This is a genomic window from Xenorhabdus anantnagensis, assembly GCF_028598555.1.
Lineage (GTDB): Bacteria > Pseudomonadota > Gammaproteobacteria > Enterobacterales > Enterobacteriaceae > Xenorhabdus > Xenorhabdus anantnagensis.
This window is the reverse complement of record NZ_JAQRFN010000001.1, coordinates 57,672-115,342: the sequence shown is the minus strand read 5'-3', so window position 1 is coordinate 115,342 and position 57,671 is coordinate 57,672. Positions and strand designations below refer to the sequence as shown.

The 57,671-nt window shown below is 41.1% G+C and carries 49 protein-coding genes, 1 tRNA gene and 1 pseudogene (2 of these 51 cut by a window edge); 40 read left to right on the top strand and 11 right to left on the bottom strand.

Annotated elements, in window-relative coordinates; translation table 11 throughout:
• The 3 genes in view from PSI14_RS00505 to PSI14_RS00495 are tightly spaced (at most 12 nt apart) and all read left to right on the top strand, a layout consistent with a single transcriptional unit that may run on beyond the window.
• On the top strand, nt 1-27 hold the final stretch of the coding sequence (locus PSI14_RS00505) for an NAD(P)H nitroreductase (protein ID WP_273573885.1). 525 nt of this gene lie to the left of the window's left edge; the window shows 27 of its 552 coding nt (coding positions 526-552); the start codon falls outside the window, past its left edge; the stop codon is at nt 25-27.
• A gap of 12 nt (nt 28-39) precedes the next feature.
• A complete protein-coding gene (selD, locus tag PSI14_RS00500) occupies nt 40-1,083 on the top strand; it encodes a selenide, water dikinase SelD (protein WP_273573884.1) in 1,044 nt (347 codons plus the stop codon).
• Between the two features lie 4 nt (nt 1,084-1,087).
• Complete coding sequence (locus tag PSI14_RS00495) at nt 1,088-3,034, top strand: DNA topoisomerase III (protein WP_273573883.1); 1,947 nt, start codon at nt 1,088-1,090, stop codon at nt 3,032-3,034.
• 54 nt (nt 3,035-3,088) lie between these two features.
• On the opposite strand, the gene xthA is transcribed toward PSI14_RS00495, so the two are convergent.
• Nucleotides 3,089-3,895 (bottom strand): exodeoxyribonuclease III, encoded by an 807-nt coding sequence (gene xthA / locus PSI14_RS00490; RefSeq protein ID WP_273573881.1) that lies wholly within the window; start codon nt 3,893-3,895, stop codon nt 3,089-3,091.
• Nucleotides 3,896-4,547: 652 nt separating this feature from the next.
• Here xthA and PSI14_RS00485 point away from each other — a divergent pair.
• Nucleotides 4,548-5,411 (top strand): helix-turn-helix domain-containing protein, encoded by an 864-nt coding sequence (locus PSI14_RS00485; protein ID WP_273573880.1) that lies wholly within the window; start codon nt 4,548-4,550, stop codon nt 5,409-5,411.
• 543 nt (nt 5,412-5,954) lie between these two features.
• Here PSI14_RS00485 and PSI14_RS00480 read toward each other — a convergent pair.
• The 3 genes from PSI14_RS00480 to PSI14_RS00470 all read right to left on the bottom strand — a co-directional run bounded on the left by PSI14_RS00480 (nt 5,955) and on the right by PSI14_RS00470 (nt 7,617).
• A tRNA-Tyr gene (locus PSI14_RS00480) sits at nt 5,955-6,039 on the bottom strand.
• Nucleotides 6,040-6,239: 200 nt separating this feature from the next.
• Entirely contained in the window at nt 6,240-7,088 is an 849-nt protein-coding gene (gene purU / locus PSI14_RS00475; RefSeq protein WP_273573879.1) for a formyltetrahydrofolate deformylase, read from the bottom strand.
• Between the two features lie 67 nt (nt 7,089-7,155).
• Entirely contained in the window at nt 7,156-7,617 is a 462-nt protein-coding gene (locus PSI14_RS00470; RefSeq protein ID WP_273573878.1) for a YchJ family protein, read from the bottom strand.
• Nucleotides 7,618-8,133: 516 nt separating this feature from the next.
• Here PSI14_RS00470 and galU point away from each other — a divergent pair.
• Genes galU through PSI14_RS00455 form a run of 3 tightly spaced genes read left to right on the top strand, consistent with a single transcriptional unit; the run spans nt 8,134 to nt 11,441 of the window.
• The gene (gene galU, locus PSI14_RS00465) at nt 8,134-9,051 is read left to right on the top strand and encodes a UTP--glucose-1-phosphate uridylyltransferase GalU (RefSeq protein WP_273573877.1); all 918 of its coding nucleotides are present in this window, start codon (nt 8,134-8,136) and stop codon (nt 9,049-9,051) included.
• Between the two features lie 24 nt (nt 9,052-9,075).
• A complete protein-coding gene (locus tag PSI14_RS00460; RefSeq protein ID WP_273573876.1) occupies nt 9,076-10,419 on the top strand; it encodes a UDP-glucose dehydrogenase family protein in 1,344 nt (447 codons plus the stop codon).
• An 8-nt stretch (nt 10,420-10,427) separates the two neighbouring features.
• Entirely contained in the window at nt 10,428-11,441 is a 1,014-nt protein-coding gene (locus PSI14_RS00455) for an NAD-dependent epimerase (protein WP_273573875.1), read from the top strand.
• A gap of 231 nt (nt 11,442-11,672) precedes the next feature.
• Here PSI14_RS00455 and hns read toward each other — a convergent pair whose 3' ends face one another.
• Complete coding sequence (gene hns / locus PSI14_RS00450) at nt 11,673-12,074, bottom strand: histone-like nucleoid-structuring protein H-NS (RefSeq protein WP_273573873.1); 402 nt, start codon at nt 12,072-12,074, stop codon at nt 11,673-11,675.
• 644 nt (nt 12,075-12,718) lie between these two features.
• Here hns and PSI14_RS00445 point away from each other — a divergent pair.
• Nucleotides 12,719-13,315 (top strand): thymidine kinase, encoded by a 597-nt coding sequence (locus tag PSI14_RS00445; protein WP_273573871.1) that lies wholly within the window; start codon nt 12,719-12,721, stop codon nt 13,313-13,315.
• Between the two features lie 144 nt (nt 13,316-13,459).
• On the opposite strand, the gene adhE is transcribed toward PSI14_RS00445, so the two are convergent.
• Nucleotides 13,460-16,120: a bifunctional acetaldehyde-CoA/alcohol dehydrogenase gene (gene adhE, locus PSI14_RS00440; RefSeq protein WP_273573870.1), complete on the bottom strand. Its 2,661-nt coding sequence runs from the start codon at nt 16,118-16,120 to the stop codon at nt 13,460-13,462.
• Nucleotides 16,121-16,594: 474 nt separating this feature from the next.
• On the opposite strand from adhE, the pseudogene PSI14_RS00435 reads away from it, so the two are divergent.
• The 7 genes and pseudogenes from PSI14_RS00435 to oppF all read left to right on the top strand — a co-directional run.
• A pseudogene (locus PSI14_RS00435) lies at nt 16,595-16,753 on the top strand (YchE family NAAT transporter); the annotation flags it as partial.
• A gap of 601 nt (nt 16,754-17,354) precedes the next feature.
• Nucleotides 17,355-18,995 (top strand): ABC transporter substrate-binding protein, encoded by a 1,641-nt coding sequence (locus PSI14_RS00430; RefSeq protein WP_273573869.1) that lies wholly within the window; start codon nt 17,355-17,357, stop codon nt 18,993-18,995.
• Between the two features lie 124 nt (nt 18,996-19,119).
• Complete coding sequence (oppA, locus tag PSI14_RS00425; protein WP_273573867.1) at nt 19,120-20,760, top strand: oligopeptide ABC transporter substrate-binding protein OppA; 1,641 nt, start codon at nt 19,120-19,122, stop codon at nt 20,758-20,760.
• 81 nt (nt 20,761-20,841) lie between these two features.
• Entirely contained in the window at nt 20,842-21,762 is a 921-nt protein-coding gene (gene oppB, locus PSI14_RS00420) for an oligopeptide ABC transporter permease OppB (RefSeq protein ID WP_092518477.1), read from the top strand.
• 14 nt (nt 21,763-21,776) lie between these two features.
• Complete coding sequence (oppC, locus tag PSI14_RS00415; RefSeq protein WP_273573865.1) at nt 21,777-22,685, top strand: oligopeptide ABC transporter permease OppC; 909 nt, start codon at nt 21,777-21,779, stop codon at nt 22,683-22,685.
• A gap of 9 nt (nt 22,686-22,694) precedes the next feature.
• A complete protein-coding gene (locus PSI14_RS00410) occupies nt 22,695-23,693 on the top strand; it encodes an ABC transporter ATP-binding protein (RefSeq protein ID WP_273573864.1) in 999 nt (332 codons plus the stop codon).
• Complete coding sequence (oppF, locus tag PSI14_RS00405) at nt 23,690-24,691, top strand: murein tripeptide/oligopeptide ABC transporter ATP binding protein OppF (protein WP_273573863.1); 1,002 nt, start codon at nt 23,690-23,692, stop codon at nt 24,689-24,691. Before PSI14_RS00410 ends, oppF begins: the two co-directional genes overlap by 4 nt.
• A 111-nt stretch (nt 24,692-24,802) precedes the next feature.
• Here oppF and PSI14_RS00400 read toward each other — a convergent pair whose 3' ends face one another.
• On the bottom strand, nt 24,803-25,132 hold the full coding sequence (locus tag PSI14_RS00400; protein ID WP_273574089.1) for an HI1450 family dsDNA-mimic protein: 330 nt from the start codon (nt 25,130-25,132) through the stop codon (nt 24,803-24,805).
• A 163-nt stretch (nt 25,133-25,295) separates the two neighbouring features.
• Nucleotides 25,296-26,756 (bottom strand): cardiolipin synthase, encoded by a 1,461-nt coding sequence (gene cls / locus PSI14_RS00395; RefSeq protein ID WP_273573862.1) that lies wholly within the window; start codon nt 26,754-26,756, stop codon nt 25,296-25,298.
• Between the two features lie 430 nt (nt 26,757-27,186).
• Here cls and PSI14_RS00390 point away from each other — a divergent pair, with 430 nt between their 5' ends.
• Both PSI14_RS00390 and tonB read left to right on the top strand, forming a co-directional pair.
• Nucleotides 27,187-27,366, top strand: a complete 180-nt coding sequence (locus PSI14_RS00390) for a YciY family protein (RefSeq protein ID WP_273573861.1) — start codon at nt 27,187-27,189, stop codon at nt 27,364-27,366.
• A gap of 182 nt (nt 27,367-27,548) precedes the next feature.
• The gene (gene tonB, locus PSI14_RS00385) at nt 27,549-28,274 is read left to right on the top strand and encodes a TonB system transport protein TonB (protein WP_273573860.1); all 726 of its coding nucleotides are present in this window, start codon (nt 27,549-27,551) and stop codon (nt 28,272-28,274) included.
• 475 nt (nt 28,275-28,749) lie between these two features.
• On the opposite strand, the gene PSI14_RS00380 is transcribed toward tonB, so the two are convergent.
• Nucleotides 28,750-29,049: an antibiotic biosynthesis monooxygenase family protein gene (locus PSI14_RS00380; RefSeq protein ID WP_092520626.1), complete on the bottom strand. Its 300-nt coding sequence runs from the start codon at nt 29,047-29,049 to the stop codon at nt 28,750-28,752.
• Between the two features lie 511 nt (nt 29,050-29,560).
• On the opposite strand from PSI14_RS00380, the gene sigJ reads away from it, so the two are divergent.
• The 19 genes from sigJ to PSI14_RS00285 all read left to right on the top strand — a co-directional run bounded on the left by sigJ (nt 29,561) and on the right by PSI14_RS00285 (nt 52,780).
• Nucleotides 29,561-30,487, top strand: a complete 927-nt coding sequence (gene sigJ / locus PSI14_RS00375; RefSeq protein WP_306309165.1) for an RNA polymerase sigma factor SigJ — start codon at nt 29,561-29,563, stop codon at nt 30,485-30,487.
• Nucleotides 30,488-30,515: 28 nt separating this feature from the next.
• Entirely contained in the window at nt 30,516-31,700 is a 1,185-nt protein-coding gene (locus tag PSI14_RS00370) for an FAD-dependent monooxygenase (protein WP_273573859.1), read from the top strand.
• A 58-nt stretch (nt 31,701-31,758) separates the two neighbouring features.
• Nucleotides 31,759-33,399: a flavin-containing monooxygenase gene (locus PSI14_RS00365; protein WP_273573858.1), complete on the top strand. Its 1,641-nt coding sequence runs from the start codon at nt 31,759-31,761 to the stop codon at nt 33,397-33,399.
• Nucleotides 33,400-34,333: 934 nt separating this feature from the next.
• Nucleotides 34,334-34,795, top strand: coding sequence for a PhzA/PhzB family protein (locus tag PSI14_RS00360; protein WP_273573857.1), 462 nt, complete (start codon nt 34,334-34,336; stop codon nt 34,793-34,795).
• A 124-nt stretch (nt 34,796-34,919) separates the two neighbouring features.
• Complete coding sequence (locus PSI14_RS00355) at nt 34,920-35,648, top strand: isochorismatase family protein (protein WP_273573856.1); 729 nt, start codon at nt 34,920-34,922, stop codon at nt 35,646-35,648.
• Nucleotides 35,645-37,540: an anthranilate synthase family protein gene (locus PSI14_RS00350; protein WP_273573855.1), complete on the top strand. Its 1,896-nt coding sequence runs from the start codon at nt 35,645-35,647 to the stop codon at nt 37,538-37,540. The genes PSI14_RS00355 and PSI14_RS00350 overlap by 4 nt, the downstream gene beginning before the upstream one ends.
• Nucleotides 37,530-37,823, top strand: a complete 294-nt coding sequence (locus PSI14_RS00345) for a hypothetical protein (RefSeq protein WP_273573854.1) — start codon at nt 37,530-37,532, stop codon at nt 37,821-37,823. The genes PSI14_RS00350 and PSI14_RS00345 overlap by 11 nt, the downstream gene beginning before the upstream one ends.
• A 60-nt stretch (nt 37,824-37,883) precedes the next feature.
• Nucleotides 37,884-38,726: a PhzF family phenazine biosynthesis protein gene (locus PSI14_RS00340; protein WP_273573853.1), complete on the top strand. Its 843-nt coding sequence runs from the start codon at nt 37,884-37,886 to the stop codon at nt 38,724-38,726.
• Nucleotides 38,727-38,735: 9 nt separating this feature from the next.
• Nucleotides 38,736-39,368, top strand: coding sequence for a pyridoxal 5'-phosphate synthase (locus tag PSI14_RS00335; RefSeq protein WP_273573851.1), 633 nt, complete (start codon nt 38,736-38,738; stop codon nt 39,366-39,368).
• A 250-nt stretch (nt 39,369-39,618) separates the two neighbouring features.
• Nucleotides 39,619-40,641 (top strand): 3-deoxy-7-phosphoheptulonate synthase, encoded by a 1,023-nt coding sequence (locus PSI14_RS00330; protein WP_273573850.1) that lies wholly within the window; start codon nt 39,619-39,621, stop codon nt 40,639-40,641.
• Between the two features lie 862 nt (nt 40,642-41,503).
• Nucleotides 41,504-42,640, top strand: a complete 1,137-nt coding sequence (locus PSI14_RS00325; protein ID WP_442316483.1) for an efflux RND transporter periplasmic adaptor subunit — start codon at nt 41,504-41,506, stop codon at nt 42,638-42,640.
• Nucleotides 42,641-42,653: 13 nt separating this feature from the next.
• Entirely contained in the window at nt 42,654-45,746 is a 3,093-nt protein-coding gene (locus tag PSI14_RS00320; protein WP_273573848.1) for a MexW/MexI family multidrug efflux RND transporter permease subunit, read from the top strand.
• A 376-nt stretch (nt 45,747-46,122) separates the two neighbouring features.
• The gene (locus PSI14_RS00315; RefSeq protein ID WP_273573847.1) at nt 46,123-47,553 is read left to right on the top strand and encodes a gamma-aminobutyraldehyde dehydrogenase; all 1,431 of its coding nucleotides are present in this window, start codon (nt 46,123-46,125) and stop codon (nt 47,551-47,553) included.
• 15 nt (nt 47,554-47,568) lie between these two features.
• The gene (locus PSI14_RS00310; RefSeq protein ID WP_273573846.1) at nt 47,569-48,342 is read left to right on the top strand and encodes a nuclear transport factor 2 family protein; all 774 of its coding nucleotides are present in this window, start codon (nt 47,569-47,571) and stop codon (nt 48,340-48,342) included.
• A gap of 55 nt (nt 48,343-48,397) precedes the next feature.
• Nucleotides 48,398-49,150, top strand: coding sequence for a FadR/GntR family transcriptional regulator (locus PSI14_RS00305; protein WP_273573845.1), 753 nt, complete (start codon nt 48,398-48,400; stop codon nt 49,148-49,150).
• 35 nt (nt 49,151-49,185) lie between these two features.
• Complete coding sequence (locus PSI14_RS00300) at nt 49,186-49,320, top strand: hypothetical protein (RefSeq protein ID WP_273573844.1); 135 nt, start codon at nt 49,186-49,188, stop codon at nt 49,318-49,320.
• Nucleotides 49,321-49,357: 37 nt separating this feature from the next.
• Nucleotides 49,358-50,635, top strand: coding sequence for a 4-aminobutyrate--2-oxoglutarate transaminase (locus PSI14_RS00295; RefSeq protein WP_273573843.1), 1,278 nt, complete (start codon nt 49,358-49,360; stop codon nt 50,633-50,635).
• A gap of 180 nt (nt 50,636-50,815) precedes the next feature.
• On the top strand, nt 50,816-51,214 hold the full coding sequence (locus tag PSI14_RS00290) for a DUF805 domain-containing protein (RefSeq protein ID WP_273573842.1): 399 nt from the start codon (nt 50,816-50,818) through the stop codon (nt 51,212-51,214).
• 27 nt (nt 51,215-51,241) lie between these two features.
• The gene (locus tag PSI14_RS00285) at nt 51,242-52,780 is read left to right on the top strand and encodes an NAD(P)/FAD-dependent oxidoreductase (protein ID WP_273573841.1); all 1,539 of its coding nucleotides are present in this window, start codon (nt 51,242-51,244) and stop codon (nt 52,778-52,780) included.
• 199 nt (nt 52,781-52,979) lie between these two features.
• Here the strand turns inward: PSI14_RS00285 and PSI14_RS00280 are convergent, their stop codons facing one another.
• Nucleotides 52,980-53,264, bottom strand: coding sequence for an LCI family antimicrobial peptide (locus PSI14_RS00280; protein WP_273573840.1), 285 nt, complete (start codon nt 53,262-53,264; stop codon nt 52,980-52,982).
• Between the two features lie 318 nt (nt 53,265-53,582).
• A complete protein-coding gene (locus tag PSI14_RS00275) occupies nt 53,583-53,843 on the bottom strand; it encodes an LCI fold-containing protein (RefSeq protein ID WP_273573838.1) in 261 nt (86 codons plus the stop codon).
• A gap of 295 nt (nt 53,844-54,138) precedes the next feature.
• Here PSI14_RS00275 and PSI14_RS00270 point away from each other — a divergent pair, with 295 nt between their 5' ends.
• The 4 genes in view from PSI14_RS00270 to PSI14_RS00255 are tightly spaced (each overlapping or abutting the next) and all read left to right on the top strand, a layout consistent with a single transcriptional unit that may run on beyond the window.
• The gene (locus tag PSI14_RS00270; protein WP_273573837.1) at nt 54,139-54,876 is read left to right on the top strand and encodes an ABC transporter ATP-binding protein; all 738 of its coding nucleotides are present in this window, start codon (nt 54,139-54,141) and stop codon (nt 54,874-54,876) included.
• Nucleotides 54,869-56,077, top strand: coding sequence for an ABC transporter permease (locus tag PSI14_RS00265; protein WP_273573836.1), 1,209 nt, complete (start codon nt 54,869-54,871; stop codon nt 56,075-56,077). Before PSI14_RS00270 ends, PSI14_RS00265 begins: the two co-directional genes overlap by 8 nt.
• Nucleotides 56,070-57,533 (top strand): TolC family protein, encoded by a 1,464-nt coding sequence (locus PSI14_RS00260; RefSeq protein ID WP_273573835.1) that lies wholly within the window; start codon nt 56,070-56,072, stop codon nt 57,531-57,533. The genes PSI14_RS00265 and PSI14_RS00260 overlap by 8 nt, the downstream gene beginning before the upstream one ends.
• Nucleotides 57,526-57,671, top strand: partial view of an HlyD family secretion protein gene (locus PSI14_RS00255; protein WP_273573832.1) — the beginning only. The gene runs 1,105 nt beyond the window's last position; 146 of the gene's 1,251 nt are visible here — the first part of the coding sequence; it begins with the start codon at nt 57,526-57,528; the stop codon falls past the right edge of the window. The genes PSI14_RS00260 and PSI14_RS00255 overlap by 8 nt, the downstream gene beginning before the upstream one ends.

The following is a 57,671-nucleotide window of genomic DNA, read 5'->3' as shown; positions in this document are numbered from 1 at the left end:
TTGACCAACTTTGTCAGTTATTTCTAACTGGAGCGACTAATGTCAACTAAAATCCGTCTAACTCAATACAGCCATGGTGCCGGATGTGGTTGCAAAATTTCGCCAAAAGTGCTGGAAACTATTTTGCACAGTAAACAGGCAAAATTTTTCGATCCTAATCTTCTGGTAGGCAATGAAACCCGTGATGATGCTGCTGTGTATGACATTGGTAATGGTACAGGCATCATTAGTACTACCGATTTTTTTATGCCTATTGTTGATGATCCTTTTGACTTTGGTCGTATTGCCGCCACTAATGCCATCAGCGATATTTACGCTATGGGTGGAAAGCCAATAATGGCGATTGCGATTTTGGGGTGGCCAATTAATAAGCTGGCCCCGGAAATTGCTCAAAATGTCATTGAGGGAGGCAGGGCTGTTTGTAAGGATGCGGGTATTTCCCTGGCGGGAGGGCATTCAATTGATGCACCTGAGCCGATATTTGGCTTGGCAGTGACTGGTATCATCAATATTGAGCGTGTGAAGCGTAATAATCAGGCAAAAACGGGAAGTCTCCTGTTCCTGACTAAACCTTTGGGCGTTGGTGTATTGACTACGGCTGAAAAGAAAGGCTTGCTACAGCCTGAACATCAAGGTATTGCGAAAGAAATTATGTGCCGGCTGAATAATGCGGGGACAGATTTTGCAGGAATTGACGGTGTTACAGCGATGACGGATGTAACAGGCTTTGGCCTGTTAGGGCATTTGAGCGAAATTTGTGAAGGTTCGGGCGTTCAAGCGACGGTCAAATTTTCACAAGTTCCGAGATTGCCAAATGTTGATATTTATATCGAAAAAGGTTGTGTACCTGGTGGTACAGGACGCAACTTTGACAGTTATGGGCACTTAGTTGGAAAGATGACAACTCTTCAACGTTATCTCTTGTGTGACCCACAAACTTCGGGTGGTTTATTGCTGGCAATTTTGCCGGATGCCGTGGAAGAGGCGAAAGCCGTTGCACGAAACCACAATATTGATTTTATTGCTATTGGTGAACTGACTGAGCTGTGCTCAGACAGGGCATTAATTGAAGTTCTTGAATAATTCCATGCGTCTTTTTATTGCAGAAAAGCCCAGCCTCGCGAGAGCTATAGCGGATATTTTACCAAAGCCACATCGACGTGGGGATGGGTTTATTGAATGCGGTAATAACCAGTTTGTGACTTGGTGTATTGGTCACCTATTGGAGCAGGCTGAACCAGATGCCTACGATAGCCGTTATGCTCGTTGGGTACTGGCTGATTTACCGATCATTCCCGAAAAATGGCAGTTGAAGCCACGGGCAGCCGTGGCTAAACAGCTCAACACCATTAAATCCCTGTTGGAAAGGGCAAACGAAATAATCCATGCAGGTGACCCCGATCGTGAAGGGCAATTGCTGGTGGATGAAGTACTGGATTTTTTAGATCTGGACACTGAAAAAAAACAGAATGTCCAGCGGTGTCTGATTAATGACCTGAATCCTCAGGCAGTCACAAAAGCTGTTGAACGGCTGAGGAGTAATCGGGAATTTATCCCCTTGTGTGTTTCTGCACTCGCCAGGGCTAGGGCAGACTGGCTTTATGGCATCAATATGACCCGTGCTTATACATTATTGGGCAAAAACGCGGGTTATCAGGGCGTATTATCGGTTGGACGTGTCCAAACACCCATTTTAGGTTTGGTTGTGCGTCGTGATGAAGAGATAGAGCATTTTGTGCCGAAAGACTTCTTTGAAGTCAAAGCTCATGTTGTTACACCAAATGAAGAGCGATTTACAGCTTTATGGCAACCAAGTGAATCTTGCATTGATTTTCAGGACGAAGAAGGGAGAATTATTCACCGGCCATTGGCTGAACATGTCGTGGGGCGTATTACAGGGCAGCCAGCCTATGTTTCCGCTTATCAGGACAAGCGTGAATCAGAAACTGCACCATTGCCGTTTTCACTTTCATCTTTGCAGATTGAAGCAGCCAAGCGTTTTGGCTTGAGTGCTCAGGACGTACTTGATATTTGTCAGCGGCTTTATGAAACCCATAAGTTGATCACCTATCCACGTTCTGATAGCCGTTACCTGCCAGAAGAACATTTTGTGGGGCGTCATGCGGTCTTGAATGCTATTTCGGTCCATGCCGCACATTTGCTCCCACAGGACGCATTAGATGTAGGGAAAAAGAATCGCTGTTGGGATGATAAGAAGGTTGATGCCCACCATGCAATTGTTCCCACTGCGCGCAGTAGCCAAGTCAATTTAACAGAAAATGAAGGGCATATTTATGGCTTGATTGCCCGACAGTACCTGATGCAGTTTTTTCCTGATGCAGTATTCCGAAAATGTACGATTGAACTTGATATTGCAGGTGGAAAATTTATCGCGAAGGCGCGTTTTCTGGCAGAAGCGGGGTGGAGAACTTTGCTTGGCAACAAGGAACGGGATGAGGAGAATGAAGGTACTCCATTACCGGTTGTTACTAAAGGAGATGAATTGTTGTGTGAGAAGGGGGAAGTGGTGGAAAGGCAGACACAACCACCAAGGCCTTTCACTGATGCAACATTATTGTCTGCAATGACTGGCATAGCTCGATTTGTGCAGGACAAGGCCTTGAAAAAGGTGCTTCGTGCAACCGATGGATTGGGTACAGAAGCGACTAGAGCAGGGATAATCGAACTGCTCTTCAAACGCGAATTCCTGTACAAAAAAGGGCGCCATATTCACGCTACTCCGGCTGGTAGGGCTTTAATCCATGTATTGCCGGATATGGCGGTATTACCAGATATGACTGCACATTGGGAATCTCGGTTGACGCAAATCAGCGAAAAGCAATTTCGTTATCAGGATTTTATGTTACCGCTTCAGGAAACATTGCAGCAATTAATCTGGCAGGCAAAACAGTATCGTAATTTGAAAGCTTTTAGGGATCTGCCCCCTGTTCCCGCTAGTACCAAAAAAGGGAAAGGAAAGCAGGCAAAATCCAGTAAAAGTAGGGCAAAGAAAGATTCAGGCAATCAGGTATAATCTGAAATGAAACACAGCACCATAATGAGTGGTGCTGTGTTTCATGATCGTTGCTTATATTTTAAATTCTGTCCAAACAGGGGCATGATCGGACGGTTTTTCCATGCTTCGAATAGCGTAATCAATACCAGAAGAGATACATTTTTCTGCTAATGGTTGGCTGGCAAGCAGTAAATCAATGCGTAACCCACGATTATCATCAAATCCTTTTGAACGATAGTCGAACCAAGAAAATTGGTCATTGACTTCGGGATGTTGTGCTCGGAATGTATCAATGAATCCCCAATTTTTCAGGCGTTCCATCCAGTCTCTTTCTTCTGGTAAGAAAGAGCACTTTCCAGTTTTCAGCCAGCGTTTTTGATTATTTTCTCCGATGCCAATATCAAGATCAGTTGGACTGATATTCATGTCACCCATAATCAGAATATGCGATTCAGGAGAATGGTGAATGTTTAGATAGGATTGTAGGTCCTGATAAAATTTTTCTTTTGCAGGAAATTTAATCGGGTGATCACGGCTTTCCCCTTGAGGAAAATAGCCATTGATTACAGTCAATAAACCAAGAGGTGTCTCGATATCGGCCATAATAATGCGGCGTTGTGCATCATTGTCATCAGTAGGAAAACCTTTACGGATATTTACTGGCTGTTGACGGGTCAGCAGGGCGACACCGTAGTGTGATTTTTGACCATGATAAAAGACGTGATAACCTAATTTACTCACTTCTTCCAGAGGAAACATTTCATCATGGACTTTTATTTCTTGTAATCCGATAACATCAGGTTGGTGCTGTTCAACAATAGCAGCGAGTTGATGAGGGCGTGCTCTTAGCCCATTAATATTGAATGATATAAATTTCATATCGTTATAATCACCTATAGAATATTCTTATTTTTTATGTTAGCAGATATAAATAAATATGTAACTATTTATTAAATAATAAATTTCACCAAACTATCTTTATAACTCGCTATTTTACTCCTATATATAATACTATATTGAGTATAATACTCTCGTTACCCAAAATTTAGAGTGTCGAATCGTTTTTTAAATAATAAAAAAATACAGAATTAACAAGTGGTAAATTAATGTATATATTATAATCCACTAGTTATAACGTGTTATATTTAACGCCTGATATTATAATTTCCCGTGAGGGTTTTTGTCCTTGAAATTTATTTTATGGCATGCGTTACAAAAATTAATTAATGAAAAAGTAGAAGAGTTAATCAATCTCTGATAGAAATTTGAACTTGTAGGCCATGGTTATATTTATTAATGGCTTATAATCACGATGGAATATTCATCATGATATAGGTGAATAATATAGTTCACCTAAACCGCATTATTGCATCAGGGGCTGGCATTTTATATAAATGCCATTTGAAAAATATCTGTTTTTATTGTACAAAATTATACCTTCATAATATCAAGTTTGATTTAGCGGTTACCTGATGAGAAGGCCATTTCAAGGAAATTATTTTAGCCACAAGTTACATAGGAACGGTGAATTATGTTTTTTTCTCGTAAATTAGAAGCATTCATGGCGGTGGTGGAAATGGGTTCTTTAAGCAAGGCGGCAAGAGTGATGAACCGTACGACTCCCCCAGTCGCTAAATCAATTAAAGACTTTGAAGCGACGTTAGGAAAGCGCTTATTTAAAAGGGAGAAGTTTGGGATGATTCTGACCAAAGACGGAGTGGAGTTATATAATGACCTGAAAGAGCTCTATTTGAAAGAAAAAGAAATTACAAAGAAACACATCAGCGGGAGTATTTGTAATGTTGTAAATATATACCATGATTGGGGTAAGAAAAAGCATCTGATTTCGCTTTATAAAGCAGCGGACAGAAATAATGCTCAAGTTAATATATTACGCTTCAGTTATGATAACATTGATGAAATAGTTGACTATGAGGGCAATACAATAATTTTAAGTTCAGAAAAAGTACTTAGTGATCGATTCAGTCTTGTACGGAAAATTGATGGACCAAATTTGGGGATCTGCTGCCGTAGAGAGTTATTAGATGAAGTAAATGGGGACTTTACTCAGTTGTTAAAAAAGAGAACATGGTTATGTGACCCAGTACTCTATAAAGGCAATTTGATAAAGAGTTTGGAAGAGGAAATGGTAAAAAATGGAGAAAAAGTTAATATTCGTCAGATGGATAATATAGAATGTTGTCTCAATTTTATTCAGTCAAGTGATTATATTTTTATTACAGATTCCCACTCCGGTGCGTTGGAAGAGGGAGAAAGCCTAGGCTTCATTCCAATATCACGGCCTGATGCACTTAATCAGTGTTATGTCTACAAATCAAAATCTCATTCAAGCGTGTTAAATCGTTTCATCGACTCTGTCAGCGATATGGAATAACCGATTGCATAAGCGGAGCGAACTATCAGATTCCTTGCTCCGCTATTGGTACTTGCCCAACAAATGCATTAATTTTGAAAACATTGATTTGGTCGTTAATCTAAAGTGCTTTGTTGATCTGTTTTATTTCAAACATGTCTATTTTGAACAGGTTTTTTAAACAGATTTTTTAAATAAATAGCGATGAGCTTCGACGATTAATGTAAGCAATGAAGTAGCCATTTGTTGATTTTGTAATGCATTGAGAGCTTGGAATAGATTATTGATAGTGGTGAGGAAGGGGAGTTCATCATTTCGTTCCTCACCTTTGGTTTATGTAGGTACTGATTTATGTAGATATTAGTTTATGTAAATATTGCACGTCTCATCATTTTTTTGCACAAAATTTTACACCCTGTCCACAGTTATGCTGCACGCGCTAGCACTTTCCAAATCGATACATTCTATAAGTTGTTGAGTTATAACTTACTGTTTATAAACCACTAATATGATTTTTAATAGGATTTTCTTTTGATTTGGATGTAATGGAATGCGAGTCTTTGATGGTGGTGGGGGAAGGATTCGAACCTTCGAAGTCTGTGACGGCAGATTTACAGTCTGCTCCCTTTGGCCGCTCGGGAACCCCACCAGATTTTTGAATTGTATGCTGTTGTTGTCAGCGGACGGCATAATATCAAATAAGCCGCCGCTGTAAAGTAGATAATTGAAAATAAAGTATCGAGCGCTTGTTTTTTGAGCTTGGTGATCGGGTTGTAACCTATTGGGTGATGCTATCAATAGGAAACCCTCAAGTATAGATACAATACTTTATTATTTCATTTCTTCTTATCAAAGAATAACGGTACGATTACCATATACAAAAACACGTTGAGAAAATACCCAGTGTAATGCTTGGCTCAACACATTCTTCTCAACATCTAGTCCTGCACGCATCATCTCTTCAGCTGTATAAGTATGATCTACATTTATTACATCTTGAGTGATGATTGGCCCTTCATCCAAATTGTCATTTACATAATGAGCCGTTGCGCCAATAATTTTCACGCCACGCTCATAAGCCTGATGATAGGGGCGTGCACCGATGAATGCAGGCAAGAATGAGTGATGAATATTGATTATTTGATTCGGGTAATGCTGAACAAATGCTGGTGTTAAAACTCGCATATATTTAGCAAGTACAACATAGTCGGGTTTATATTGATCAATCTGAGCCATCAATGCTTCATCATGTTGTTCGCGGGTTAATCCCTCATGACTGATGTAATGGAATGGAATATCAAACTGTTCAACCAGTTGTTGCAAGGTAGTATGATTGCCGATGACCGCTGCAATTTCGACATCCAGCCCACCATAGGCACTTTTTACTAAGATATCGCCAATGCAATGTGCTTCTTTTGTCACCATGATAACGATGCGGCGTCGACCTGCTTTATTTAATTCACGGCTTGAACCTGCTGGCAGGGCGCCATCCAAATCAGCCAGAAGGGTTTCATCATTAAAAATACCTTCCAGTTCAGTACGCATAAAAAATCGTCCAGTACGATGATCAACAAATTCATTATTTTGAACGATGTTTAATTGATGCTTGTAACAAATATTTGTGATTTTTGCGATTAATCCTTTGGAATCAGGACAAATTGTACGCAAGATTTTTTTTTGCATGTTTGTGTTTTGCATGGATTACAAGATCCTCAAATATTCTTCACTGTGTGTGAATTGTTATGTTTAATATTTAGATACTGATTTAACCACAGCACTTCTTGTATTTTTTGCCTGAACCACATGGGCAAAGGCTGTTTCGGCCTACTTGAGGACGAATGCCATCTATATAAAACCAACATTGGTCAATACGCAAAAAACGTGAGCGCTCATGAATCAATTGTCTATCTTGCTTTCCTTGTTCAATAAAGCAAGCTGAAAATTCGACATAGGCTTCGTTATTATGTTTCCCTTGATTAGTTTCGAGGATATTTAATCCCAGCCATTGTACACCAGCAAAACTTTGTTCTATTTCTGTACGCCATTTTTCAGCCGAGCAATCTGGGTGCCAGGTAGTGATGAGATAGTCTGCATTTTGTGTGACGTAAGCACTATATCTGGAACGCATTAAGGATTCAGCATTTGGGGCAGGGTGATGGTTTTCAAGATAGGGGCTACAGCAAAGGGCGAAAGATGAGCCACTGCCGCAGGGACACATTTTTGTCAAAATAACTCCAGTTATTTAAAGTGGTTGCTGTTAGTACCAGTGATCTTGCAAAGATATGAAGAGTATAAATAGTACAGATTTATTAGGCTATCATCGATCGATGATACTCGAATATGGGCAAGAGCTGCAATGTTTGGTAAAGACCGCCGTTATGAAAAAGAATTGCGAGGAAAGAGAATATTAATTGTCGAAGATAAGCCAGTTTTTTGCTCTTCACTAACTGGCTATTTGAATTCATTGAGATAGAAAAATTCCCTTTAACATATTAAAGATAATTCCTTCAATAAATTTATAACTTTTAAGCCTTATTTTATGGTAACGACTGATATCTAATCATTGGAATGTGATTAGAGGCTAGCGCACTGTATATCTGGTCGAATTAACTGGTATACTTGTGCGTATTATTTTTTGCGAGTGCGATTTTCTTCACACATACAATTTTTTCTGAGAGTTAATGCTATTGTTTAAGCTGTAAAGGAGTTTTTCAGTGAAAACATAGTAGTAGGAGACGATGTAATGTCAGTCACAAATAAAAAAGTAAAAAAAGCTGTTATACCCGTTGCTGGTTTGGGGACCCGGATGTTGCCAGCGACCAAAGCCATTCCGAAAGAAATGCTTCCTTTGGTAGATAAACCACTTATTCAATATGTCGTCAATGAATGTATCAAGGCTGGCATTAATGAGATCATTCTGGTCACACATTCATCCAAAAACTCGATAGAAAACCATTTTGATACTAGTTTTGAGTTGGAAGCGATTCTTGAGAAAAGAGTTAAGCGCCAATTATTGGACGAAATACAGTCTATCTGTCCAAATCATGTGACAATCATGCAAATCCGTCAAGGAATTGCAAAAGGATTGGGACATGCCGTGCTATGTGCTAAACCCCTTATTGGTGATGAGCCGTTTGCTGTTATTCTGCCCGATGTCATTCTGGATGAGTACAGCACTGATCTATCAAAATATAATTTGAGCGAAATGTTATCACGCTTTAACAGTAGTGGCGCAAGCCAGCTCCTCGTTGAACCTGTCCCTGTGGAAAGTGTTTCGGATTATGGCATTGTTGATTGCTTAGGTGAGGATTTACAGCCAGGTGATAGTAAACCTATTGTCCGTGTTGTTGAAAAACCAAAACCAGAAGAAGCGCCATCGAATCTCTCCATTGTTGGTCGTTATGTATTATCCGAAAAAATCTGGCCATTATTGGCGAAAACTGCACCAGGAGCAGGAGATGAAATACAACTGACAGATGCCATTGCCATGCTGATGGAAAAAGAGCCGGTTGAGGCTTATCACTTACAGGGCCGTAGCCATGATTGTGGCAATAAATTGGGCTATATGCAGGCATTTGTTGAATATGGTATGAAACATAATGAATTGGGCAAGTCATTCACGGATTGGATCATGGCCTTGCAAAATAAGATTGAAAAATAATCTACTAGTACTTTAAGGTGTGTTATGAAAGTTACTGTATTTGGTATTGGCTACGTAGGCTTAGTGCAAGCAACCGTATTTGCTGAAGTTGGGCATGACGTACTTTGTGTTGATGTTGATGCACAAAAAGTCGAAAACCTGAAAAATGGTCAAATCCCTATTTTTGAACCGGGTTTGACGCCTTTAGTAAAGAAAAATTATGCTGAAGGACGGCTGAATTTTACAACGGATGCCAAAGCCGGTATTGCTCATGGCAAATTACAGTTTATTGCAGTAGGAACACCCCCTGATGAAGATGGCTCTGCTGATCTTAAGTATGTCACTGCCGTAGCCAGAACCATTGCGGAAAATATGGATGGTTATAAAGTCATTGTCGACAAATCAACTGTGCCAGTAGGTACGGCTGATAAAGTCATAGCAGTGATGCGAGCAACATTGGCAGGGCGCAATATAGATCTTCCGTTTGATGTTGTCTCCAATCCTGAGTTTCTGAAGGAAGGAGCCGCTGTTGCCGATTGTATGCGTCCTGAGCGCATTATTATTGGCTGTGATAATGACAATGTGGTTGATGTAATGCGTGAACTGTATGAGCCATTTAATCGCAATCATGATCGTATGATCGTCATGGATATCCGCAGTGCTGAGCTGACTAAATATGCTGCCAACTGCATGTTGGCGACAAAAATCAGTTTTATGAATGAAATTGCTAATTTGGCAGAAATGCTGGGAGCGGATATTGAAAATGTACGTCAGGGAATTGGTTCCGACTCACGAATCGGATATCACTTTATTTACCCTGGATGTGGATACGGTGGTTCATGTTTTCCTAAAGATGTTCAGGCATTGATCCGGACTTCTGAACAAATTGGATATACGCCAAAAATTCTTCAGGCAGTGGAACAGGTTAACGAGAAACAGAAAAGCAAATTACCTACTTTTGTAAAACGCCATTTTGGTAATGATTTGTCGGGCAGAACATTTGCTGTTTGGGGGCTGTCATTTAAGCCTAATACAGATGATATGCGTGAGGCATCAAGCTGTGTATTGATGAAAACGTTATGGGAATGTGGTGCTAAAGTTCAGGCGTATGATCCTGAAGCTATGCAGGAGGCCCAGCGTATTTATGGGCAGCGTGATAATCTTTCTTTAATGGAAACAAAAGAAGCGGCACTAAAAGATGCTGATGCTTTGATTATCTGTACAGAATGGCAAAATTTCAGGGCACCTGATTTTGATGTGATTAAGGATTCATTAAAAACTCCTGTGATTTTTGATGGACGCAATCTTTATGATCCAGAACGCCTGCAATCACGTGGTTTTATATACTATGGCATTGGTCGTGGCAGCTCAATCAATCCAGTCATTTGAGTCAATATATGAAATTTTTAGTTACAGGTTCTGCTGGTTTTATTGGTTTTCATGTTAGTCAGCGGTTATTGAATATGGGTCATGAGGTTATCGGTATTGATAACCTCAATGATTATTATGACGTTAATTTGAAACAGGCGAGATTAAATTTATTACTCCCTCATTCAAATTTTAAATTTGAAAAATTAGATTTGGCTGACAGAGCTGCAATACCTGAATTGTTTGCTAAACATCAATTTCAGCGAGTGATCCATTTAGGTGCTCAGCCAGGTGTACGTTATTCAATAGAAAACCCAATGGCATATATAGATGCCAATATCATCGGTCATATCAATATTCTTGAAGGTTGCCGCCATCATTGTGTAGAGCATCTATTATATGCTTCTTCCAGTTCAGTATATGGCTTAAATAAAAAGCAACCTTTTTCTACAGATGACTCTGTTGATCATCCTGTTTCTTTATATGCAGCAACAAAAAAAGCTGATGAGTTAATGTCTCACAGCTATTCACATCTTTATCAACTGCCCACAACAGGATTGAGATTTTTTACCGTATATGGTCCATGGGGGCGTCCTGATATGGCTTTATTTAAATTCACTAAAGCTATGTTAGAAGGTAAGTCGATTGATGTTTATAATCATGGCAATATGGTGAGAGATTTCACATATATTGATGACATTGTTGAATCTATAATCAGATTGCAGGATATTATTCCTACTTCAAATAAAGATTGGTTAGTTGAAGATGGGCAGATATCTGCCAGCTCTGCGCCATATCGAGTTTACAATATCGGTAATGGTCAGCCGACAAAACTGGGTGATTTTATTGACGCTATTGAGGCCTCATTAGGGATTGAGGCAAAGAAAAATTTTATGGACATTCAAGATGGCGATGTATTATCAACGTGTGCAGATTCAAGCGCACTTTTCAATAAGATTGGTTTTTCGCCTAACACTCCGGTAAAGGAAGGGGTAAAACGGTTTGTAGATTGGTATTTGGGCTTTTATCAGAAGCAGGTATAGTGAAAATAGAAAAAGGAGCTAATCGCCCCTTTTTTATAAGATTATGTTAATAAAAAACTAAGTTAGTGTTAAATTTTTTTATCATATCGAGAATATTAAGACGGCTTAGTCATTAATATAACTCTTCGCGTTCCTACATCAGCCCGTAATTAACCTAGTTAGTTATATTTAACATAAAACAAAAATACCCTTGATAGGGTATTTTTGTCATTAAGTTCACAAATCAACTGATTAGATTAAGAAATCTTCCAGTTTTTTGCCTTCTTCATCAATTGCTTTTTTGATTACAGCTGGTGTACGGCCTTGGCCAGTCCAGGTTTTAATTTCACCTTCATCAACGTATGAATATTTAGCTGGACGTGCAGCACGTTTAGATTTGCTAGTAGATTTACCACTTAAAGCATCTACTAAATCGCTTAATTCAATACCGTCTTTCTCCAGCATTTCACGGTATTCTTGAAGTTTACGTGTACGCTCTTCTATTTGTGCACGAGCCTGGCTGTCTTCATCGCGACGTTCTTCAACAACAGTCGTAAGTTTTTCCAGCATTTCTTCTAAAGTACTAAGTTCACATTCTCTAGCTTGCGCGCGCAAGGTACGGATGTTATTTAAAGATTTTAAATTCTCGCTCATTGTCCTGGTCTCAAATTATAATGATGATGGCTGATGTAGGGATAATAATAGAATGCTATTTTATTTTCTGCAATAGTGAATTTACTTTCTCAGACTAAAACATGTCATTTTAAAATGCAATTTTTTCGATAATCGATATATTGTGTTTTAATTCTGCTATTGAGCTTACCATTTTTCAATAAGTATGAAGAAGGATTACTGTAAAGTTTAGTAAGGAGGAAATCATGAGGTATAAAACTAATTTATAGTCAATTCGTAAGGAATGTTAATTGTTTTGCTGTGAATAAACTGAAGAGCAAGAGTGGGGATAAAGTTTTTTTATGGATAATCCATTGGTTATGATTATGGTGTGTGAATTGAACAAAAGTAAACCACCATGATTATTAATATTCAAATGATGGGAGTGAAATAACGATTTACTTTTGATGTTGACTTTGTTCATTTGGCACGCAGTAAATACTTATGGTGTTGATTTTATATACGCAAATGTGATAATTATCATGAAAATAATCTTTTCTTATTCATTCTAATTTGTTTCTGCTGCTCCATATTTGACAATAACAAGGATAATCTTGTTCAGAGTTTGTGATAAACTAACGCTGATATAACACCTGATTAAATTTGACAAGAGGATGGACGGGCCAATGGCTCAGCTTTATTTTTATTATTCTGCCATGAACGCAGGGAAATCAACTTCCTTATTACAATCTTCCTATAACTATAACGAAAGAGGAATGAGAACGTTGATCTTTACAGCGGAAATCGATACTCGATTCGGTAAAAGAAAGGTCAGTTCCCGTATTGGCTTATCCGCTGAAGCTTTGTTGTTTTCACCAAAAACAAATATTGCTGAGCTTATCAGAAGTGAAAATGAGGCAGAAAAAGTTCATTGCGTTTTGATTGATGAATGCCAATTCTTGACGAAAGAACATGTCGAACAACTTTGTGAAATTGTAGATTATGACGATATCCCTGTTCTTTGTTATGGTTTAAGGACCGATTTTCAAGGTGAGTTATTTAGTGGAAGTGAATATCTTCTCGCGTGGTCAGATAAATTGGTGGAGCTGAAAACAATTTGTCATTGTGGGAGAAAAGCCAGCCGTGTGCTCCGTTTTGGCAGCGATGGCAGCGTTGTTTACGATGGTGCTCAGGTAGATATCGGCGGTAATGAAAAATACGTCTCTGTATGTCGTAGGCACTATACTGACGTTATTCGTGAAGCTAAGGCAAAAAAGATCTAATACGCCGTCAGTTGTAATCGAGTGGTATAAAACCATTACGCTAAGAAATAGACTAAGAAATAATAGGTTAGAAAATGAAATAATAAAAGGCGTTGGGGCAATCCAACGCCTTTTAAGTTTTATCAATCAGTCTATCATTTCTTATTATTTCTTATTATTTTTTCTATTTGCTTTTGCTGCCTCCTGAGATTCGTCCTGCTCTGTGAATTCACGGCCATAAAAAGAATCTAGCAGCAGTTGTTTCAGTTCAGAAATTAATGGATAACGTGGGTTAGCACCGGTGCATTGATCATCAAATGCATCTTCTGCGAGTTTGTCGATTTTCGCCAGGAAGTCAGCTTCTTGCACACCTGTCTCACGAATTGAAGCTGGGATGTCTAGTTGAGATTTCATTTCTTCTAGCCAAGCCAATAGTTTTTCAATTTTGACAGCGGTACGATCACTTGATGCGGTTAATCCCAAATGGTCTGCAATTTCCGCATAGCGACGTCGTGCTTGTGGGCGGTCATATTGGCTGAATGCAGTTTGTTTTGTTGGGTTATCGTTAGCGTTGTAGCGGATCACGTTACAGATTAACAGCGCATTAGCTAAACCATGAGGGATATGAAACTCAGAGCCAAGTTTATGGGCCATGGAGTGGCATACTCCCAAGAATGCATTGGCAAAGGCAATACCCGCTATGGTAGCTGCATTATGGACACGTTCGCGGGCAACGGGATTTTTTGCACCTTCGTGGTAACTGGCAGGCAGAAAATCTTTCAGTAGCTTTAAGGCTTGCAATGCCTGACCGTCAGAATACTCATTGGCTAAAACAGAAACATAGGCTTCCAATGCGTGGGTCACCGCATCCAGACCACCAAAAGCACATAGAGATTTTGGCATATCCATAACTAGGTTTGCGTCGACAATCGCCATATCAGGGGTCAATGCGTAGTCTGCCAAAGGGTATTTTTGTCCGGTTACGTCATCGGTTACAACCGCAAAAGGTGTTACTTCTGAACCTGTACCTGAAGTGGTGGTAATGGCAACCATTTTAGCTTTCACACCCATTTTCGGGAATTTATAGATACGTTTGCGGATATCCATAAATCGCAAAGCCAGTTCCTCAAAATGTGTTTCGGGATGCTCATACATCACCCACATAATTTTGGCAGCATCCATGGGGGAACCACCACCAAGGGCAATAATGACATCAGGTTTAAACAGATGCATTTGTTCAGCGCCTTTGCGGACGATGCTCAATGTTGGATCTGCTTCGACTTCAAAGAACACTTCAGTTTCAATGCCATAAGATTTCAAGACATTAATAACCTGATCGGCATAGCCGTTATTGAATAAGAAACGGTCGGTTACAATAAAGGCACGTTTAGTACCATCGGTCGCGACTTCTTCCAATGCGATGGGCAAAGAACCGCGTCGGAAATAGATTGATTTTGGAAGTTTGTGCCATAACATATTTTCAGCTCTTTTGGCGACGGTTTTCGTATTGATCAGGTGTTTTGGTCCAACGTTTTCAGAAATAGAATTCCCACCCCAAGAACCACAACCCAGTGTCAGAGAAGGGGATAGCTTAAAGTTATACAAGTCGCCGATACCGCCTTGAGATGCAGGCGTGTTGATTAAAATACGCGCAGTCTTCATTTTGTCGCCAAAGTATTTAATGCGTTCTGCTTGATTATCTTGTTCGGTATAGAGGCATGAAGTGTGTCCAATACCGCCCATCTCAACCAATTTTTCGGCTTTTTCGACAGCATCTTCAAAGTTTTTTCCTCGGTACATGGCAAGCAGTGGTGATAATTTTTCATGGGCAAAGGGTTCTGCTTCATCTACCAGAATAACTTCACCAATAAGAATTTTAGTATTTTCAGGTACATTGATATCGGCCATTTCAGCAATTTTTGTTGCTGGCTGACCAACAATTGCTGCATTTAAGTTGCCATTTTTCAAAATAACGTCTTGAACGGCTTTTAGCTCTTTGCCCCGGAGAAGATATCCACCGTGAGTTGAAAATCGTTCACGGACTTGCTCATACACAGAATCAACAACGATGACTGATTGTTCTGAAGCACAAATCACACCATTATCAAACGTTTTAGACATCAGGATGGATGCAACGGCACGTTTGATATCTGCTGATTCATCAATTACGACAGGGGTATTACCGGCACCAACACCAATCGCGGGTTTGCCTGAACTATAGGCTGCTTTTACCATGCCTGGGCCACCTGTTGCCAAAATCAGATTAATATCAGGGTGGTGCATTAGGGCATTTGAAAGCTCAACGGAAGGTTCATCTATCCAACCAATAATATCCTTTGGTGCACCTGCTTCGATCGCTGCGTTTAAGACGATTTCAGCCGCTTTATTAGTTGCTTTTTTGGCGCGTGGATGAGGAGAAAAAATAATACCATTACGGGTTTTCAGGCTGATGAGCGCTTTGAAAATTGCGGTAGATGTTGGGTTTGTTGTTGGAACAATACCGCAAATCAAGCCAATAGGTTCAGCAATAGTAATGATACCGAAAGTATTATCTTCAGATAAGATACCGCAAGTTTTATCGTCTTTATAAGCGTTATAGATATATTCAGAAGCAAAGTGGTTTTTAATCACCTTGTCTTCCACAATTCCCATGCCAGATTCAGATACAGCTAATTTAGCCAATGGAATACGGGCATCAGCAGCAGCAAGAGCAGCAGCTCGGAAAATTCGGTCAACTTGCTCCTGAGAAAAATTAGCAAATTCATGTTGGGCTTTTTTTACGCGGGCAACTAATTCATTGAGTTCTGAGATCTGAGTTACAGCCATAAAAATTACTCCTGATAAATGTTAAATTTTTTAAGGTAATTAGCTGCAAGATGATTAAGTTATCAAATAATGTTATGAGATTAATCGTTTGGATTTAATCATGAATACCGCTAATTACCTTAAAAAATTGCTTAACAAAATAATTGATATAGGAATAGTTTTTTTCCTTGAAATTTTAGGTTGAATTCAGCTTACCATTTACAGACTTTTGTATTGTGATTTAGATCATGAAAACATTAAGCTGACTCAATTCAGCTATTATGTTTGGAACAATGAATTGAGTTAATATTTGGTGGTTTTAAATGTTTACTTAACTCTAAAGATACATTTTATTAACTTATTTTTATAATAGGGAAATTGCTGTTCCTTGGCAGGAATTATCGGATTAATTGATTTAACGTAACGAAATAGCCTCTATTTATTGTATTTTTTAGGTATTGCACATGTTTTTTATTTGCATCAAAGGGGCTAATTGTGGGTGAATCATTGCTGGGGCTTTCTGGATATATTAAATTTTTTATGGGATTGTTTGCGTTAGTAAATCCGGTTGGTGATTCGATCCTCTGTGTATTTGGGATCTCTATTGATTTGTTTCGTATTGCTGATGGGATGCTGATAATCACGATTGCTGTGATATAGCAAAGATAACTTATGTATTTATTTAACCCATTAATGTAATAAGATGAAATTTTATACTCAGGATGAGAGTGTATTAAACAAAACTTAACTAATGAGTAACCAATTAAAGTGTGATTAGTCAATAACATCATTTCTGCATAATTTCGTTGTTTCCTTGAAATCATTGTTTATATTTTATTCCTTTTTAGTCTGTGCTTTCCTCAAAATAATACTGTGATTTATTACACTATTTTGCTTCTCATAATCTTATCTGGTTGGTGGCTTGTTTCACTGTTTTGTGATGAAGGTGGACTTTCACTCTGCGGTGATTGCATTTTGTTAAAATAATGTTTATTTTCTATTTCAATGGAATTTCATGAATATTGCCTTGAGATAACAGAATAAAACCCATTGCTATCACCATCTTACATTAATTGTATGAATGAATTGTATACAAGGGAAATGAATTACCTTAATGTTTTAATAAATTTATTATAAAAACTATATAACAATTATTATGTGGTCATAGTTTTTTAGTGGGGTTAATTACCATTTGTTAACGCGATAAGTAAATTATTGGAATTAGTAGATTTATAATTTGGAGCGAAAAAGAAAAATGAGAAAAAAAACATCAAAGTTGAGTCAGTTGATTTCGAGTATCGTTTTATTATCTTTTCCTGCTGTACAGGGCATTGCTGCGATTATTCCTCCAGGAGTGACCTTAGCTGAAAAACAAGAAGTCACCGTTAACAATGGGGTTGAAGTCACTTCATTGGATCCGCATAAAGTTGAAGGTGCTCCAGAAACTATCATTATCCGCAATTTGTTGGAAGGGTTGGTAACTACTGGGCCAAATGGCGAAACTGTGCCTGGTGTGGCAGAAAGATGGGAAAATGAAGGTTATAAAGTATGGACATTCTATTTGCGTGACGATGCCAAATGGAATGATGGTAAGCCTGTTACTGCGCAGGATTTTGTCTACAGTTGGCGTCGTCTCTCCGATCCAAGCACAGGGTCGCCCTATAGCAGTTATTTACAATATGCCTATGTTCAGAATGTTGAGGATATTCTGAAAGGCATCAAGTCACCAGAACAATTGGGCGTTAAGGCACTGGATGATCGTCGTTTCCAAATCACACTTAGTCAGCCGGTTCCTTATCTGGTTGATATGTTGAGCCATACAGCAGTAAAACCCGTCAGACAGGATGTTATTGAAAAATGGGATAATAAGTGGACATTGCCAGAAAATTATATTGGTAATGGAGCTTATACATTAAAAAATTGGGTGGTCAATGAGCGAATTATTCTAACGCGTAATTCTCAGTACTGGAATAATAAAGAAACCATCATTGAAAAAGGCACTTTCCTGCCTATTGTCTCAGGAGTGAGTGATGTTAACCGTTATCGTAGCGGGGAAGTTGATATTACTGACAATGCCATTCCTCCTGATCTGTACCAAAAAATGAAACGGGATCTTCCTGATCAATTAAAAACTTCACCTTACTTGTGTACGTTCTACTACGAAATCAATAACCAAAAACCGCTGTTTAAAGATAAGCGGGTACGTGAAGCCATAAAACTGAGTCTTGATCGGGATATTATCACGGAAAGAATTATGGGGCAGGGGCAAATCCCCGCGTATAGCTTTACTCCAACTTATATTGGTGGTGGTTTGACCCTCAATCCAAAATGGGCAGGTTGGACACAGGAACAGCGTAATCAACGAGCAAGGGAATTGTTGAAAGAAGCTGGTTTTGATGCCAATAATCCTCTTAAATTTTCTTTGTTATACAACACATCAGAGCAAAACAAGCAACAAGCCATCGCGGCAGCTTCTATGTGGCAAAAAAATATTGGTGCGAAGGTCACTTTGCAAAATCAGGAGTGGAAAACCTCTCTCCAGAACCGCCATCAAGGGAATTATGATGTTGCGAGAGCGACATGGTGTGGCGATTATAACGAACCTTCTTCTTTCTTGAATATATTGTTGTCAAGTAGCAGCAACAATACCACTTTCTATCAAAGTACCGCTTTTGATAATTATCTTAACCAAGCCCTTATTGCTAAAGATGATGCGACACGTAAGGAATTATATCAGTTGGCTGAAGCTCAGCTTGATAAAGATTCAGGATTAATACCGGTTTATTACCGTGTCAGCGTGCGCCTCATTCGTCCGACGGTTGGTGGAATGACAGGAAAAGATCCGTTGGATTATGTTGATTTAAAGAATTTATACATTAAAAAGGTGAGTAATTGATCGTTATTACAAAGTATTGTCTTGCTGTAAACGAAATGGTTATTTTTGCACACGGATAATAACCATCCCAATGTGTGGATATGACTTTAATGGGTCAGATGATTTCAAGTGGAGTAAGAATAAAATGATAAATACAACAAAGAAAAAACTTGCTATTGGCATTACGGTAGCACTAAGCATGATGATGGGGCAGGCCTTTGCAGCGCAAGTACCCGCTGGCGTGCAACTTGCAGACGCTGCAAAACAGGTGTTGGTTCGCAATAATGGCTCTGAACCCCAGTCATTGGATCCGCATAAAATTGAAGGCGTGCCTGAATCCAACATCGCACGTGATTTGTTTGAAACTCTGGTGATCAACGATCCTGACGGTAAAATTATACCGGGAGTTGCGGAAAGTTGGGAAAATAAGGATTTTAAGGTTTGGACGTTCCATTTACGTAAAGACGCAAAATGGTCCAATGGTGACCCTGTCACTGCACAGGATTTTGTTTACAGCTGGCGCCGAGTAACAGATCCAAATACCGCATCTCCTTATGCAAGTTTTCTTCAATATGCGCATATTCTTAATGTTGACGATATCATCAGAGGTAAACAAAAGCCGGAAACATTGGGTGTCAAAGCATTGGATGATCATACGTTAGAATTAACACTCAGCGAGCCTGTACCTTATTTAGTCAGATTGTTTGTCCATACAAGTACATCACCGGTTCATCGTGGAACCGTAGAGAAATATGGCGAGAGATGGACACAACCACAAAATTTTGTTGGCAATGGCGCTTATAAACTGAAGAGTTGGGTAATCAATGAACGGCTTATCTTCGAACGTAGCCCGACTTATTGGGATAATAAAAATACAATCATTAATCAAGTTACTGTGCTGCCTATTTCCTCCGAAGTCACTGACGTTAACCGCTATCGGGCTGGCGAAATTGAGATGAGCTATGACAACTTACCGATTGAATTATTCCAAAAATTGAAAAAAGAGATCCCTGAACAATTACGTGTTAACCCGAAATTGTGCACTTACTACTACGAAATTAATAATGAAAGGCCACCATTCAACGATCCACGAGTACGTACTGCACTGAAGCTGGGTATGGATAGCGATCTTATGACTAATAAGGTGAAAAATCAGGGGGATATACCCGCTTATGGATATACACCACCCTATATCGCCGATTTTAAAGATGAAAAACCAGACTGGTATGCTAAATTGAATCAGCAGCAGCGTAATGAAGAAGCAAAAAAACTTTTAGCTGAGGCCGGGTTTACTAGAGATAATCCCCTGAAAATTAAACTACTGTACAACACTTCCGATCTGCATAAAAAATTAGCCATTGCCGCTGCTTCCATTTGGAAAAAGAATATCGGTATTGATGTTTCCCTCGAAAATCAGGAATGGAAAACTTTCCTTGATTCCCGCCATCAGGGTAATTATGACATTGCCCGCGCTGGATGGTGTGCTGATTATAACGAAGCCTCTACCTTCCTGAATCCCATGTTGTCCCATAGTAGTAACAATACTTCTCATTATAAGAGCAAAGAATTTGATGCATTAATGAAACAATCACTCCAAGTAAAAACTGATGAAGAACGAGCTGAAATTTATGCCAAAGCTAATGCTCAATTAGATAAAGATTCTGCGATTGTTCCAATCTATTACTATACAAATTCTCGTTTACTAAAACCTTATGTTGGTGGTTATACCGGAAAGGACCCATTAGATAATTTCCATACCAAAGATCTGTACATAATAAAACATTAGGAATTAGTGGATGATCCGGTTGGGTCATCCACTTGTCAGATAATTAAAAGCCATGGTTTGGCTAAACAATAGGAACGGGCAATGCTAAAATTTATTTTGCGTCGCTGCTTAGAGGCGATCCCGACACTTTTTATACTTATTACTATTTCGTTTTTTATGATGCGGCTTGCACCGGGTAGCCCATTCACGGGGGAAAGGAAGCTACCGCCAGAAGTTATGGCAAACATTGAAGCGAAATATCATCTGAATGATCCTATCTATAAACAATATTTCAATTATTTAATCCAGCTTTCCAAAGGGGATTTTGGTCCTTCATTTAAATATAAAGACTACAGTGTCAATGATCTGGTTGCAGAAGCTTTGCCTGTTTCTGCTAAATTGGGATTTGCAGCCTTTGTTATGGCAGTCATATTCGGGGTCAGTGCAGGGGTTATTGCCGCATTGAACCAGAATACAAAATGGGACTACACGGTGATGGGGTTTGCCATGACAGGGGTTGTGATACCCAGTTTCGTGGTTGCCCCCTTATTGGTTTTGATATTCGCTATTACATTAAAATGGTTACCGGGAGGAGGCTGGAATGGTGGGGCACCTAAATATATGCTCTTGCCGATGGTGGCACTTTCCCTCTCCTATATTGCCAGTATCTCCCGTATTACCCGCGGTTCTATGATCGAAATCTTACACTCCAACTTTATTCGTACAGCACGTGCTAAGGGCTTGCCATTGCGGAAGATTATTTTCCGTCACGCACTAAAACCCGCTTTATTGCCAGTTATTTCTTATATGGGTCCAGCCTTCGTCGGCATCATTACAGGTTCCATGGTTATCGAAACTATTTTCGGTTTACCGGGGTTGGGGCAATTATTTGTAAATGGCGCATTAAACCGTGATTACTCACTGGTACTTAGTTTGACGATTTTGGTGGGGGGCTTGACCATTATGTTTAATGCCATCGTTGATGTGCTGTATGCCGTCATTGATCCGAAAATTCGTTACTAAGACTGGAGCACGCAATGTTACTGAATAAAAAAAATAGCGAAGCTCTGGAAAATTTTTCTGAGCAACTGGAAATTGAAGGCCGCAGTTTATGGCAGGATGCACGCCGTCGTTTTATACACAACAAAGCAGCGATTACGAGTTTATGTATTCTATTTCTAATCACATTATTTGTAATTTTAGCCCCGATGCTGTCTCAATTTGCTTACGATGACACTGATTGGAATATGATGACGATGCCGCCGGATTTTGAATCCAAACACTATCTTGGCACTGACTCATCGGGACGTGATTTGTTGGTTCGTGTAGCTATTGGCGGACGTATTTCATTGATGGTCGGAATTGCCGCAGCTTTGATTGCCGTGTTATTTGGCACCCTATATGGTGCAACGTCAGGTTATCTCGGTGGCAAAATTGACATGCTCATGATGCGTTTGTTGGAGATCCTCAATTCTTTCCCATTCATGTTCTTCGTTATCCTTCTGGTTACTTTCTTCGGTCAAAACATCCTGTTAATTTTCGTTGCGATAGGCATGGTATCGTGGTTGGACATGGCGCGTATCGTCCGTGGTCAGACATTGAGTTTAAAACGCAAGGAATTCATTGAAGCCGCGTTGGTTGGTGGGGTTTCTACCCGTCATATCGTTTTGCGTCACATCGTGCCAAACGTATTGGGGGTTGTCGTGGTTTATGCCTCATTGCTCGTCCCCAGTATGATCCTGTTTGAATCGTTTTTGAGCTTCCTTGGCTTGGGAACCCAGGAACCACTCAGTAGTTGGGGGGCTTTGTTAAGTGATGGTGCCAACTCAATGGAAGTGGCTCCGTGGTTACTGTTATTTCCGGCAGGCTTTCTGGTAATGACTCTGTTTTGTTTTAACTTTATTGGTGACGGCCTGCGAGATGCCCTCGACCCGAAAGACCGTTAAGGAGAGCCTATGAATAGCGTAGAAACTTCGAAAAATGTTGAATTACTCTTATCGGTAAAAGACCTGAATGTAGTATTCAGCACTCCTGACGGCAATGTGACTGCCGTGAACAAATTGAATTTTGACTTACAGGCCGGCGAAACACTGGGGATCGTCGGGGAATCTGGCTCAGGTAAATCACAGACAGCGTTTGCGTTAATGGGGTTATTGGCCAGTAACGGTTCTGTCAGTGGTTCTACCACCTTTAATGGACGAGAAATCCTCAATCTGAAAGAAAAAGAATTGAACCGGATGAGGGCAGAAGAGATCTCGATGATATTTCAAGATCCCATGACTTCCCTTAACCCTTATATGCGGGTGGGTGATCAATTAACAGAAGTATTGATGCTGCATAAAAATATGGGTAAAAGCGAAGCTTTTGAAGAATCCATCCGCATGCTGGATGCCGTTAAGATGCCGGAAGCGCGGAAGCGCATGAAGATGTACCCGCATGAGTTTTCTGGTGGTATGCGTCAACGAGTCATGATTGCAATGGCACTATTGTGTCAACCTAAGCTGTTGATTGCCGATGAGCCAACAACTGCACTGGACGTAACAGTTCAGGCACAGATCATGACGTTGCTCAACGAGCTGAAAAAAGAGTTTAACACTGCCATCATCATGATTACCCATGACTTGGGTGTGGTTGCCGGCATTTGTGACAAAGTGTTAGTCATGTATGCAGGGAGAACAATGGAATATGGCACGGCACGTGATGTGTTTTACCATCCTACACATCCGTACTCGATCGGGTTATTGAATGCTGTTCCTCGTCTGGATGGCGATGAAGAAGCACTGGAAACAATTCAAGGCAATCCTCCTAACTTATTGCGTTTGCCAAAGGGATGCCCATTTCAGCCACGTTGCCAATTTGCTACTGAGCGTTGTGCTTGTGAGGAGCCGCAGTTGGAAAAATTTGGCATGGGGCGCTTGCGTGCCTGCTTTAAACGCCAGGAGGAATTGGTATGAGCACAATAGCTGAAAAACGCGTCTTATTGGAAGTTGACGATCTCAAAGTTTATTTTGATATTAAAGATGGAAAACAGTGGTTTTGGCAGTCAGCAAAAACCTTAAAAGCGGTAGATGGCGTTACCTTAAGGTTATATGAAGGTGAAACTCTGGGAGTTGTGGGAGAATCTGGCTGCGGGAAATCAACCCTTGCCAGAGCAGTGATTGGGCTGGTGAAAGCATCGGGTGGTGCAGTATCATGGCTTGGTCAGAGCCTGCTGGATATGAATAACAAGCAATGGCGGGATATTCGCAATGATATCCAGATGATTTTTCAAGACCCGCTGGCATCGTTAAATCCGCGCATGACCATTGGCGATATTATCGCAGAGCCATTAAGAACTTATCACCCCAAAATGAAAGATGGGGAGGTAAAAGAAAAAGTCAAAGAGATGATGATGCGGGTAGGGTTGTTGCCTAACCTAATAAACCGTTACCCTCATGAATTCTCTGGAGGGCAGTGCCAGCGTATTGGTATTGCTCGCGCCTTGATTCTGGAGCCTAAATTAGTTATCTGTGACGAACCTGTTTCGGCACTTGATGTTTCCATTCAGGCACAAGTCGTTAACTTGTTGCAGGAATTACAACGGGAAATGGGGCTTTCCCTGATATTTATTGCCCATGACTTATCGATAGTAAAACACATATCAGACCGCGTATTGGTGATGTATTTGGGGAATGCTGTAGAATTAGGCACTTACGACGAGGTTTATCATAATCCGCTGCATCCATATACCCGTGCTCTGATGTCGGCAGTACCAATCCCCGATCCGGACAAAGAGCGCAACAAACATATTGAATTGTTGGAGGGAGAACTCCCTTCACCGATTAATCCCCCATCCGGATGTGTATTTCGTACCCGTTGTCCAATGGCAGATGCTGAATGTGCGAAAACCCGACCATTGCTTGAGGGAAGCTTTAAACATGCAGTGTCTTGCTTAAAGGTTGACCCTCTCTAGTCAGTTATATGCAAATATGTCAGCGTGACATTGTCACGAATTTAAATTCAATGCCCTCATAATGAGGGCATTTTCATCGGTCAGGGTGACATATTAAAGAAGACAGAATTATTATTTTTTCCATAGAATATGGCAAATAGAGTGAGATTTTTCCCGGCAGATCAAGATACGGGCAAAGATATCATCAATTTCGGCATCATCTGATTCCGCCAATCCAATAATAACTTCTGAAAAAAAGTCCGGATCTAATTCAAAATCAACATGCTCAAGCCAGACTCGTGAAGGACCCAATAATTCAGCGCCGCCCCGTTCCTCAAATTGCAGATTAAACAATAGGCTATCAGCCGGATCGAGATTAGAAAGCGCTTGTTCTAAAAAGATATCGTAAGCTTTTTCAAGCGCTTCATCTTCAGTCATTCGGTTGTTTAAATCCAATTGCATAGAATGTGTCGATTGATGTTCCATAATGGCAATGTCCGAGATTAATAACAAAGTGAAATTAAAACATGTTCTATATTGAATGAATACTTTTATTCGTGTTGAAAGAATTATTGACCAATTTGCTTTCTTTCTGCTTTTTACCATGAGCTATATTTGTCATGAGCTATAAAAGCGGGCTGAAAAAGTAGCAAATACGTTCAAGAATACGATGCCACACTGGACGTTTTTCCCATTTGCTGTTTGCAAGCAATGTTGAACGCATAATGTAGTCTTGTTGAACCCGCGTTAAATCACTGCCAAAGTGTTCATCGTCAATCACAACTGTAATTTCAAAATTCAACCACAGGCTGCGCATGTCTAAATTGACAGAGCCGACCATACTGAGTTGTCCATCGACCAAAACACTCTTGGTGTGTAGCAAACCATCTTCAAATTGATAAATTTTCACGCCCGCTTCCAGTAATTCTGAAAAAAACGCACGACTGGCCCAGCGAACAAGAAATGAGTTGTTCTGGCTTGGCACAATAATGTTGACATCCACACCACGCATAGCCGCAGTGCAAATTGCATGCATTAAATCATCACTGGGAACAAAATATGGGGTAGTAAGAATAAGTTGTTTGCGGGCAGAAAAAATAGCGGTCATTAAAGACTGTTGGATCAATTCATCAGGAAACCCTGGCCCGGAAGCAATCACTTGAGCTGTATGACCACTGGCTTGCTCCAAGGGCATGATGATACTGTCTGGCGGGGAAGGAAGGTGACGCTGACCTGTTTCCATCTCCCAGTCAAAGGCGTAAATGATCCCCAAAGTTGTTGTAACTGGGCCTTCCATTCTCACCATGATATCGATCCATTGACCGACACCGGCATCTTGTTTAAAAAAACGTGGGTCGACCATATTCATGCTGCCAGTGTATGAAATATGATTATCGATCAGAATAATTTTTCTATGCTGACGTAAATCCATGCGCCGCAAAAATAAACGGAATATATTGACTTTCAGCGATTCGACAAAGGCAATACCTGCCTTCCGCATAATATCAGGGTAAGGGCTACGGAAAAATTGCCAGCTCCCTGCTGAGTCCACCATGATTCGACATTTCACACCGCGTTTGGCTGCGCGCATCAGGGCATCAGTGACCTGATCGACCAGCCCTCCGGATTGCCATATATAGAACACCATCTCGATATTGTATTTGGCATTTTCGATATCATTAACAATCGCTTTCAGTGAGTTATCATAAGACGTCATTAACTGCATTTTATTGCCTCTGACACCTTTGAGCTTTTGGCGGCGCTCGCACAGTTGAAACAATGGAGTAGCAACTTCACTATTCTCATCGGCAAAAATTTGAGGGGATTTTCTTAACTCTGCTAGCCATTTGGCTACAGAAGAGCGCATTTGTTTGGCCTGCTCAACCCTACGTTTACCAAGGTACAATTCGCCGAATGACAAATAAGCAACGATACCGACTAAAGGGATGATGTAAATAATAAGTACCCAAGTCATTGCTGATGTCACGGGGCGACGTTTTATCAAAACCCGGATGGTGATACCCGCAATAATTAACCAGTATAAGAAAATCGCCAGCCAGCTTAGTACAGAGTAGAAAGTTGTCATACGTAGCAATCAATCCTGTTTATTTAAGTACTGTTTATTTAAGTACTGCTTATTTAGGTACTGCTTATTTAAGTATTTCATGCAGTCATTACCGTAAGTTTCTAGAAATTTGGGCAAACGATCAACTTAATATCATCAATTAAATAGTTAAAGTAATTTTAACAAAAGAGGTGCTAACTATGTTGAATATCATGACTACTTAACACGTTAATGGCTTACATTAGCCCATGAACTGTATACAATTTGATACGAATAAATCATGAATTATTTATAATAGTCATTAAATTTATGATTTCGAGTAATACCCTTTCGAACAATACACTATTTGTGTCAGGTTCGTGGACAAAATTGGCAATTGGTTGACATCTCTAATAGTGACGATTAAGAATAATGTTATTCACCCAATGAGAGAATTAGCCTGGAATATCTTATGAAACACAGTAGAAGAGAAGTAGGGCGTTGGAGAATGCTCCGTCAAAGTATCCGTCGTCGCCGTCGTTGGTTGGAAGGGCAAACGCGCCGTAATTTTCGTATCTATACAGCGCGCAAGCTAGGTGCTTATAAGCGTCGTAGATCAATTCTATTCATCCATAACGCAGAATGGGTTTAACATGATGTTCCGCATGATATGTACCTAGGTGCTTGATCCCAAATTTCAGGTTGCAGCACAGTCAACGCCGCACAGCTAACAAAGCAGCAACTTGAAAGATGATGAATACAGATGTTTTGAATCTTTATTGAATATGATAGTCATTTGCATTTAAACTAATGGCTATCTGAAAACTGACTATCATGCTGCTAAGTAAGAATTCTCTTATGCGTTGGATACATTGGCCGATACTACTTTCCGTTTGTTTACATATTTCTATTGCTACGGCGCTTTTTCAGGCTATTGAACCTGAAAAACAGCCAGAAGCTGCGCCTATGTCTGTTGCCATGATCCAGTTGGCGGCTGAAGAGGCATCTATCTCTGAACCTGCCATGCCTGAATCACTTCCTGAACCACCGAAACCTGAGCCAGAACCTATTGCGAAAATTGCTCTGCCAAAACCTAAACCTGAAAAAAAACCGGAAGTGAAAAAACCGGAAGTGAAAAAAATTGTCAAGAAAGCATTTAAACCAATAGAGAAAAAGCCAGAAAAAACTTCAGAACAACCGCTGAAGCCTGTTTCTGATCAGAATCCTCAGATGGCAAAGAATTTGAGTGATCAAAAAACGGATCATCATGCTATTAGTGAAAAAGGGGATGTGCAAAAAGGGCCAAAGGCATTGAACAGGCCAAAACCCGATTATCCATCCAGAGCTCAGCAATTGGGTACAGAGGGAACGGTAACGGTAAAATTTGATATTGATGAAAATGGTCGAGTTAAGAATATCGAGATTATTTCTGCAACCCCCAGAAATGTCTTTGAAGGAGCAGTGAGAAATGCCATGAGAAAATGGCGTTATGAAAAAACGCCTGCTACTGGATACGTGGCGACTATTGAATTTAAAGTCATGGGTGTTTCACAATCCTAATCTACCAAAACGTTTCTTTCTAAATTCAGGGGATGCAAAACATCTCCTGAATTCATCAGCAAAATTCGTTTTTATGGTTATGACTCTAAAGTGTTAATCTTGTATTCCTACGTTTTTTGAGTGGAATATCGTAATAACTGTCACGATAGTAGTAGTCTGCTGACATTGCGGTCAAACTAAACCTGTACGTAAACTTAATTATATTTACTTTGTTTTTTTAAGGATTATGTTTTTCTAAGGATTATGTTTTGCAGAGGTTAATGAAATAATTACAGTTTAGAAATTATTGTAATAAGTCATTATGCCATAATAATATTAAAAAACTCTAGGATCTGGTTAAAACCAGACCCAAAGAGTTTTCATACTTTTTTATTCATCTATGACTTAATAAGTAGTCATATTAATTCTAACAATTAATAAATATTCAAGACATTGGAACCTAATGTCATTAAGATCAGGCCATTATAATAAGAACTCAACTGGAGTAATGTCCAACAATATCATAAATTCCTGGGCTAGCCTTAGCTAGCTCTGCGGTGCGCTTTACGAATTCTATTGATGCTGGGTCAGCTTGAGTTGCCTTAATGTCAGCAATGCTTTTCCATTTCGCAATATTTACGACTCGGCTCCCATCTTTGCTGGCTAGCAAGGTTACAGAAATGAAACCAGGTCGTTTACTAATGACCGAATCAGTTCCCTCTTGCAATAGTTTGATGACTTCAGCTTGATTACTTGGATCGACTTCGATGACATTAATGAATGTAACTTCAGACATTACACATTCTCCTCAATGGATAGAGTAGGTTATGCCAGCTTTTTGCAGGCAGAGACTCGCTAGCTTGTACCTTGTTGAGTCTAATACATAGACGATTCAGCAGTTCAATATGTCAGGTCATTCGAAAAAAAATATTTATTTTCAGGTATTGCGCCTGACATTTTCACCTTGTTTCTCGTCATTAAAGCTTAGAACATTTTTAGAGGGGGGCTTAGAAATTGTTACTACTTCGCATATATACGTATATAGATGTTTTATTGTATACACTATAGAAATATTTAATTACCCATTAGATTTATACCCAATGGATTTCAAGACGCATTGCGGCGGCAAGGGAGCGAATCCAACAAAGAGACAACTTGAAAGGCGACGGGTATAGATTCTATGTTCTATATAAATCTCTTTCCTTCTTCTAAGGGAATTCAGCGTCAGTAGCACTTGCTGGCATTATGAAGTCGGAGGAGAACAATACCTAGGTTGTTTTCCTCAGAATTGAGTTAAGAAAAATAGAATGAATATGAAGAAACAGGTAAGTAAGCTGAGGGGAGAAGACCCAGCTCAAGTATATTCTAACCGCTCCAAACTTGAATCGCTGGCGTATAGATTCTTGGGAACTATCCCAGATGCTGAAGATGCTGTGCAAGAAACTTATCTACGGTGGCACAAACTTACTCAAACAGAACGTGAGCAGATTGTGTCCCCTATCGCTTGGCAACGAACAACACTCACCCGGATCTGTTTCGATAAGCTTAAATCGGCCAAGTCAAAACGTGAAATCTATATTGGAGAATGGTTGCCTGAACCTGTCTCACAAGACGAATACTGGATATCTACGGTTGAATCATCTGAAGCCGCCGATCCAGCCGATAATCTTATCTTTGCACATTCGGTTTCTATGGCATTGATGATAGTCCTGGATAAGATGACCCCTGCTGAACGTATCAGCTTTATTCTTCATGATGTCTTCCAATATTCGTTTGAGGAAATCAGTGAGATTGTTAACAGAACACCACAAGCATGTCGTCAGCTTGCCTCATCCGGGCGAAAGCGGGTCAATCAAGAATGTCATTTTGCACACTCTTCAGAGGAGCATCGGCGTGTTAATAGTGCTTTCCGAGCTGCATGGCTTACAGGCAACATCAAGGAACTGGTTGCAGTCTTAGATGAAAGAGCTTGTGCCAGCACTGATGGCGGCGGCCTTGCCAGCGCCGCTACCGAACCATTATATGGCCGGGATGCAATTATCAAATTTTTCCTTTCAGCATTTGAACGTCAACATAATCTCCAGATCGAGGAGGAGCTAGTTAATGGTGAGCCAGGGCTTGTCGGTAAGGTGGCAGGTCACACTGTTACAGTGATCTCCACTTATATAAAAGAAGGACGAATCAAAGATATTTGGGTTATGCGTAACCCAGAAAAATTGACTGTTTGGCATTAGCCAATTGATTCAAGTGAGGTTATTTACTATGGCGGCGATAACTGATTGTTCAGGCAAAGTAGTCATTGTTGGTGCTGGAATTGGAGGGGTAACTCTTGCTGCCCTGCTTTCTTCGTCTGGTATAGAGTGCGACATTTATGAACAGCGGATGAAGCTCTCTGAAGATGGGTTTGGCTTGAATATTCAACCTGAAGCAGTATCAGTCCTGTATCGTTTGGGGCTTGCTGAAAAGTTGGATTCTTGTGGGATCCAAACCAGAGCACACCGCTATATCGACCATTCAGGAACAATTCTTTTCGAAGAAGCAAGGGGCATAGATGCTGGTTTTGATACTCCACAGATATCTATATCTCGCTCAGAACTGCTTAATCTAATCTTTGCTACAGCTAAGACAAAAGCAACCTTTAACTTTGATGCGAAGTTTCCTGCTGATTTTTTATATAAAACGAAGTGGGCAAAAGATCTGATCGTGGGTGCTGATGGTATCAATTCTGCAGTGCGCCAAACCTTATTTCCAGATTCTATGCAACTGAATTCCGGTGGCATGATGTTATGGCGGGGCATTACCCCTATGCCAAAACTTCTGGATGGTCGAACAATGATTATCGCTAATAGTGGAGAAGGGGTTCGTCTCATCGCATATCCTGTTTCCAAATCTCATGATCTGCGTGGAGAGAGCCTTATTAACTGGGTTATCCTTGTTCCTATGTCACTTGATAAGCAATTTGATACAACAATCAACCTTGATACAACAATCAACCGTTTTCAAGCTACAGATTTCCTGCTCAAACTTCTTAAAGAATGGCATTTTGATTGGTTAAATCTCCAAACATTAATAACCACAAGTAAAACACTTATGCGCACCGCGATGGTGGATCGAAAACCATTAAATAAATGGAGCCATAACCAGTGTGTTCTAATTGGTGATGCCGCTCACCCGATGTTTCCAATAGGTGCAAATGGGGCAACTCAATCTATCATTGATGCCGAAACCCTCGCCTCTGCTATCTGTGAATCCCCTGACGTCGAATCCGCAATAGCAAAATATGAGCAAGTACGTATACCCGCTGTATCCAAAATTGTAATGGCAAATCGGGAAATGAATTCGCGCGAGCTTGCTAGTCAAGCTCTTAATCAACAAGAGCGAATTCGAGAACTTGTTATCACGGCGACCAACTATAAAGCCGAAACGATAAGGACGCGTTCGGATTGACTTTGCTATCTCACTAATAATAACCCCATAAATGAATCTATAGCACAGGAGTTCAGAAATGAGTGAACAATCTTCTCTTCCCCAATTCGATGCTATTGTCATCGGTGCCGGTCTTTCTGGCCTTTTTGCCGCCCACAAAATTCATAACGAGTTAGGGCTAAAGGTACTTGGGCTTGAAAAAGGTAAAAATGTCGGCGGTACTTGGTATTGGAATCGTTACCCTGGCGTGCAGGCGGATACCGATGGATTTGTCTATCGCTACTCCTTTGATCGAGAAGTTTCGCCACAGTGGGATATGTATGCTCGATACCAAACTGGCGAACAGATGCGAGATTATTTGGAGAATGTTGCAAGCCGTAACAATATTTCGCCGCTGTTCCGTTTTGAAACTGGTGTTAGCGAAGCTATTTACGATGAGGCCAAAAACATCTGGCGGGTTAAAACTACAGATGGAGATATTATTACAAGCCGATATCTGGTAAGTGCTGTTGGAGTATTATCTGAGCCCGTTTTTCCAAAAATCAAAGACCTCGATAAGTTTAAAGGACAAATCATACATACTGCACGTTGGCCAGATAATCTGAAAATCAATGGGCAACGTGTCGGCGTGTTGGGAACAGGGTCGACGGGAGCACAGCTCATCGTTGCAACAAGTAAGGTTGCATCCCATCTGACAGTGTTTCAGCGGGCGGCTCAATATATTGTACCCGCGGGGCAAAGTCGCTTGACGACAAATGAAGTAGAGAGCTATTTCTCGAATTTTGAAGAACAATGGAAAGAATGGAGAAAAACGCGTCTGGCATGTGGCTTTGACGACCCCATTATAGGTGCGTTTGATGTGCCCTTGGAAGAGCGGAAGGCTATCTTTGAACGTGCTTGGAACGAAGGCGGGGGATTCGGCTTTATGTTTGGCACCTTCAATGATCTTGTTATCAACTCAGACTCCAACCGCGCCGCCTGTGAGTTTATAGCCGGAAAGATCAAAGACATAGTCAAGGATTCTGATACAGCCCGTCGTCTTACACCGACAGAGCCATATGCCAAGCGGCCTGTATCGGTTGATGGATATTATGAGGTATATAATCAGCCTAATGTTAAATTAGTTAGCTTGTTAGATACACAAATAGTACAAGCAACTGAAAAAGGCCTTCTCACTGCTGATGGCATTGAACATGAAATTGATATTCTTATCTTTGCTACAGGATTTGATGCGGTTGAAGGTGCTTATCGGAACTTCAAGGTGGTTGGGCGTAATGAGCATACTCTCCTTGAAACTTGGGATGAAAACCCTGCCGCATATCTTGGTGTTTTTACACCTGGTTTTCCAAACTTCTTTACCCTTCTTGGTCCTCAGGGGATATTTTCCAACCTTGCTGCGGGTATTGAAGCTCAAGTAAACTTCATCGGCGATATTATTTCGTGGGCTGAAAGTCATCCAGAGACTATTATTGAGGCTACTCCTCAAGCACTATCAGATTGGTCAGTACATTGCGAACAATTGGCAAACTATACTGTCTTTGCTCAGGTGAAATCCTGGATATTCGGGTCAAATCTACACAGTACTAGCCCTCGTGTTCTCTTTTATTTCGGTGGCCTTAAGGAATATCTTGCGGTTTTTGATCGTGAACGTAGCAATAATTTCCCTGGTTTCAATAGCAAAAATTTGATTGCAGATGAAAAAACTACACTTCTACTTTAAGGCACAAGTAGAGATAATCGTTCGTGCCAAAATGAAATGTTTTTCTGTTAACGTTTTAGGTTAACAACTAATACACGCATTATTATAAATTTCAGTATTAACTGACTAAGATAACTGTATTGTAATTCATTGCTATTTATCGAAAATATTGAGTTTTGGAAATGTAATAATTTAATAATCCTGAGCCACCTGAAAGCAGGTTGGTATAATAATTTTTAAGGAATAAATAATTATTCTTCTTCCTGCTATTCACATACATTTTAACGACGAAATTTTATTTTCTATTAACTTAACTGTGATGTTAAACACATTTTTGTATTAAACTCAATTTGCCCATTTACATTTTATTAACTTACATACTAGTATTTGGATCTTAGCAAGGTTTTTATTTTATACTTTTATTGTTTTTATGCGTTAATATAATGGTTGGTTGTGTCGATATTCTTATCATTTGAAATTTCTGCTAAGTAAATATATTGATATGTGATGATTTAACCTAATATCCGATCTGTTGTTATTTATATTTTTTCTTTTGTGTTACATTTTATATCCCATGTTTTTACGTAGGGTAATGAATAAAGGATTTAATGTGTAAGGTGTTAAGTTTAATGAAGGTTAAAGATGAGGTGGGTAAAATAAGTAATATTTTTTAATAAGGTTAATTGTAAGTTAAAACTATTTATGGGAAATTGTTGATTATATATAAAAGAAATTATCTGGTGTTGAGTATTTCAATATGGTGTGCTTAGAACTTATTAGGCATAGTCGCTATCATATCAGGAGGCTTCATAAGATTTTATAAACACTTTTATAATAATATATTGTAATGCAAAATTGGATTTAAACTAATAAACGTTGATATTAAATTGATTTTATTATCATTATTTCTTATTGTTATTTTATTATTAGTATTCTCGATTGAGGAGACAGTACCATGATTCAAGATAATGAAGTACGGCAACATAATCGATTGATTGTCGAAAAGTATATGAATACGAAAGGGCAAGATAGGCTGAAACGGCACGAACTATTTACTGAAGATGGATGTGGTGGGCTTTGGACTACAGATACAGGAGAGGCAATTATGATCAAAAGTAAGGCTCGTTTGGCTGAGCATGCTGTTTGGTCTTTGAAATGCTTCCCTGATTGGTATTGGTACAATATCGTTATATTTGATACCCAAGACCCAAATATTTTTTGGGTTGAATGTGATGGGAAAGGGATAATTCGTTTTGAAGGATATCCTGAAGGTATGTATGAAAATCATTTTATCCATTACTTCGAGTTTGAAAATGGAAAAATAAAAATTCAACGTGAATTTATGAACCCATGTCAACAGTTTAAAGCATTAGGTATTGATCTTCCTAAAATTAATAGAAGTGGCATTCCTACCTGATTAGTTTATTTGAGTTCTTTGAAGTAATTTAATCATAAACTATAGATATACCCAATGGATTTCAATATGTGTCGCGGTGGCAAGGGAGCAAATCCCCGGGAACATAGATAACTATGTGATCGGGGTGAGTGAGCGTAGCCAACAAAGAGGCAATTTGAAAGACGAAGGGTATAGCCATATTAATTATAATAATGGCTATTTTAAATATATTATTTTGCAATGGAGCAAAAGTATGGGTATTCCTAAAGTTGAGAGTTATACACTCCAATTACCTGAATTTAATGTGATAAATAGCGTGAAATGGAAACATAATAATAGCCGTAGCATATTGCTTGTACATGATATGCAAACATATTTCTTGGATTTTTTTTCTTTGAACTTGAAACAAGAATTGATAAAAAATTGTCAGAAACTTATCTCTTACGCTAGAAAAAACAATATACCTATTGTTTATACCGCTCAATGCGGTGATATGACTGAAAAAGAACGTGGTCTCCTTTATGATATATGGGGAAAAGGTATGAATAATAAAATTGAACATACTGCTATTGCAAAAGAAATAGCACCACGGGAGGAAGATACAGTTTTAACTAAATGGAGATATAGTGCTTTTCATGCCACACCTCTTGATGACATTTTCATTGAAAAAAAACGCGACCAAATAATTATTTGTGGCGTTTTTGCTCATATTGGAATACAGACAAGCGCTGTTGATGCTTACTCAAGAGATATTGAAGTATTTCTTGTACGGGATGCTATTGCCGATTTCTCAAAACAAGCTCATTTACAAACATTAATATATGCCACTGAATGTTGCGCTAGTGTATTGTCAACTGAAGAGGTTTGCAAATGACTACATCTCTTTCTTTTGAGACACAAACAATCCTGCAAAAAGTCGTTGCAGGTCATTTCGATACCTATGCTTTAGTGTATAGACCAGAAAGATTTAAAAGGGCAACGCTTGAAGTACTCATTGGCACAGAACAAATTCTTGAAAATCTGAAAGAGATAGATCAAATTCAAAAAGAACAACGGGATATTGGTAATTGGGGTGTTCTTCTTGTTACACCTTATTGCCAGATTAAAGAACGTGGTTTCACTATTATTGAAGACAATACACCTTTTCGTGTCCTTTGTATCAATGATTATGAAACGCTTTTACTTGAAGAAGCTATCGATATTTTACCTGATGTACCGATCAATCTTAGCAATTCTTATTTCAATCCAAATGACGAAAATTACGAAAAAATTGTCAAAGAAATAATTGCGAATGAAATAGGTACAGGGGAAGGTGCCAATTTCGTTATTAAACGTACCTTTAATGGTTCTATTACAGATTATAGTGATCATGTTGGAATGACGATTTTTCGTAACTTATTGGAACAAGAAAAAGGCGCTTATTGGACTTTTTTTATTCGTCTGAATGACGTGACCTTAGTTGGTGCTTCACCAGAAATGCACATTAGTCTAAATGTTAAATCAGTCACAATGACACCAATAAGTGGTACATATAGATTTCCTGCTTCTGGACAAACTCAAGACGGGCTTCTGGAGTTTTTACGCGATACTAAAGAAGAGGGAGAGTTATCGATGGTTCTTGATGAAGAACTGAAAATGATGACTGATATTTGTTCTTCTGATGTTAAAGTATGCGGGCCATCACTTATTCGTATGTCAAAATTGGCGCATGTCTGCTATAACCTGAAAGGTTCTACAGAACTGGCTATATCTGAAATATTAAAGCGCTCAATGTTTGCACCAACCGTAGTCGGTAGTCCTTTAGAAAATGCAACTAGAGTAATTGCACGCTACGAAAATTATGGGCGTTCTTATTATAGTGGTTTTATTGCTTTAATTGATGATCTCAATAGTAACCCACGGTTAGACTCTGCAATCCTTATTCGTACTGCTGAAATATCAAAAGATGGGAAAATGCAGGTGGGGGTTGGGGCGACTTTGGTTCGTGATTCTAATCCACTTTCAGAAGTTCAGGAGACTGCGGCTAAAGCAGCTGCTATTCAAAATGCTATGGGTATCACTACTTTTGATACTTTGCCTAAAAAAGAAAAAATTGCCCAGTTACTTAATAGAAGGAATGAGCGGCTTTCAACTTTTTGGTTCGGAGATATTCGTCATTCCCCTGAATATTCACTAAATTATATAAATAAACCAGAGATTGTCATCTTAGATAATGAGGATACTTTTACATCAATGATGGCATATCAACTACGTGAATTAGGTTTTAAAGTTGAAGTTAAGTCATACTCTTTAATAGGCGAAATGAGTCATTCAAAGTTACTTATTATAGGCCCTGGCCCTGGTGATCCATGCAAATTAACTGATTTAAGAGTTATCAAAAGCCGGAATATGACAATGAATGCAATAGCACAGAAGCAACCTTTTGTTTCTATTTGTTTTGGACACCAAATTTTATGTTCATTACTTGGTTTATCTATAGAACGTCTTCATCCACCAAATCAAGGGATACAAAAACAAATATCTATCTTTGGAAAAACAGAGTCTGTTGGTTTTTATAATACTTTTGCGGCTATTTCGGCTTCAGATTATATAAAAAGCCCTGTAGGTGATGTTATGGTTTATCGGGATGCCCAGTCAAAACAAGTTCATGGATTAAAAGGGAAAAACTTTTGCTCAATGCAATTCCATCCTGAATCAATTTTGACTAAAGAAGGTCATAGGATATTAAGAGATGCTATATTTTCGGTGATAACGAATGAAAATTGAATTAGTTTGGTGGGTTCTTGATGATAATGATCCTAGTGTAGATATTCTATCTGCAAGTTTGACAAAGCAAGTTTTAGAAGAATGGGGAAATGTGTCTAATTTGACTAAAAAAATTTGGTTTACTTCAAACAAAGGAAAGTGCTGGGGGGCTTTGATGATTTGGAATGGAGATAAACCCGATATTTCAGTAATGCCAAATAATATATCAGGAGAACTTATAGGAAGAATGCCCGATCACAGAATTACATTTGATGTATTAAATGAATTAAATATAGTTAATTAAATTCCTCAAGTATTAATTAAATATTTTACGGTTGAGCCAGTTTAATAACATAGGTGGAATATGCATAAGTATACTATTGTAAACTCTTTTGGGAATGCGTTATTTACCGGAAATCCCGTTGCTGTTTTTTTTAACTGTGACGATTTGGATGACTATCATATGCAAAAATTGGCTGCTGAATTAAATCTTTCTGAAACAACCTTTGTTCGTTCTCCTTTGAAAGAGGGTGATGCGAATGTCAAAATTTTTACTCCAGTCAATGAATTAGGTTTTGCAGGACATCCGTTACTTGGCACGGCGTTAGCTTTAGCACAAGAAACAGGATTGTCTGAAATGAATATCGAAACACAAAAAGGAGTTTATCGATTTTCAGTTGATTTAGTAAAAGAACAACCTTATACAGCTTATGTACAAATGGAGCAGCCAAAACCTGCTATTTCTCCTTATGAATATAGACAAGAATTGCTTGAGGCGCTTGGAGTAGAGAAAAGTACATTACCAATAGATATGTATGATGTAGGGCCGAGACATGTATTTGTTGGTGTTGAAAACGTCGATATACTCGCAAAAATTAGCCCGGATCTAAAAAAACTTTCTCAGTTTAATAACATGGCCGCTTTATGTTTCTGTCCAAATGGCGCTGGTGGTTGGCGATTACGTATGTTTTCTCCTGCTTACGGCGTTGCGGAAGATGCCGCAACGGGTTCGGCTGCCGGCCCTTTGGCACTGCATCTTTGTCGATATGGTTTAGTTGAGTTTGGAAAAACCATAGAAATTATGCAAGGTGTTGAAATGGGAAGGCCATCCTATATGAAATCAATAGCTAAAATGGAGAAAGCAGAGTGTTGCCTTGAAGCTGGCGGCTATGCATTTCAGATTGCAACAGGTCAATATTTTATTTAGGGCAAAAGCATGAGCAGCATTTTTGAAAGTATGACGGGCAAGTTGGATTATGTCTTTCCTGAATATGACTCCCTTACTAATGATCCTATTGGGTTAGGAAGAAAATGGTTACAAGAAGCAATTAATGAGGATGTCCGTGAACCTAATGCGATGGTTTTGGTGACCGCAAATCTTTCTGGAAACATGTCATCCCGTGTAATGGCTATCTTAGAATTCACAAATGAAGGTATTGTGTTTGCTACACATAGCTGTAGTCGAAAAATAAAAGATGTTAAAGATAATCCTTTTGCTTGTGGACATTTTTATTGGCGTGAACTTGGTCGCCAGCTTTCCATAAGTGGGAAGGTTAAAGCGCTTACTCGGGAACGAGCGATTGAGGAATGGAATAAACGTGCAATACCTTTGCATCCAATGTCGACAGTTTCCTATCAAAGTGAGCCTTTAATATCGAATAAACAGCTCCTTATATCTGCACAAAAGCTTGATGGTACTGGGGCATTACCTTGCCCAAGCAGGTATACTGTTTACCTGCTTGAACCTCATGCTATCGAGTTTTGGTCTGCAAGTTCTAACCGTTTACATAAAAGGCTACGTTTTGAGCATACTCAGAACGGGTGGGAGAGTTTAAGACTTCAGCCGTAATTAAATTCTTTTTTCTCGTGGCATTGGGCTATGTTATTAAATAATTTTAAAAATGAACTTTACTTAATAATGTTTAATTGGAATTTATTTTAGGGGAGCGTTATTAAAGACTTATTAAAAGGTATTAAAATGTAAAGATAACTAATGAATTATTGAAATAATATAATTCTGTTTTGTATTTATTACACAAAACTACGATATTTTTAAAAAATAATCATGATGATTGTAAAAGTATTGTTAGGGGTTAGTTATGAATCAAAATTTAGCAACATTACCTATTCCCAATCAACTTTTTTCTGAAATAAAGCTCATTTCTCAAATTCTGCAACATATCGATAGTAGTAGAAAAACTATTAAAAATATTTTAAAAGGAAAAGATAAACGGTTATTAGTCATTATTGGCCCATGTTCTGTTCACGATGAAGAAGCATGTCTGGACTATGCATCACGCTTGAAAGCTATAATACAACAGTATCAAGATTCATTGTTTATTGTAATGAGAACATATTTGGAAAAGCCTAGAACTACATTAGGGTGGAAGGGGTTTATTTCTGATCCTGATTTGGATGGCTCTGCTCACTATAAAGATGGCCTACATCGTTCGCGAAAGCTTCTTTATAATATTAATCAAATGGGAATAGCGACAGCAACAGAAATTCTCAGCCCATATCTATACATCTATTACTCTGATTTGATCAGTTGGGCAGCGATAGGAGCAAGAACGACAGAATCACAGCCACATCGGGAGCTTGTATCTGCGTTGCCTTATGCTGTTGGTTTTAAGAATAGTACTGATGGTAATGTTCAAGTGGCTATTGATGCAATTAAAGCGGCCAATCATTCGCATATAACTTGTTCTATTGATCATGAAGGGAAATTATCATTGATATCTACTTTAGGTAATCAATATGGCCATGTCATTCTTCGAGGGGGAAAAGAGCCTAATTATCATGAGATTGATATTTTGCAACTTAATGAAAAACTTAAAAATCAAGGTGTTAGCAGGTGTGTTGTGGTGGATTTGAGTCATGGCAATAGTCAAAAAAACCATAAACAACAATTAGTCGTTGCAGAGTCTATATGTCAACAAATAAAAAAAGGTATGGAAGTTATAAGAGGTATAATGGCTGAAAGCTTTATTGAAGAGGGTAATCAATCTCTGAATCATCCCTTAGTTTATGGGCAATCCATCACTGATCCTTGTTTGCATTGGCAAGATACTATAGTGTTACTCGATAAGCTTAATGAAGCAATGCTAAATAAAGTTTCATAATAGTAATATAGTTGCTTTTTTCATTCTTTTTAGCTGACACATAAACTAACAACAATGGTTATGTGTTACTGTTTCATATAAGGATTGTTACAAGAACTCAATTTTATTCAGCCAAGGTAAGTAAACAGGTAAAAATAATCATTATAATTTATTGTGATCAAAAATGTACTTACATATTAAGCTGTGAGGATGGGTATATCCCACGGCTTTCTTATTTCTATTAAATGGTAACTCTGTTGTTTCGGTTATTATTCCATCTGAAAAACATTAATAAAGTAATTAGTTTAGTACAGGCAATTATTTCAATTGAATGTCAATACCTTGTGCAGCCTTGATAATTCTAATATAACGTAACACAATTGAAGGAAAACGGTGTTGATTATTTTGATTACGTGAATCCGCCAATGTTTTTATTTTTATTCGTCTCTCTTGACCTCAAGTTAACTTAAGGTTTTATAATGCATATTCGTTTTACCCGTCAATCGGAAAAATGCCATGCTTTGCGCTTTTATTCCACTATGTTGGAAACTATGTTGGAAAAATAGTGTTTCTATATAAAAAATGTGAGGGTGATTTATGCGATGGTTTGATGAAATTAAGTTGAAAATTTCTAGGGCATAGGGTTTTATTCTATTATCTTTTAATATCGCATCAGCAATTGACCATTACTACTAACCATTTTTATAAGCCATACTTTTGGGAGTTTTCCGAGTAAAAGAAAAGAATTTCATTCTACTTTGTACTTGAACATACCACGGTTATTGGGGATTGTTGGCAACGGAAATACAAAAATTACGAATCCCTTGAGAAAAATACAAAGTATAAGAAAATATTTCACACAATGAAAAGGTTGATATAAATGATAGGAAAAAAAATCGTTGTTGGCCTGGGAATCGCTTTATTGTTAGTGGTTGGAATTTTCGTTTATAAACTAAATAGTTCAGCTAAGAATGAATCAGGATATATGGCCTACCCACCTGTGAAGGTGGCTTTGGCGGAAGTAAAAGAAACACATCTCCCTAGAATATTATATGGTGTTGGGGAGCTTGAGGCTGACAGACAAATACATTTGGCATCGGAAACCAGTGGTAGAGTAATCAGTATTGCGTTTCAGTCTGGTCAATATGTGGAGAAAGGTCAGTTACTGGTGCAAATTAACGATGCAGTTGAACAGGCTGAACTTGTTCGTTTGCAGGCTCAGTGGAAAAATGCTGACAGGCTATATCAGCGCATCAGCAAATTATTTACCAACAAGGTTGCTGCTGCTACAGAACTGGATAATGCGTTGGCAGAGCGTGATATGGCGTTGGCTGCGATTCGTCAGACCGAAGCACTAATTGCTCAGAAAGCAATTCGGGCACCATTTTCAGGCGTAATGGGAATTCAACAGGTGCATATAGGACAGTTTCTACATGCGGGTGACGCTATTGCCAATTTGGTGGATGCAAAAAATCTTAAACTGAACTTCTCGTTGGATGAACAGACGAGTCCTGAATTGCATGTTGGGCAGACAGTAAATGTACTGGTTGATGCTTATCCGAATCAGAATTTCCCCGCCAAGATAAGTGCCATTGATCCCTTGATTGGTAAATCCCGTACTGTACAAGTACAGGCACTCCTGAATAACCTTGATGGGAAACTGAAAGCAGGAATGTACGCTAGTATCCAAGTTGTGCGTCAAGATAATATTCCAGTTTTGACTATACCAGAAACGGCTGTGACCTATACCGCTTATGGGGATACTGTATTTGTGGCACAAGGTGCAGGACAAGACGCGGAAAAGCATGGAAAAACAACTGAACAACAGTCTATGACAGTAAAACGTGTTTCCGTTGAAGTGGGTCAACGTTGGAACAGCATGGTGGAAATCAAAAAGGGGTTGTCTCAGAGAGAGTTAGTTGTGACATCAGGCCAACTGAAATTAAATGATGGCACACAAGTGGTTGCGGTAGCTGATGATACATTGAATACAGCAAAATCACCTGCGACGGGTTCTTAATGGAGACGAAAAAATGACATTTACCGATCTTTTTGTTCGTCGCCCAGTGCTTGCTCTGGTAGTCAGTACATTGATCCTGTTGTTGGGTATGTTTGCCCTGAGTAAACTTTCCATTCGGCAATATCCACAATTAGAAAGTTCTACAATCACCGTCAGGACGGAATATCCAGGTGCATCATCTGACTTGATGCAAGGATTTGTCACTCAACCTATTTCACAGGCAGTTTCTTCTGTAGAAGGGGTGGATTATCTATCTTCTTCTTCGGTGCAAGGTAGAAGTATCGTTACTATACGTATGGAGCTTAATCGTGATTCCACCCAAGCCTTGGCACAGGTGATGGCAAAGGTAAACCAAGTCAGGTACAAATTGCCAACACAGGCTTATGATCCTGTTATTGAACTGTCATCTGGGGAATCAACGGCTGTCGCTTATGTTGCATTTTCCAGTGACACTTTGCTCGTACCCGCTGTGACGGATTATCTTTCAAGAGTGGTTGAGCCAATGTTTTCCTCCATTGAAGATGTTTCAAAAGTGCAGGTAATGGGGGGACAACAGCTTTCGATGCGTTTATGGCTGGATGCAGATCGTCTTGCCGGACGTGGATTGACTGCTGCGGATGTTGCAGCCGCGGTCAGGCAAAATAATTATCAAGCCGCGCCAGGGAAAGTGAAAGGGGAATATGTTATTTCAAATGTGCATGTTAATACCGATCTCACCAATGTTGAGGAGTTTCGTGATCTGGTTATCCGCAATGATGGCAATGGGTTAGTTCGTCTTAAAGATGTTGGCACTGTGGAATTGGGCTCTGCTGCAACTGAAACCAGCGCGATGTTGAATGGTAAAGCCGCTGTGCATTTGGGATTATTTTCAACTCCAACAGGTAACCCACTTGTTATTGTCGATGGTATCAAACGTCTGTTACCTGATATCCAAAAAACACTTCCTCCGGGAGTTAAGGTTGAGTTGGCATTTGAGACTTCTCGTTTTATTAAAGCGTCGATTGATGAAGTTGCCAATACTCTATTAGAAGCATTGATTATAGTTATGATAGTGATCTATCTCTGTTTGGGATCATTGCGCAGTGTATTGATTCCAATTGTTGCTATCCCTTTGTCGATGCTAGGCGCTGCGGGATTAATGCTGCTATTTGGTTTCAGTATTAATTTACTGACTCTATTGGCAATGGTGCTGGCAATTGGTCTTGTGGTCGATGATGCTATTGTCGTTGTTGAAAACGTACATCGTCATATTGAAGAAGGAAAGTCACCTATTGCGGCAGCCTTAATTGGCGCGAGAGAAGTAGCAGGTCCTGTAATTGCAATGACGATTACTCTTGCCGCTGTTTATGCACCGATTGGTTTGATGTCAGGGCTGACAGGTGCTTTATTTAAGGAATTTGCTTTAACGTTGGCAGGGGCTGTTATCGTATCAGGTGTAGTGGCTCTTACTTTATCGCCAGTAATGAGTTCTTTTTTATTACAGCCGAAACAGCAAGAAGGAAGAATGGCTCTGGCGGCTGAGGCTTTTTTTGACAAATTAGCTCACTATTATTCTCATTTGCTCAATATTTCTTTACGTTATCGATGGGTTACAGGCGTATTTGCTTTATTAGTTGTTATAAGTTTGCCTTTACTCTATAAACAAGCGCGTCAGGAATTAGCTCCAGTAGAAGATCAGGCGGGAGTATTGGCAGCAATCAAGTCACCACAACATGCTAACCTGGATTATATAGAGCGATTTGCCCACAAACTTGACCGAGTATTTAATGAAGTTCCAGAGATGGTCGGTACATGGATTATTAATGGGACGGATGGGCTTTCTTCAAGTTTTAGTGGCGTGAACTTGACAGAATGGAGTGAACGCAAGCGCACGGCCTCGGACATTCAGGCACAATTACAAGCGGCAGTAGGAGAAGTAGAAGGGAGTAGTATTTTTATATTCCAGCTTCCACCATTACCTGGCTCCACTGGGGGACTGCCCATTCAGATGGTACTGCGTAGTTTGCAGGATTACCCCATCCTATACCAAACAATGGAAGAAATTAAACAGCAAGCACGTGAGAGCGGATTATTTGCTGTTGTAGACAGTGATCTGGATTATAACAATCCAGTAGTACAAGTGCGGGTTGATCGTGCTAAAGCCAATAGCTTGGGGATTAGAATGCAAGATATTGGTGAATCACTGGCGTTGCTGGTAGGCGAAAACTATATCAACAGGTTTGGGATGAATGGTCGCTCATATGACGTCATTCCACAAAGTATACGCAGTCAGCGATTAACGCCAGAAGCATTGGCACATCATTTTGTACGGACCGAAAACCAAAAGATGATCCCACTTTCTACAGTGGTGTCAATCTCGACGAAAGTTGAACCCAATAAACTGACTCAGTTCAATCAGCAGAATGCAGCAATTTTTCAGGCTATTCCTGCGCCAGGAGTGACCTTAGGGCAAGCTGTGACTCTTCTTGAGGGAGTACTGGATAATTTGCCAGCAGGATTCAGCTATGATTGGCAATCTGATTCCCGTCAATATAAACAAGAAGGTCATGCTCTGGTTTTTGCTTTTTTGGCTGCGTTGATCATCATTTATTTGGTATTGGCTGCTCAATATGAAAGCCTTGTTGATCCCTTGATTATCTTGATCACTGTACCACTTTCTATTTGTGGCGCTCTGATACCATTAGCTATGGGATATATTACACTCAATATTTATACTCAGATTGGATTGGTAACGCTAATCGGACTTATTAGTAAGCATGGTATCTTAATGGTGGAATTTGCCAATAAGTTACAGGAAGTTGAAGGGATAGATAAGCGTTCAGCGATCTTGAAGGCGGCCAAAATTCGTCTTCGCCCGGTATTGATGACGACAGCAGCAATGGTGATCGGCTTGATTCCACTGTTGTTTGCCAGTGGTGCGGGTGCGAATAGCCGTTTTGGTATTGGGCTGGTGATTGTATCTGGGATGCTGGTGGGAACATTTTTCACTTTATTCGTACTGCCGACGGTATATACGTTCTTGGCAAGAAACCATTCTTCTTCTGCGATAACACCGAGAAAGCAACAATTGATCGAGGCTGATAAAATACTGAATAAGTCAATTTAACGTTATTTTAATCTCTTAGAGTCAAATTCCCTGCCGCTTGCGGCGGGGTTCTTCATTTTAGTGCCTCACTTCCATGTTAATAAGCTTAGCGAGCTTATGAGGTGTCCATAATTATTACACCACTAATTATTACACTACTACCGCCAGACTGAACCCGTAGGTTTGCCCATATTGCCCGGTCTGTAAAATCTGAAATTCTCGACCCTGCTCACAGATCGGCATATTTTTCCTGAACAGAAGAGTCGGAAGTTACATCTATGTATCTAATTATTCTTTTGTTTTTACCTTTTGTTTACAAAATTGACATTAATGCAACCGTTGAATATATTAAATCATAGGTTATATTTTATGCTATTCAATCCATTGGGAGGTAACCATGGCGGTACCAACGTTCAGGCATTTCATTAATGGTCAGTATGTTGAATCTAAAGGTTCCGAATATTTTGACTTGGTAAGCCCGGTCACTGGTGAAGCCTATGCGCGTTCTCCTAACGCGACTGCGGCGGATGTTGATGAAGCTTATGCATCGGCTAAAGAGGCGTTTAAAATCTGGGGGCGCAGCACACCGTCAGCACGTCAGAAAGCGTTGCTGGCATTAGCCGATGCGGTGGAAAAAAATACTGAACGTCTGATCGAAGTGCAAAGCCGCAATACGGGGCAGCTCAAGCATCTGATTGCCTCTGAGGAAGTTGCGACGTCAGTGGATCATATTCGTTTCTTCGCCGGTGCCGCCCGTTTTTTGGAAGGCAAAGCTACTGCTGAATATCTTCCTGATATGACGACCAGTATCCGGCGCGAGCCATTGGGTGTGGTGGGGCAAGTTACACCGTGGAACTACCCGCTGATGATGGCAGTATGGAAGATAGCGCCGGCGCTGGCAGCGGGCAATACTGTGGTACTCAAACCGAGTGATACCACGCCGGAAAGTACTCTGTTGCTGGCTGAACTGGCCGCTCCGTTCTTCCCTGTCGGTGCATTCAACGTGGTGCTAGGTAATGCCAGCGCCGGCGCTCTGGTCGTTTCACACAAAACGCCAGCGATGGTTTCCATCACGGGTTCCGTACGCGCAGGTTTGCAGGTTGCCTCTTCGGCTGCGTCTAATCTCACCAGAGCACATTTGGAACTAGGTGGCAAAGCGCCAGTGGTTGTTTTCGCCGATGCAGATATGGACAAAGCGGTGAAGACCATTGCTATTGCGGGGTACTTCAACGCTGGTCAGGATTGTACGGCAGCCTCGCGTGTGCTGGTGCATGAATCTGTTTACGATACCTTCGTCGCCAAACTGGTGGCAGCAGCTAAAGCCACCCGTTTTGGCTATCCGGAAGATAAAGAAGCACTGTATGGGCCGCTCAATAATGCTTGTCAGCTGGAGCAGGTTAAAGGGTTCATTGCGCGTCTGCCCGCTCATGCCCGTATCGAAACAGGGGGCCGTCAGGCCGAACGTTCGGGTTATTACTTTGAACCTACGGTAATTACCGGTCTGGAACAGCACGACGAAGCAATCCAGACCGAGATTTTCGGCCCGGTTATCACGGTGCAGAAATTCCGCGATGAACAGGATGCCATAGAGAAAGCTAACGATGTGAAATACGGACTGGCTTCCAGTGTCTGGACCCGCGATCATGGCCGTGCGTTGCGCCTGTCACGTGAACTCGATTTCGGTACAGTCTGGATTAACACCCATATTCCTCTTACGGCAGAAGCGCCGCATGGCGGCTTCAAGAATTCCGGATATGGTAAAGATCTGTCGGCTTATGGCTTCGATGAATATACGCGTATCAAACACGTGATGAGTTCCAACGACTAACACAGGATATCCGTAATGATTCAGAATAGATCTCCCCGCGACTTGGTGTCGCGTGCACACCACGCGTTGTTTACTGACCTTGATGTAGGGGCGCTTGAGCGTTATTTTGCGCCGCATTTCATCGAACATTCCCCGTTAATCAGAGATGGTCTTGCCGGATTGCGTGAGTTAGTTCGGACACATCCTGAACTGCACCACGAAACGTATCGTGTTCTTCAGGATGGTGATCTGGTTGCCATCCATGGTCGTTTTACGGGGTTAGACGCCCGGCCGTTGGTTGGTTTCGATCTGTATCGGGTTGCCGACGGCTTAATTGTGGAACACTGGGACGGCTTGGTACCGCAGGCTGCGCCCAATGCCAGTGGCCGGACTCAGTTAGACGGCCCGACTGAAGCCGATCAGGGCCATGACCGGGAGAAGAATCGCGAACTGGTGGTCAATTTTTTCACACGTACCCTGATCAAAGGTCACTACGAAGAGTTTGGGAACTACACCAATGGTGAATTGTTTCGCCAGCACAGCCCCGATATTCCCGATGGTACGGTTGCTCTCATCTCATTTCTTAAGCAACTCAGGGATGAAGGGCAAGGCCTGCATTACGCCAAAATTCACCGTACAGTAGCTGATGGGCAGTTTGTTCTGACCCATTCGGAGGGCAGTATTGCCGGAGCGCGTCACAGCTACTTCGAGCTATGGCGCATTGAGAACGGCAAAGTGGCTGAGCTTTGGGATGCTATCACTCCAGTACCGGAGGATGTGGAAGCGCTGCATCGCCACGGTATTTTTTAGTGTCGTTTGCAGACATGCTGGAATCCGTATTTTTTCAAGCAGGAATTAAAAAATAATGGCACATTCCATCGTCTACGCACCGCTCGATCAGGCCACCCGGGCCGAACAGGTTGTGGAACGTTTAAGTAACGCGATTATCTCCGGGGTATTACAAACCGATGAGCAGTTGCCTAATGAAAACGAGCTGTCGCGTTTGTTGGGGGTGTCGCCGGTAACTGTACGCGATGCCCTGAATACACTGCGCACCAGACAGTTGATCGATACCCGGCGCGGACGTCATGGTGGTAGTTTCGTGTGTCAGGTTCCCGTTGAGACAGCGCGGAAATATCACCCGTTGCGGTTGATGGCTTCAGGCGAGCTCGCGGATTTCAGCGAATTTCACTGTGCCGTGATCGGCCACAGCGCGAGGCTTGCGGCGCAACGTTCAACGCCGGGTGAACTGCAAAATCTTGGACAGTTGATCGACAGCTTTGCAGCCGCGACACAACCGGATGCCCGTATACAGGCAGATATGCGCTGCCTGTTAACTCTGGCATCCCAGGCACAATCGGCCAGGCTTGCCAATCAGGAGTTGGAGATTCAGGCCGAATGGACGCCTCTGGTGGCGCTTCTGTACCGGGAAACTGTGGTACACCGCGAGGTTGTCACTGCCTGGTGTTCGCTCCTGAACGCTCTACATAAGGCGGATGACTTAGCCTGTTATCAGCTGGCGCAGGGGATGATTACCCGAATCACTGACCATCTGCTGGAATGCAAATTGCGCATGGATACCGATGCGCCGTTCTTGCAAAGACCCGCCCGCGAGTAACGCGGCTGTATTCATCCCAGAAAAGGAAGTGGCATATGTACAACAACATACATGTAGAACAGGTCAGGAATATCTTGGATGATATCCTGACCTCGGCACAAAGGGCCACCGCACGTCTGGTTATCCTGCCGTCATCACACACCGAATCACATCGGGCGTTTGCCTGCTGAAGCCCACTTATTTCAGATTGCTGAGGAGTTTTCATTTATGACTGAATCTATGTTAACCAAAAGACGCAACGCGGCTATCGCTAAAGGCGTGGGCGTGACCACACAAATCTATGCGAAGCGTGCGGAAAATGCTGAAATTTGGGACATCGAGGAGCAACGTTATATCGATTTTGCCGCTGGTATCGCCGTGGTGAATACCGGCCACCGCCATCCACGCATCATCGCAGCAGCCAGAGAACAACTGGAACAGTTTACCCACACCTGTCATCAGGTAGTGCCCTACGAAAATTATGTGGTATTGGCCGAACGTTTGAACCGGCTGGTGCCTGGGAATTTTGCGAAGAAGACCGTCTTTGTCACTACCGGGGCCGAGGCGGTGGAAAATGCCGTGAAGATCGCACGTGCCGCTACCGGGCGCAGTGGCGTGATAGCTTTCAGCGGCGCTTTCCATGGCCGTACCTTCCTCGGTATGTCATTAACCGGCAAAGTTGCACCGTACAAAATGGGGTTCGGCCCACTGGTTAGCGATATTTACCGTGTTCCGTTTCCGGTCGGGCTGCATGGCATTAGTGTGGAACAGACGCTGAATGCGCTGGAGAATCTCTTTAAAGCCGACATTGAGCCCACGCGCGTCGCGGCCATCATCATCGAACCAGTACAGGGCGAAGGCGGTTTCTATCCTGCGCCTCCCGAGCTGCTCAAAGCCCTGCGTAAAATTGCCGATTGCTACGGCATTGTACTTATCGCCGATGAGATCCAGACTGGATTCGCGCGTACGGGCAAACTGTTTGCCATGGAGCATCATGAGGTTGCTGCCGATCTGACCACTATGGCGAAAGGTCTGGCGGGAGGGTTACCGCTGGCTGCTGTGACGGGACGAGCAGAATTGATGGACGCTGTAGTGCCTGGCGGTCTGGGAGGAACCTATGGTGGTAATCCGGTGGCGATTGCGGCCGCCCATGCGGTGCTGGATGTGATTGAAGAAGAGAAGCTGAATGAGCGGGCGACGCAGCTGGGTGACCAGCTAAAACAACGCCTGCATGAACTGCGACCGCAAGTCCCGCAGATCGCCGATGTGCGTGGGCTCGGGCTGATGGTTGCGGTGGAATTTAACCGAGCGGACAGTCAGGAACCCGATGCCGGCTTTACCAATGCGGTACGTCAGAAAGCACTGGAGCGTGGCCTAATTTTATTAACGTGCGGTGTACACGGTAACGTGATCCGTTTCCTTCCGCCGCTGACTATACAAAATAACGTCTTTGACGAAGCGCTTAACATTCTGGAGATTGTGCTGCTCGATCTGACTAAAGCGTAAAGAGGGGGACGTAATGATTGTGCACCGGCTTAAGGGGATACTGAGTAATCCAATGCCTGCTTTACTCAGCATTTTTCCACAGAGGTTTTTTGTCGCTTAATCGGCGCTGACAGGCGGGATTAACCAAAAAATGGGCGGGGCGGCAGGGTAGAACCTGCTGCTTTATAAGAGAGGACAACAATGCACGAGTATTTAAATGTATTAAAGAACTATGCATGTTTCAGGAGGCGAGTACAGCGTAAGGAGTTTTGGTATTTCGTTCTGTTCCAGAGCTTAGCTGTATTTATTATCTCTTTCTTTGAACGTTACTTTGCCGTTGCCAATCCTGAAATTTATATGGGCTGGTTCAGCGCCGTCTATCTGCTGCTCACGTTTTTGCCCGCACTAGCAGTGAATGCCCGCCGCCTGCACGACATTAACTGTAGTGCTTGGTGGTTACTGCTGCATCTCATACCGTTTATCGGCACCGTTATTTTGCTGATTCTCGCCGGTTTGAAAGGGAGTTCTGGCAGCAATAAATACAGCTCAGAGAGTCGGATTCACTTACAGGGAAACGCCCCGGATCAGTCCAGCGGGTGATTTTAAGATCATGACAGGAGTGCTGAAATGACAATTAACAGAAGAAACTTTATCTTTACCGCCGCGACGCTCGCGGGGGTGGGAGTGCTTTCATCCGTATTTCCCACCTTCTCCCTGCTCGCACAGACCTTAACCACGGCTGATGCTTCTATCGTCAATATTGATAAACTCCGGCCAATACTGCTGGAGGATGCACAGTACAGAGCCAGCCGACTGGGGCTGGATCCGCGCATCTGGAGCTGGCATAAAGATGCCGCTGACCCCATGCCAGCCAACTATTATGAAGCCTCTCTGGCTGACTGGTCAGCTTTTGGAAGCCTGCCTAGGGACCTGAGTTGTGAGGTTGTGGTCATCGGTGGTGGGTTGCTGGGGGCTTCCACGGCATTGCATCTTGCTGAAGCGGGCGTGGACGTGATTCTGGTTGAAAAGGATAACATTGGTTCAGGAGCCTCTGGCCGTAACGGGGGACAGATGACCCCCGGGATCGCACGTTGGGAAGCTGAAACCATGCTGGAAAAACTTTCATCCGATGAGGCTAAACGTTTATGGCGTTTTGCATCGGTTGAAGCGATGAATCTCGTGGATGAACTCCGTGATCGTTACAGTTTCGGATGTGACCGCAAGTATGGTCATATTACTGCTGCGATACACGCAGGCCACATGGGGCCGCTGGTGGCTAATGCCGATGCCCGGCGCCGGCTGGGAGATACGGCGGTGAAGGTTATCGGACCGCACGAACTACAGGAAGAATATGTGCGTTCTGGCATCTACCATGGAGCAAATATCGACAGTATCGGCGGGCAGGTCCAGCCTCTGGCGCTATTGCGTGGTTTGATTTATGGTTTCGCCAAACTGGGTGGACAAATCTATGACAACACGAAAGTGACGGGCATCAGGCAGGATGCTGGTGGTACAGTCGTAGAAACTGAACGGGGGGCTATCAGGGCGAGTAAAGCCGTGGTGCTGGGTGTGCATGGCTCCACTGGTAAGTTTATCTCCGGCCCTTCCACCACGATGCCTTTTTTCACCTACGTGGCGGTAACGCCGCCGTTGCCAATGAATATCAAAGATCTGATCCCGTCAGATCTGCCAATTTACGATACACAGTTACAGATCGACTACTATCGTGCAGTGCGCAACAACCGCCTGTTGTTCGGTGGACAGGGTACTGGCAACTCCTGGTCACCGCGTGATGTGAACAATTATCTGCTTGAGCGTATCAGAACCGTGTTTCCGCAGCTGGAAAAACCCGAACTGGAATATTCTTGGGGTGGGATCAGCGACCTGACCCTGAATGGTGCCACCGACGCCCGCAAGAGTGGTGATAGCGTACCCGTGTATATGGTACATGGCTGGAGCGGTCATGGAGTGGCGCAGACAGTGCGTATTGGCAAAGCTATCAGCGACGATTTTACCAGACGAAACAACGACTTTACCATGCTTACCAGCATTGACCACATGAATATCCCTCTGGGATCCTATCTCTCTCCGGTAGCCATTCCGTTGGTTAAGGGCGTTCTGGGAGTGATAAGCACACTTAATCCGGCAGAGATGGTTTCATTCTGAGCAGCAGAGTGTGGGGTTTCAGGGGCAATGGAATGGTAATTCACTATAAGGACTTCTCCGGTCGGTCAGTCAACGCCAGTTTGTTGTTTTCTGTCTGACCATCGCTGAAATAACGGGATATTATTATCCATAATGAAATCAAAACCCCATTATTTCAATGAGGCTTATTAGGAGGGAACCCTGTGATAAGGAGATTTTTCTATTGCTTTACACCTTCATATTTACCAACATAAACATTCATTCCACAGACATATAATTTTTTAAATCCTTTTAAGTACCATTTGATTCCATTTTCATAACGTACATCAAGAAAAACAATACCCTCTTTAACAAGATATTTAGTATATATGCCATTATTGTATTTTTCAGGAGAAGAGTAACAATTGATCCAGGGAATATCTACGCTTGCCGATGCAGTTCCAATGCCGCCAGTTAAGGTAATACCTGCTGCTAATGCTCCACCTATTAATAATTTCTTAAACATAAAACATTCCTTTAACAATGTTGCAGCTTGCGTTTTGAATTTATCATTTAACAAATAATATTTGATAAGGTACACTAAATATAAATCATTATCAGATTGTTTTGCCATTTCAAAATTTAGACATTGCGTATGTTTTTATTTTAAATTGGAGTTTTATCTAGCATTATTAAAGGACTGTTACAGCAGGTTGATAAGAAAAAATAGAGGATATAATTATGTAAAAACCCCGTTGTTTTTAACGAGGTTTGTTAGAGTCCTGGAATGCCTATAATAAGAGGGTTTTCGGTAAAATTTTATCTTTTTTACCTTATTTACTTACTAACGTCTATAGTGACCGGCCCATTTTCCGTTGCCACAATCTTTAATGCTACCTTTAAAATACCAAGTGCTCCCATTATATTTAAATACATTTGCAAAATTTTTATAAGGATTAACAACCCACATGCTATCTCCCACAATAAGCTTATCAGTAATTCCTGTTCCTTCACAATTATATGTCCTTCCATCTGCCGATGCAGTCCCAACTCCTCCGATTAATGCTGCTGCTAATGCCCCAACGGTTAATAATTTCTTGAACATAAAATTCTCCTTTAATAATTTTAGAATTTGAAGATTAAATGCATGATTTATCAAATAATATTTGTTAATACATACTAAATCTAAATCATCGAAAATGATATTACAATTTTAAGATTTATAAACCACCTATACATTTCATTCTGGATTGGAAACCTAACTTCTATTATCATAATTTATGACAGGTCATCGTGATGATATTATTTAATTTCTTATGTTATCAAAAGTTGGTTATTTTAATAAAAAGGCTGTTGCTTCTGATAAATATAGACATTAAAGCGGGGAATTATAAAAAATAATGGATCTTATAAATTCTATTCAGCCTACAGTACCGATATCACCTGTTATCAGTATGCAACGGTTAACCCGTATTTATCAACATGGTGGCGAAGGCCCAATATCGGTTCTGAAAAATATTACGGCACAAATTTTTGTCGGTCAGAGTTGCGCTATTGTTGGAACATCGGGGTCAGGTAAAAGCACATTACTGAATATTCTCGGTCTGTTGGATAAACCAACTTCCGGGGAATATTTTCTTTGCGGTGTTGATATGTCAACAGCAAATGCTGACCTTCGTGCCAGAATGCGTAATAAAGAAATTGGTTTTGTTTTTCAGAGCTTTCATTTATTAGCCGGAATGACCGCCACAGAGAATGTCGCTCTGCCGCTCCTTTACCGTGGGATCTCAGCCTCGCAGGCCTATAAAATAGCCAGAGAAAAACTGCATTTGGTTGGTCTTTCTCATCGTGCGGTTCATTATCCGGCAGATTTATCCGGCGGGCAGCGACAACGAGTGGCTCTCGCCAGAGCACTGGTAGGGGAACCCTCGTTACTGTTGGCTGATGAACCTACCGGTAACTTGGATCAACAAACGGCAGAAGAAATTTTATTGTTACTTTCTTCTCTTCACACAGACAAAGCGATGACGCTGGTCGTAATAACGCATGACCCTGTGGTTGCGAACCATATGCAGCGTGAATTACGTATCATTGACGGTCAATTGCATGAAACCAGAGGTATGGCAATTCATGCATGATAATAGCCGGTCCGGCAACTATGGCATGTCAGTATTAATGATATGGAGAGAGGCCTGGCGCAACTTAATGGCAACGGGGAAAAGTACCTTGCTTGCTTTATCGGGTATTGCTATTGGTTGCGCGTCTGTTGTGGCATTCGTTAATACTGGGCATAACGCCACACTTGCTGCATTGAAAATGTTCAGCGGGCTTGATATCAACGTCATTACAGCAAACCTTAACTCCTATAACCATGGGGTTGGTAGTGCGTCAATTAAAATGACCGACCTGACAACGGCTATTCCTGGTTTATCTTCAGCAGCACCGTGGATCTATTTTCCTTCTCCCGGGCGTTATAGCGGGAAAACAGAAACATTTACCGTGATAGGGTCCTCTGCGGAACTTGAGAAAGTCATGCAATTGCAACTTCGTCATGGTCGGTTCATCTCTGATTATGACCAGCACTCTTCTCATTTGGTCATTGGCAATGAAGTGGCCGTTACCCTTGGTCAAGGAGACGCATCCCGTGTACTTGGCAGCCAGATTCAGATTGGCAATTATTTATACACTGTGATTGGCATTTTTTATACAAAAGGCCGAAATCCCATCTTTCCTTTTTCTTTGGATTCGGTGGTGATTGTTCCTATAAACGCCATGCGTAAAATATCAGCCAATACTGATCTGAATGGCATTATCGCTCGTACCATAACAACCGCCACCACCGAAACCGATGCGAAGGATTTATTGGCATTGCTCAAGCGTAAGTTTCCAGAGGTTGATATTGATGTCCAGATACTTAAGAAATTACTGGAAGGAATGGCAGATCAAAGCAAAACCTTTTCTTTCATGCTGATCGGGTTGGCGGGTATCTCGCTACTTACCGGCGGCATTGCAATTTCAAATGTGATGCTTATGAATGTTTCGACCCGACGAAAAGAAATTGGGCTGCGTATGGCCTTAGGCGCAAGACCCCATGATATCCGGCGCCTTTTTTTGTATGAAGCGGCAGCATTGACTTCTGTCGGCGCAATCCTTGGTGCACTGGCAGGTGTCATCGTCTCCTTTCTTTTCGGACTTTATTCTGGCTGGTCATTTTCTTTAGTTCCTTTATCTATCCCTTTAGGGATAGGTAGTTCAATTGTAGCGGGGCTTATCTCTGGCTTTTATCCCGCACATAAAGCCTCACAGATGGAGCCCGTACAGGCATTACGTGATGATTAAAAAATATTTTCTTTATGGCTCTTTGACCTTGTTTTTCCTTTTTCCCTGCACAGGAAGTCATGCATCTGGACAGGAACGATTAATTTTATCAGAACTTGGTTACAGTCTGCGGGGGGAGACCTCAAGAGAGGTTATAGGCCTGTCGTTGAGCGATGCGATATGGCTTGGCTTAAGGAATAACTATGCGATCCGCAGTGTTTATCTGGATCGTATCGCTCAGAAATTTGATTTACGGGTGGCAGAAGATCGATTCACACCAAAGCTACAGCTAAGCGGGCGTTACATTACGGGTAAAAATCAGGATTCAAATTTTAGGAAAACTAACCTTTCACCTAATGCCACATTACTTACTCCTCTGGGAACGCGTTTTACTCTTTCCTGGACTCGTGATAACACTAAATTGGGAATAAACAACTTTCACAATGATGGAGCAAGTATTACTGTGATACAGCCTCTTTTACGAGGAGCAGGATTCGATGTTAATAATGCCCCGATCTTACTGGCCAAACTCCGGGAACAAACCAATCGGTTGAATTTAAAAGCAACTATTTCCGATTCAATCACGCAAATTATTCTGACCTACCATGCATTACTCCGTGCTCAGGAGCAACAATCACTATCTGTCGCTTCCCTTAAGCGTATGCAGAAATTAGTGGAGATCAACAAAGAGTTGATTAACGCAGGCAGAATGGCCCAGACAGATATAATACAAATGCAGGCTGATCTAGCCATGCAGGAGCTTTCGGCAAAAGAGGCTGAAAATAATGTGCATGCCACGAAGCTGGCATTACTTAAATTGCTCGCTCTAAACCTCAAAACCCCCATCTATGCTACAGATACACTAAAAGGAACTCACGTAAGCCTGAGTATTGAACAATCAATTAAAAAAGCACAGGCTCAGCAACCGGGCTATCTTATCCAGTTACTTACTGCAAGAGCTGCAAATATTCAATTATTGCAGGCCCGAAATAATCGGCTCTGGGATTTATCTTTGGTCGGAGGTGCATCCCAGAATCGTTCATCATCTTCTGAAACCCGAAACTGGGAAAATTTTGTGGGTATACAACTGGATATCCCAATAGGTGATATGACACAGAAACAAACGGAAGTTCAGGCCAGAGTAAATGTTCAGAAGCAGGAATTACACTTGGAGGAGGCAAAAATAAATCTGGAACAAGCAGTAACCAAAGTAATTCGTGATACAGAATCACGCTGGCAGGAATATCAATTAGCGATAAAAGCCAGTTCACTTTCTCAAAAGAAACTCGAAATTGAACAGGAAAAATTACAGGCTGGACGATCCAGCAACTTTCAGGTTCTAAGTTTTGAAACCGACCTAAGAAATGCCGAAAATGCACGCTTGAATACACTTATCCAGTACCTCAATTCTCAGGCTGAACTGGATCAAACTCTTGGCACCACACTGGAAAGCTGGGAGATAACACTTAATGATTAAACATTATCGATGGGCCATAGCTGGCATACTTGTCGTGGTGGCCTGTTTTTTTGCCTTTTTATCCTCAGGCTATTTGTTTTCAGAACCAGCGTCCGCTCAGGGATCAGTGCAGTGGATTGAAGTAAAACGCGCTCTTAT

Coding starts and splice junctions, on each gene's coding strand:
- purU (WP_273573879.1), bottom strand. CDS start 7,088: ATGCAAAACACAAACATGCAAAAAAAAATCTTGCGTACAATTTGTCCT.
- PSI14_RS00350 (WP_273573855.1), top strand. CDS start 35,645: ATGACTACATCTCTTTCTTTTGAGACACAAACAATCCTGCAAAAAGTC.
- xthA (WP_273573881.1), bottom strand. CDS start 3,895: ATGAAATTTATATCATTCAATATTAATGGGCTAAGAGCACGCCCTCAT.
- PSI14_RS00310 (WP_273573846.1), top strand. CDS start 47,569: ATGATTCAGAATAGATCTCCCCGCGACTTGGTGTCGCGTGCACACCAC.
- PSI14_RS00265 (WP_273573836.1), top strand. CDS start 54,869: ATGCATGATAATAGCCGGTCCGGCAACTATGGCATGTCAGTATTAATG.
- PSI14_RS00260 (WP_273573835.1), top strand. CDS start 56,070: ATGATTAAAAAATATTTTCTTTATGGCTCTTTGACCTTGTTTTTCCTT.
- oppB (WP_092518477.1), top strand. CDS start 20,842: ATGCTAAAATTTATTTTGCGTCGCTGCTTAGAGGCGATCCCGACACTT.
- PSI14_RS00495 (WP_273573883.1), top strand. CDS start 1,088: ATGCGTCTTTTTATTGCAGAAAAGCCCAGCCTCGCGAGAGCTATAGCG.
- adhE (WP_273573870.1), bottom strand. CDS start 16,120: ATGGCTGTAACTCAGATCTCAGAACTCAATGAATTAGTTGCCCGCGTA.
- oppC (WP_273573865.1), top strand. CDS start 21,777: ATGTTACTGAATAAAAAAAATAGCGAAGCTCTGGAAAATTTTTCTGAG.
- PSI14_RS00380 (WP_092520626.1), bottom strand. CDS start 29,049: ATGTCTGAAGTTACATTCATTAATGTCATCGAAGTCGATCCAAGTAAT.
- PSI14_RS00275 (WP_273573838.1), bottom strand. CDS start 53,843: ATGTTCAAGAAATTATTAACCGTTGGGGCATTAGCAGCAGCATTAATC.
- PSI14_RS00290 (WP_273573842.1), top strand. CDS start 50,816: ATGCACGAGTATTTAAATGTATTAAAGAACTATGCATGTTTCAGGAGG.
- PSI14_RS00410 (WP_273573864.1), top strand. CDS start 22,695: ATGAATAGCGTAGAAACTTCGAAAAATGTTGAATTACTCTTATCGGTA.
- oppA (WP_273573867.1), top strand. CDS start 19,120: ATGATAAATACAACAAAGAAAAAACTTGCTATTGGCATTACGGTAGCA.
- PSI14_RS00300 (WP_273573844.1), top strand. CDS start 49,186: ATGTACAACAACATACATGTAGAACAGGTCAGGAATATCTTGGATGAT.
- cls (WP_273573862.1), bottom strand. CDS start 26,756: ATGACAACTTTCTACTCTGTACTAAGCTGGCTGGCGATTTTCTTATAC.
- PSI14_RS00360 (WP_273573857.1), top strand. CDS start 34,334: ATGATTCAAGATAATGAAGTACGGCAACATAATCGATTGATTGTCGAA.
- PSI14_RS00365 (WP_273573858.1), top strand. CDS start 31,759: ATGAGTGAACAATCTTCTCTTCCCCAATTCGATGCTATTGTCATCGGT.
- sigJ (WP_306309165.1), top strand. CDS start 29,561: ATGAATATGAAGAAACAGGTAAGTAAGCTGAGGGGAGAAGACCCAGCT.
- PSI14_RS00285 (WP_273573841.1), top strand. CDS start 51,242: ATGACAATTAACAGAAGAAACTTTATCTTTACCGCCGCGACGCTCGCG.
- oppF (WP_273573863.1), top strand. CDS start 23,690: ATGAGCACAATAGCTGAAAAACGCGTCTTATTGGAAGTTGACGATCTC.
- PSI14_RS00295 (WP_273573843.1), top strand. CDS start 49,358: ATGACTGAATCTATGTTAACCAAAAGACGCAACGCGGCTATCGCTAAA.
- tonB (WP_273573860.1), top strand. CDS start 27,549: ATGCTGCTAAGTAAGAATTCTCTTATGCGTTGGATACATTGGCCGATA.
- PSI14_RS00305 (WP_273573845.1), top strand. CDS start 48,398: ATGGCACATTCCATCGTCTACGCACCGCTCGATCAGGCCACCCGGGCC.
- hns (WP_273573873.1), bottom strand. CDS start 12,074: ATGAGCGAGAATTTAAAATCTTTAAATAACATCCGTACCTTGCGCGCG.
- PSI14_RS00340 (WP_273573853.1), top strand. CDS start 37,884: ATGCATAAGTATACTATTGTAAACTCTTTTGGGAATGCGTTATTTACC.
- PSI14_RS00390 (WP_273573861.1), top strand. CDS start 27,187: ATGAAACACAGTAGAAGAGAAGTAGGGCGTTGGAGAATGCTCCGTCAA.
- PSI14_RS00460 (WP_273573876.1), top strand. CDS start 9,076: ATGAAAGTTACTGTATTTGGTATTGGCTACGTAGGCTTAGTGCAAGCA.
- PSI14_RS00280 (WP_273573840.1), bottom strand. CDS start 53,264: ATGTTTAAGAAATTATTAATAGGTGGAGCATTAGCAGCAGGTATTACC.
- selD (WP_273573884.1), top strand. CDS start 40: ATGTCAACTAAAATCCGTCTAACTCAATACAGCCATGGTGCCGGATGT.
- PSI14_RS00485 (WP_273573880.1), top strand. CDS start 4,548: ATGTTTTTTTCTCGTAAATTAGAAGCATTCATGGCGGTGGTGGAAATG.
- PSI14_RS00400 (WP_273574089.1), bottom strand. CDS start 25,132: ATGCAATTGGATTTAAACAACCGAATGACTGAAGATGAAGCGCTTGAA.
- PSI14_RS00455 (WP_273573875.1), top strand. CDS start 10,428: ATGAAATTTTTAGTTACAGGTTCTGCTGGTTTTATTGGTTTTCATGTT.
- PSI14_RS00320 (WP_273573848.1), top strand. CDS start 42,654: ATGACATTTACCGATCTTTTTGTTCGTCGCCCAGTGCTTGCTCTGGTA.
- PSI14_RS00330 (WP_273573850.1), top strand. CDS start 39,619: ATGAATCAAAATTTAGCAACATTACCTATTCCCAATCAACTTTTTTCT.
- PSI14_RS00430 (WP_273573869.1), top strand. CDS start 17,355: ATGAGAAAAAAAACATCAAAGTTGAGTCAGTTGATTTCGAGTATCGTT.
- PSI14_RS00315 (WP_273573847.1), top strand. CDS start 46,123: ATGGCGGTACCAACGTTCAGGCATTTCATTAATGGTCAGTATGTTGAA.
- galU (WP_273573877.1), top strand. CDS start 8,134: ATGTCAGTCACAAATAAAAAAGTAAAAAAAGCTGTTATACCCGTTGCT.
- PSI14_RS00345 (WP_273573854.1), top strand. CDS start 37,530: ATGAAAATTGAATTAGTTTGGTGGGTTCTTGATGATAATGATCCTAGT.
- PSI14_RS00370 (WP_273573859.1), top strand. CDS start 30,516: ATGGCGGCGATAACTGATTGTTCAGGCAAAGTAGTCATTGTTGGTGCT.
- PSI14_RS00335 (WP_273573851.1), top strand. CDS start 38,736: ATGAGCAGCATTTTTGAAAGTATGACGGGCAAGTTGGATTATGTCTTT.
- PSI14_RS00445 (WP_273573871.1), top strand. CDS start 12,719: ATGGCTCAGCTTTATTTTTATTATTCTGCCATGAACGCAGGGAAATCA.
- PSI14_RS00270 (WP_273573837.1), top strand. CDS start 54,139: ATGGATCTTATAAATTCTATTCAGCCTACAGTACCGATATCACCTGTT.